The sequence below is a fragment of the Deltaproteobacteria bacterium genome, from assembly GCA_040223695.1.
Lineage (GTDB): Bacteria > Desulfobacterota_D > UBA1144 > Nemesobacterales > UBA2774 > JAVKFU01.
The window spans coordinates 115,343-173,013 of record JAVKFU010000020.1; the positions used below are offsets into that span (position 1 = coordinate 115,343).

The 57,671-nt window shown below is 45.8% G+C and carries 52 protein-coding genes and 1 pseudogene (2 of these 53 running past the window's edge); 27 read left to right on the top strand and 26 right to left on the bottom strand.

The features are described 5' to 3' along the window. A protein-coding gene (locus RIG61_13600; protein MEQ9620191.1) for an MFS transporter crosses the window boundary here: on the bottom strand, positions 1-968 show its 5' portion. Its footprint begins 553 nt before the window's first position; the window shows 968 of its 1,521 coding nt (coding positions 1-968); its start codon is at positions 966-968; its stop codon lies beyond the left edge, outside the window. Positions 969-1,081: 113 nt separating this feature from the next. Here RIG61_13600 and RIG61_13605 point away from each other — a divergent pair, with 113 nt between their 5' ends. After that, a complete protein-coding gene (locus tag RIG61_13605; GenBank protein MEQ9620192.1) occupies positions 1,082-1,882 on the top strand; it encodes a dienelactone hydrolase family protein in 801 nt (266 codons plus the stop codon). A gap of 73 nt (positions 1,883-1,955) precedes the next feature. Here the strand turns inward: RIG61_13605 and RIG61_13610 are convergent, their stop codons facing one another. The 13 genes from RIG61_13610 to RIG61_13670 all read right to left on the bottom strand — a co-directional run bounded on the left by RIG61_13610 (position 1,956) and on the right by RIG61_13670 (position 15,129). After that, a complete protein-coding gene (locus RIG61_13610) occupies positions 1,956-2,732 on the bottom strand; it encodes a methyltransferase domain-containing protein (protein ID MEQ9620193.1) in 777 nt (258 codons plus the stop codon). 107 nt (positions 2,733-2,839) lie between these two features. Further along, complete coding sequence (locus tag RIG61_13615) at positions 2,840-3,970, bottom strand: carbohydrate porin (GenBank protein ID MEQ9620194.1); 1,131 nt, start codon at positions 3,968-3,970, stop codon at positions 2,840-2,842. Between the two features lie 280 nt (positions 3,971-4,250). Continuing rightward, complete coding sequence (locus RIG61_13620; GenBank protein MEQ9620195.1) at positions 4,251-5,969, bottom strand: carboxylesterase/lipase family protein; 1,719 nt, start codon at positions 5,967-5,969, stop codon at positions 4,251-4,253. Positions 5,970-6,309: 340 nt separating this feature from the next. Then, positions 6,310-6,807: a zinc ribbon domain-containing protein gene (locus RIG61_13625; GenBank protein MEQ9620196.1), complete on the bottom strand. Its 498-nt coding sequence runs from the start codon at positions 6,805-6,807 to the stop codon at positions 6,310-6,312. Between the two features lie 85 nt (positions 6,808-6,892). Further along, positions 6,893-7,639, bottom strand: coding sequence for a flavodoxin family protein (locus tag RIG61_13630; GenBank protein ID MEQ9620197.1), 747 nt, complete (start codon positions 7,637-7,639; stop codon positions 6,893-6,895). Between the two features lie 136 nt (positions 7,640-7,775). Beyond that, entirely contained in the window at positions 7,776-8,795 is a 1,020-nt protein-coding gene (locus RIG61_13635; GenBank protein ID MEQ9620198.1) for a metal-dependent hydrolase, read from the bottom strand. Between the two features lie 36 nt (positions 8,796-8,831). Continuing rightward, positions 8,832-9,593 carry a glucose 1-dehydrogenase gene (locus tag RIG61_13640; GenBank protein ID MEQ9620199.1) on the bottom strand — a complete coding sequence of 254 codons (762 nt, stop codon included), beginning with the start codon at positions 9,591-9,593 and terminating at the stop codon, positions 8,832-8,834. 115 nt (positions 9,594-9,708) lie between these two features. After that, positions 9,709-11,154, bottom strand: coding sequence for a dihydrolipoyl dehydrogenase (locus tag RIG61_13645; protein MEQ9620200.1), 1,446 nt, complete (start codon positions 11,152-11,154; stop codon positions 9,709-9,711). A 61-nt stretch (positions 11,155-11,215) separates the two neighbouring features. Beyond that, positions 11,216-11,881 (bottom strand): glutathione S-transferase family protein, encoded by a 666-nt coding sequence (locus tag RIG61_13650; GenBank protein ID MEQ9620201.1) that lies wholly within the window; start codon positions 11,879-11,881, stop codon positions 11,216-11,218. A 76-nt stretch (positions 11,882-11,957) separates the two neighbouring features. Then, positions 11,958-12,590: an alpha/beta hydrolase gene (locus RIG61_13655; protein MEQ9620202.1), complete on the bottom strand. Its 633-nt coding sequence runs from the start codon at positions 12,588-12,590 to the stop codon at positions 11,958-11,960. Between the two features lie 5 nt (positions 12,591-12,595). Next, positions 12,596-13,531, bottom strand: a complete 936-nt coding sequence (locus RIG61_13660; protein ID MEQ9620203.1) for a ring-cleaving dioxygenase — start codon at positions 13,529-13,531, stop codon at positions 12,596-12,598. Positions 13,532-13,694: 163 nt separating this feature from the next. Next, complete coding sequence (locus RIG61_13665) at positions 13,695-14,642, bottom strand: DUF5996 family protein (GenBank protein ID MEQ9620204.1); 948 nt, start codon at positions 14,640-14,642, stop codon at positions 13,695-13,697. A 115-nt stretch (positions 14,643-14,757) separates the two neighbouring features. Further along, positions 14,758-15,129, bottom strand: a complete 372-nt coding sequence (locus tag RIG61_13670) for a nuclear transport factor 2 family protein (protein MEQ9620205.1) — start codon at positions 15,127-15,129, stop codon at positions 14,758-14,760. A gap of 100 nt (positions 15,130-15,229) precedes the next feature. Here RIG61_13670 and RIG61_13675 point away from each other — a divergent pair, with 100 nt between their 5' ends. Then, entirely contained in the window at positions 15,230-15,613 is a 384-nt protein-coding gene (locus RIG61_13675; GenBank protein MEQ9620206.1) for a helix-turn-helix domain-containing protein, read from the top strand. 22 nt (positions 15,614-15,635) lie between these two features. On the opposite strand, the gene RIG61_13680 is transcribed toward RIG61_13675, so the two are convergent. The 7 genes from RIG61_13680 to RIG61_13710 all read right to left on the bottom strand — a co-directional run bounded on the left by RIG61_13680 (position 15,636) and on the right by RIG61_13710 (position 21,025). Next, complete coding sequence (locus RIG61_13680; GenBank protein MEQ9620207.1) at positions 15,636-16,277, bottom strand: DUF2461 domain-containing protein; 642 nt, start codon at positions 16,275-16,277, stop codon at positions 15,636-15,638. A 140-nt stretch (positions 16,278-16,417) separates the two neighbouring features. Beyond that, entirely contained in the window at positions 16,418-17,062 is a 645-nt protein-coding gene (locus RIG61_13685) for a glutathione S-transferase family protein (protein ID MEQ9620208.1), read from the bottom strand. 88 nt (positions 17,063-17,150) lie between these two features. Next, positions 17,151-17,750 (bottom strand): TetR/AcrR family transcriptional regulator, encoded by a 600-nt coding sequence (locus RIG61_13690; protein MEQ9620209.1) that lies wholly within the window; start codon positions 17,748-17,750, stop codon positions 17,151-17,153. Between the two features lie 54 nt (positions 17,751-17,804). Continuing rightward, positions 17,805-18,392 (bottom strand): hypothetical protein, encoded by a 588-nt coding sequence (locus RIG61_13695; protein MEQ9620210.1) that lies wholly within the window; start codon positions 18,390-18,392, stop codon positions 17,805-17,807. A 25-nt stretch (positions 18,393-18,417) separates the two neighbouring features. Then, complete coding sequence (thpR, locus tag RIG61_13700; protein ID MEQ9620211.1) at positions 18,418-18,960, bottom strand: RNA 2',3'-cyclic phosphodiesterase; 543 nt, start codon at positions 18,958-18,960, stop codon at positions 18,418-18,420. A 77-nt stretch (positions 18,961-19,037) separates the two neighbouring features. Further along, positions 19,038-20,297 (bottom strand): hypothetical protein, encoded by a 1,260-nt coding sequence (locus RIG61_13705; protein MEQ9620212.1) that lies wholly within the window; start codon positions 20,295-20,297, stop codon positions 19,038-19,040. 128 nt (positions 20,298-20,425) lie between these two features. Further along, complete coding sequence (locus tag RIG61_13710) at positions 20,426-21,025, bottom strand: HNH endonuclease (GenBank protein ID MEQ9620213.1); 600 nt, start codon at positions 21,023-21,025, stop codon at positions 20,426-20,428. A 150-nt stretch (positions 21,026-21,175) separates the two neighbouring features. Between RIG61_13710 and RIG61_13715 the strand changes: the two genes are divergently transcribed. The 3 genes from RIG61_13715 (at position 21,176) to lnt (ending at position 23,767) form a co-directional block, all read left to right on the top strand. After that, on the top strand, positions 21,176-21,328 hold the full coding sequence (locus RIG61_13715) for a hypothetical protein (GenBank protein ID MEQ9620214.1): 153 nt from the start codon (positions 21,176-21,178) through the stop codon (positions 21,326-21,328). Continuing rightward, positions 21,329-22,132, top strand: a complete 804-nt coding sequence (gene lgt, locus RIG61_13720; GenBank protein ID MEQ9620215.1) for a prolipoprotein diacylglyceryl transferase — start codon at positions 21,329-21,331, stop codon at positions 22,130-22,132. A gap of 72 nt (positions 22,133-22,204) precedes the next feature. Next, positions 22,205-23,767 (top strand): apolipoprotein N-acyltransferase, encoded by a 1,563-nt coding sequence (lnt, locus tag RIG61_13725; protein MEQ9620216.1) that lies wholly within the window; start codon positions 22,205-22,207, stop codon positions 23,765-23,767. Here lnt and hisC read toward each other — a convergent pair. Continuing rightward, on the bottom strand, positions 23,744-24,865 hold the full coding sequence (hisC, locus tag RIG61_13730; GenBank protein ID MEQ9620217.1) for a histidinol-phosphate transaminase: 1,122 nt from the start codon (positions 24,863-24,865) through the stop codon (positions 23,744-23,746). The two genes, lnt and hisC, sit on opposite strands and share 24 nt — an antisense overlap. A 47-nt stretch (positions 24,866-24,912) precedes the next feature. After that, a complete protein-coding gene (gene hisD, locus RIG61_13735) occupies positions 24,913-26,205 on the bottom strand; it encodes a histidinol dehydrogenase (GenBank protein MEQ9620218.1) in 1,293 nt (430 codons plus the stop codon). A 202-nt stretch (positions 26,206-26,407) separates the two neighbouring features. Here hisD and RIG61_13740 point away from each other — a divergent pair, with 202 nt between their 5' ends. The 7 genes from RIG61_13740 (at position 26,408) to RIG61_13770 (ending at position 35,533) form a co-directional block, all read left to right on the top strand. Next, positions 26,408-26,863, top strand: a complete 456-nt coding sequence (locus RIG61_13740; GenBank protein MEQ9620219.1) for an SRPBCC family protein — start codon at positions 26,408-26,410, stop codon at positions 26,861-26,863. Between the two features lie 89 nt (positions 26,864-26,952). Then, positions 26,953-28,239 (top strand): DUF2384 domain-containing protein, encoded by a 1,287-nt coding sequence (locus RIG61_13745; GenBank protein MEQ9620220.1) that lies wholly within the window; start codon positions 26,953-26,955, stop codon positions 28,237-28,239. Positions 28,240-28,535: 296 nt separating this feature from the next. Further along, positions 28,536-29,294, top strand: a complete 759-nt coding sequence (locus tag RIG61_13750; GenBank protein ID MEQ9620221.1) for a hypothetical protein — start codon at positions 28,536-28,538, stop codon at positions 29,292-29,294. Positions 29,295-29,401: 107 nt separating this feature from the next. Continuing rightward, positions 29,402-30,394: an SLBB domain-containing protein gene (locus RIG61_13755; GenBank protein ID MEQ9620222.1), complete on the top strand. Its 993-nt coding sequence runs from the start codon at positions 29,402-29,404 to the stop codon at positions 30,392-30,394. 29 nt (positions 30,395-30,423) lie between these two features. Continuing rightward, positions 30,424-32,787, top strand: a complete 2,364-nt coding sequence (locus RIG61_13760; GenBank protein ID MEQ9620223.1) for a polysaccharide biosynthesis tyrosine autokinase — start codon at positions 30,424-30,426, stop codon at positions 32,785-32,787. 105 nt (positions 32,788-32,892) lie between these two features. Continuing rightward, complete coding sequence (locus tag RIG61_13765) at positions 32,893-34,119, top strand: tetratricopeptide repeat protein (protein MEQ9620224.1); 1,227 nt, start codon at positions 32,893-32,895, stop codon at positions 34,117-34,119. Positions 34,120-34,405: 286 nt separating this feature from the next. Beyond that, positions 34,406-35,533, top strand: coding sequence for an O-antigen ligase family protein (locus RIG61_13770; protein MEQ9620225.1), 1,128 nt, complete (start codon positions 34,406-34,408; stop codon positions 35,531-35,533). Positions 35,534-35,575: 42 nt separating this feature from the next. On the opposite strand, the gene RIG61_13775 is transcribed toward RIG61_13770, so the two are convergent. Continuing rightward, entirely contained in the window at positions 35,576-36,637 is a 1,062-nt protein-coding gene (locus RIG61_13775) for a sugar transferase (GenBank protein MEQ9620226.1), read from the bottom strand. A gap of 448 nt (positions 36,638-37,085) precedes the next feature. Between RIG61_13775 and RIG61_13780 the strand changes: the two are divergent. Further along, positions 37,086-37,206, top strand: a pseudogene (locus RIG61_13780) (IS3 family transposase). A 91-nt stretch (positions 37,207-37,297) separates the two neighbouring features. Here RIG61_13780 and RIG61_13785 read toward each other — a convergent pair. Continuing rightward, positions 37,298-38,383 (bottom strand): HAMP domain-containing sensor histidine kinase, encoded by a 1,086-nt coding sequence (locus tag RIG61_13785; protein ID MEQ9620227.1) that lies wholly within the window; start codon positions 38,381-38,383, stop codon positions 37,298-37,300. A gap of 8 nt (positions 38,384-38,391) precedes the next feature. Next, positions 38,392-39,531, bottom strand: coding sequence for an FIST N-terminal domain-containing protein (locus RIG61_13790; protein MEQ9620228.1), 1,140 nt, complete (start codon positions 39,529-39,531; stop codon positions 38,392-38,394). An 829-nt stretch (positions 39,532-40,360) separates the two neighbouring features. Between RIG61_13790 and RIG61_13795 the strand changes: the two genes are divergently transcribed. The 14 genes from RIG61_13795 to asnB all read left to right on the top strand — a co-directional run. Next, positions 40,361-41,137, top strand: a complete 777-nt coding sequence (locus tag RIG61_13795; protein ID MEQ9620229.1) for an ABC transporter permease — start codon at positions 40,361-40,363, stop codon at positions 41,135-41,137. A 2-nt stretch (positions 41,138-41,139) separates the two neighbouring features. After that, on the top strand, positions 41,140-42,414 hold the full coding sequence (locus tag RIG61_13800; protein ID MEQ9620230.1) for a polysaccharide ABC transporter ATP-binding protein: 1,275 nt from the start codon (positions 41,140-41,142) through the stop codon (positions 42,412-42,414). A 61-nt stretch (positions 42,415-42,475) separates the two neighbouring features. Next, positions 42,476-44,146 (top strand): glycosyltransferase, encoded by a 1,671-nt coding sequence (locus RIG61_13805; GenBank protein ID MEQ9620231.1) that lies wholly within the window; start codon positions 42,476-42,478, stop codon positions 44,144-44,146. A 51-nt stretch (positions 44,147-44,197) separates the two neighbouring features. After that, positions 44,198-44,965 (top strand): polysaccharide deacetylase family protein, encoded by a 768-nt coding sequence (locus RIG61_13810; protein ID MEQ9620232.1) that lies wholly within the window; start codon positions 44,198-44,200, stop codon positions 44,963-44,965. Positions 44,966-44,977: 12 nt separating this feature from the next. Continuing rightward, complete coding sequence (locus tag RIG61_13815; GenBank protein ID MEQ9620233.1) at positions 44,978-45,985, top strand: glycosyltransferase; 1,008 nt, start codon at positions 44,978-44,980, stop codon at positions 45,983-45,985. 4 nt (positions 45,986-45,989) lie between these two features. Beyond that, the gene (locus RIG61_13820; GenBank protein MEQ9620234.1) at positions 45,990-47,108 is read left to right on the top strand and encodes a glycosyltransferase; all 1,119 of its coding nucleotides are present in this window, start codon (positions 45,990-45,992) and stop codon (positions 47,106-47,108) included. Next, entirely contained in the window at positions 47,074-48,756 is a 1,683-nt protein-coding gene (locus RIG61_13825; GenBank protein ID MEQ9620235.1) for an aminoglycoside phosphotransferase family protein, read from the top strand. The genes RIG61_13820 and RIG61_13825 overlap by 35 nt, the downstream gene beginning before the upstream one ends. A gap of 24 nt (positions 48,757-48,780) precedes the next feature. Further along, positions 48,781-50,010: a glycosyltransferase gene (locus RIG61_13830; GenBank protein MEQ9620236.1), complete on the top strand. Its 1,230-nt coding sequence runs from the start codon at positions 48,781-48,783 to the stop codon at positions 50,008-50,010. Positions 50,011-50,050: 40 nt separating this feature from the next. Further along, positions 50,051-50,980, top strand: coding sequence for a glycosyltransferase (locus tag RIG61_13835; protein MEQ9620237.1), 930 nt, complete (start codon positions 50,051-50,053; stop codon positions 50,978-50,980). Between the two features lie 48 nt (positions 50,981-51,028). Beyond that, the gene (locus RIG61_13840) at positions 51,029-52,453 is read left to right on the top strand and encodes an O-antigen ligase family protein (protein MEQ9620238.1); all 1,425 of its coding nucleotides are present in this window, start codon (positions 51,029-51,031) and stop codon (positions 52,451-52,453) included. Positions 52,454-52,504: 51 nt separating this feature from the next. Then, positions 52,505-53,758: a glycosyltransferase family 4 protein gene (locus RIG61_13845; GenBank protein MEQ9620239.1), complete on the top strand. Its 1,254-nt coding sequence runs from the start codon at positions 52,505-52,507 to the stop codon at positions 53,756-53,758. Positions 53,759-53,788: 30 nt separating this feature from the next. Further along, positions 53,789-54,910 (top strand): glycosyltransferase family 4 protein, encoded by a 1,122-nt coding sequence (locus RIG61_13850; GenBank protein MEQ9620240.1) that lies wholly within the window; start codon positions 53,789-53,791, stop codon positions 54,908-54,910. 5 nt (positions 54,911-54,915) lie between these two features. Continuing rightward, positions 54,916-55,884: a D-glucuronyl C5-epimerase family protein gene (locus tag RIG61_13855; GenBank protein MEQ9620241.1), complete on the top strand. Its 969-nt coding sequence runs from the start codon at positions 54,916-54,918 to the stop codon at positions 55,882-55,884. A 25-nt stretch (positions 55,885-55,909) separates the two neighbouring features. Then, a protein-coding gene (gene asnB, locus RIG61_13860; GenBank protein MEQ9620242.1) for an asparagine synthase (glutamine-hydrolyzing) crosses the window boundary here: on the top strand, positions 55,910-57,671 show its 5' portion. Its footprint extends 176 nt past the window's final position; only the first 1,762 of its 1,938 coding nucleotides appear in the window; it begins with the start codon at positions 55,910-55,912; the stop codon falls past the right edge of the window.

Below are 57,671 nucleotides of genomic sequence, written 5' to 3' on the forward strand. Positions count from 1 at the left end.
ATCAAATTATAAATCTTCCCGGAGATAGGGGCTACTATCGCGAACATAAATAACATTGGAACCAGTGAGGCCCCGGCGCGAAGGGGAGAGTAGTTAAGAAATTTCTCAAAATATTGCGGCATATAGAGAAGCATCGCAAAAAATGCCGGGATTAAAGTGAACATTATTGTCGCTGTTAGCATAAAGGGAATATTGGACATAACGTCAGGGGGTATAAGCCCGTCTTCGGTTTTTCTTTCAATCCGGACAAACAAAAACATAACTACAGCGAATATAAGAATAAGCGAAATCGTTCTGTAAGAACCCCACCCCCAGGATGTCGACTGATTTAAAGCGTACATTAATGAAACCAGCGAAACTGTAATCGTTGTTATACCGAGGTAATCAACATATTTTTTGCCGCCCTCGACAGGCTGCTTGTCAACTTCCAGGTAGGTAAGAATACCGGCTATGACAGATAACGGAACGTTTACGAAAAGTACCCAGCGCCAGGATGCGAATTCGGTCAAAAAACCCCCGATCAAAGGTCCTGCCGCATTTCCCACGCCTGCGGCTCCGAGTATGAGCCCGACTGCAAAGCCCTTTTGTGCATCCGAAACGGAGGAATATATGATTCCTAGGACCGACGGCCATAGTAAAGCGGCTCCGAATCCCTGCACGACTCTGGAGCCTATTAAAACACCTGCGCTTTGAGATAATGCTCCGGTCAGTGAAGCCAGAGCGAAGATAATCAAGCCGATAAAAAATATTTTTCTGCGTCCGAAAGTATCCGCGAGTCTGCCGCACGTAACCATCAGCACGCCGAAAGAAAGGGCGTAGCCGTTCACTACCCACTGGATTGTACCGACTGTCGTCCTGAAATCCTTTTCAACGGCGGGCAGCGCGACATTTATCGCGGCTATATCTACCGCTATTACTCCCACCCCGATGCCCATTGCAATAAATGTGAGTATTTGTTTCCGTGTCATATGATGGTCAATCCTCTTTCGAAATCATATTATTACTCAATTTTCAGTTGACATCGAATATTTTATCATTTAATTATGGTAGATTGACAATACCACACAGGGAGGAGATTTGTATGAAAGTACTCAGCATTGTATTCATTTTGATATTCTCATTTTTCACCGTGGCATCCCAGGCCAAAATCGTGGGCGAAGAGGTTCAGTATAAAGCCGACGACGCCACTTTCAACGGCTATATGGCCTACGACGACAGCATCGAAGGCAAAAGGCCGGGCATTCTAGTAGTTCATGAATGGTGGGGTCACAACGATTACGCCAGAAAAAGGGCGGATATGCTGGCCGGATTGGGTTATACCGCGCTCGCGGTAGATATGTACGGTGACGGCGAGACGGCCGACCATCCCGAAAAAGCGGGAGAGCTTTCGGGAAAGGTTATGTCCAATCTCGACGATGCAAAGAAACGGTTTCAGGCGGCTTTAACATTATTGAAGGAACAGAAGACGGTTGATCCCGAGCACATCGCAGCCATAGGTTATTGTTTCGGGGGCGCGGTCGTCCTGAATATGGCTTTAAGGGGAGTCGACCTTGACGGTGTCGCGAGCTTTCACGGTATTCTTCCGACAAGCGCCCCGGAGAACGCCCAGGTTAAAGCCGATATAATAGTATTTCACGGCGGCGACGATCCGTTCGTACCCCAGGATCAGCTGGACGCCTTCAAAAAGGTAATGGAGGACACTAACGCAAGCTACGATTTGGTGATATATCCCGGAGTAAAACACAGCTTCACCAACCCGTCAGCCGATGAAAAGGGGAAGAAGTTTGATCTCCCTCTAGAATACAACGAGCAGGCCGACAAGGATTCGTGGGAAAAATTCCAGGCTTTCCTGAAAAAGATATTCCAGCCTGAAAACGACTGACAGCTAAACAGTGAGAATTATGGGAGGGGGGTTAAACTCCTTCCTCCCATGCTCCAATGTAAATTCAAATAATCTATTTCTCAGGCTTCCGCCCGGACGTAACTATAAAGGATATATTCATAGACCAGAAGCTGGGATCCTGAAGCAGCGCCAAGACATCATCCATAAGATTCTGTGTGACATAGTCTGTATCCACCAAATCAGCTCCCACTTCTTCTATAAACAGCTTGTAATATTCAGCCCCATCCGAGCCTCCGTTAAACAAAAGAGTCTCACCGTGAGACTTAATATCCTCGATGCCGAGTTCCTGAAGCCTGGGCGCAACCTTTCTTCCTATATAATAATCCACGCCCTTTTCAGCCGCCCATGATGTAATCCCCTCCCAGAAATCCCGCCATGTAGCGTTTTCGGCACACCCGGCAGGGTGAAAATCCGGTTCTTCGAGCACTATATAGCCTCCGGTCTTAACGGCTCCGGCCAATTTCCCGATAACGTCAAACCGGGAGGGAAGATGATGAAGTATCGCCCTTGCGAAGACAAGATCATAAGAGGATGTCTCTATTGCCTCGGATACTATATCAAGTTTCCTGACCTCAAGGTTGGGCAGGTTGAGGCGCTCAAGGAAGTTCGTATCCATATCGGCTGAAACGACGCGTCCGCCGGGGCCGACTTTAGACGCGAGCCAGTATGAGACGCTCCCGTTCCCTGCGCCGACCTCAAGGCAGCTCCACCCCCTTCTGACCCCCGTCTGCTCAATTCGAAAGCATGTATTCGGATCGAGCAATCGAGACATAAGCGTAAGCCTTCTGTCCTCCTGCGGAATTGAATGCGGAAGAATATAAGACGGCATGCAGTTTACCTCCTGTAATTGTTATCGGATAGCCGGGCTGTCCGTTGATCTTAAACAATATAAATCATAACCTCCAGAACCTTGGTGCCTTATAACACAGGCCGAACCTACAAATCGACCGACAGCATCACCCCAACTACGAGTGCGTTCGGAATACTGCCGCTCCCTCCGGGGTGAACAATATATTGAACGTCCGGCTGTATATCGAGCCAGCGGGAAATCTGAAATATATACGTCCCCTCAAGCGCTATCTCGAAGTCCTTTCCTTCGAGATCATTGCTCACCGCCCCGTAAGCCATCCCGAAAGCGGCATTGTCCTCGTCCCTCCCCGGAAAAAGTCCTTCATATACAAAACCCCACGAAAGAAAAAACGGGATTGTATTAATCTCTTCCTCCGGTGCTAGCGTTACGGTAGCCCAGGCGGTAAAACCCTCGCTTTCAGTCTCGGGTTCCCTGTAGAGCATCTGATCAATGACGACGTAAAACCCATAGTTGCCCCTGCGGCTTTTCTCCGTGTTTGCGAGTTCTTCGAACTTTCCCGTATCATAATAAGCGCCGAGCTTATATCCTCCCCGCAAGCCGCCCGAACCCTCTTCGGAATTAGGCATATAACCCGCCTCGGCAATCAGAATAACACCGTTCCGAAAAGAGAAATCCAGTCCGTGGGTGCTGTCGCGTCCCACGCGGGGATTTGAGTTATAAGCGCCGGAGGCGAGGTAAAAATCATCGGCGGGCTTTATTTTCATACGCGACCCCCAGCTTGCTTCAGGATTGGCGAAATACGCGGGGACGTTAATGTCTATTCCTACCGGATGCATATTGAAGGCATCGCTCACGTAATTACCGAATACCTCCGCGGTACTGAAATAATCGGCTACCCCCAAGCGGCCGGCAGCTACTGTAACCCTTTTATCCCAAAATTTCGTTTCAAGGAAAAGCTGGTAAAGCCGCACCGACCTGCCGCTAAAAATATTAGACACCGGGAAGAAGTTCCCGATATCCTCCTCACTCAGGCTCCCGCCCGAAGCCCATGAGCCAGACACCATAAACCTCGTCCCCCCGACATCCAGCAATCTTTCAAGATCTAAATCAAGATACAGGTTAAGGAGCCCGGCGTACTTTACCCCCTTTTTTTCTCCGCCTGTTGGGTTTCCAAGAACAGTTGTATCGTATGTAGCAGTGGGCCTGACTCCCCATTCAATCAGCCTGTCCCTGAATCCTCCCCAGCTGCCAGTCATATATTCGCGAGAAGTAAAACTCTTATAAAATGAATCGGGGTCGCCGCTTTCTACGGTCTCTTCCGCTGCGTATGGAGCATAAGTCCCAGTGAATAAATATAATATCAGGATGTAAATAATAAATTTCTTTATCATAACGTAAGTTTGATTTTATGTATCTCGAAACTTAAATAAGCAGGTTCACAAATTCTACTGCTTCGTATGGATAGCCGCAAATAAAATATAAAAATGAAATACGGATTATATATTGCTCAATAAATACCGGCAGGCCGATGAGGGATCAGAATAAACCCCAGAAAGAACCTGTGAGGTCGTAGCCGATCTTGTCCCAGAACTCGCAGTCCGCATTCTTCTCATCATCGGCTTTAATTTGGGCTACAGGTGTCACGAAAACAAGCTTCATGGAGCCCGGCATGTAAGGCGGCCACTCGCTGCCCGACCGATCGGGGCGGAGATACTTTGCAAAATCTGTCCAGTAACCGACCATGAGATTGGAAAGGAGTTTTTCCTGCGGGGTAAAGCTATCCCCCCTTTCAGCAGCCGTGTGAAAAACATAGGGAAGCTCGTCACTGTGGCACACCGCATCTTTACAAGCCGGAACGGACGGCCAGAAATTAAAAGAGGAAACGTGGTCGAATAGATAGTACCAGGCACGTGAAGAGCCATCTGATGCTGCGTAATGGTTCGGGCAGGTAAACAGGTATTCGGTAATTATTTTTGAAATAATCTCCGCGTTTCGATCCTTGTTCGGCGGGTAGTTCTCATATATTTTTTCCCGGATTTCATTGTCGCGGAAGATAAAATCTATTGCAAGCCGGTACTCGAAGTCGGATATCTCCCCGACTTGAAGGGTGGATTTCGTCTTCTCGACAAAGAGCAGACCCTCATTCCGGTTTGTCCCTACAATAATGGGCTTGTCCGTTGCGCCCTCTGTCAGCATTTCAAGCGGCTGGCCCTTTAAAAAATCCCTGTCTATGACCGGAGACCAGGCGAGAAGATCGCGCAAGCCGTTAAAAACCGAGGGCCATATCAGGTTTCTCTGCTGCTGCGCATACAGTACCACGGCGGGAAGCTTTCCCCTCATACACTCTATATCGTCCTTCGGACACCCCAGGTTGTGAGCAAATCTTTTAGTAATCGATTCCGCGTTTTTGAGCGATTTATAAGGCACGCCGTAAGGATTGCTCCCCATTATGGCGGCCCTGAATAACTTACTCGTTTCAGGCCTGACCAGATGTATTCCTATGCTCATCGCGCCCGCGCTCTCGCCGTAAACCGTAATTTTTTCAGGGTCCCCGCCAAAAGCTTCAATATTCTCGCGCACCCATTTGAGGGCAAGAATCTGATCCTGCAGACCGAAGTTGCCGTTTATTTTCTCCCCCGTTCTTTTATCCTCGACCCCGGCTAAAAAACCGAGCGCCCCCAAACGGTAATTCATACTAACGACCACTACATCCCCATACGCCGCTGTGTATGCGCCGTCGTACGTCGGATCGCAGTTGGAACCGAACACGAAAGCGCCGCCGTATATAAAAACCATTACCGCCCTAGGGGTATCCGCACCGTTTAACGGGGTCCAGACGTTTAGACTGAGACAGTCCTCGCTCTGCGGATAATCCAGGTCCGCATTCTGCGGGCATGAAGGTCCGAGCCGTGTCGCTCTCAGTACTCCGCTCCATCCCGCTTTGGGCACGGGCGCCCGCCAGCGGTTCCCTCCTCCGGTGGACTCGGCGTAGGGAATTCCCAGATAAGCGGCCGCCCCTTTGCCTCCGGAAGCGCCTATTTGATTTCCGCAGAGTAAACCCTGCCCGACTTTAACAGAGGAAGTGGTGCACTCTGGTTTCTCAAATACAGATATATCTTCGTATATGTCAGGGAACCTTATTTCTTCCGAATACTCTCCGGGGGTTAAATTCAGTCTCTGCTGCCCGCATCCGACGAACGTGGGGAGCAGTAATATGAATATCGGCGCGAAAAGCCTGCTGTAGGAAAAAGTCATTTTACGAATCCTGAGTCAGCACTGAATAGAAGACAAACAGCGGATTCAAATATACTGGATATTAATTAAAAAATATCCCCTGACGAATAATGAAGATTATAGCCTATTTTGTCCTCGAAAGAGCAATGCGCCCAGGTTTTTAAATAGGGACACGTTTCTTCCCCGCGACCTTTCCGTCTTGAAATACTGTTTCCGAATCCGGTGAAGCATACGCATATTGAACCCGGAACACTCTCGGAATAGACAGGATTAAAGCAGGTTTGGATATACGGGTAATCCGCTTAATTACTATATGTAATTATGTAAGCTCTTTGCCCGTATGAATTTTGTACACCGAAAATCATAGCTCATAGAGGGTCTCGTCAATTTCGGGTTTTGCATCGGCTTTCTTGCCGCGCTTCTTCTTTTTGGAATCGAATTTGAACGACTCGTCGTCCAGCAAATCGCCCATCTCCCTTTCTATCTCCTCCGGGTCATCGCCTTTTTCAAGCCGCGCTATGGCCTCTTCCATGCCCTCCCCCATGGAAATACCGGCCGCGTCTGTGAGCTTCCTCATCAAATCCGCGGCCTGCCGGGGGTCGTCCTCATCTATTCCCCGGGATTCTTTCTCCAGCAATTCAACCGCGCGCTCAAGCTTGGTCTCGTCTATATCGGGCATATCCGCTCCGGGACCGGAATCTTCGCCCTTGCTCCGAACTGTGGCGAATGAGGAAAAAACCCTTTCGAGCTTTGCCCTCCTGCATTTGGGGCATTTCGGAACAGTCGTGGTGTCTATTGTGCGCGAGAAGAATTTATATATCGTATTACATTTTTTGCAGAAGAACTCATAAATCGGCATATACGCTTTCCGTGTGTATTAATTATACACAGTAGAAATATACCTTTTCCATAAGCTCCGTAAGCTGATTCAGCAGTCCGGCAAATCATCTGTGCTCCGGGTTCTCATAATCGAACCTGCATCCCGCATCCCACTCCGAGCGCTGGTTCCCGTGAGCGGGTATTCCGCCCGCGTCCTTAATCATTCTCGCCAGGTGGAGCAGGTTCCACGTCATGAAAGTAGTATTGCGGTTGGTAAAATCATTCTCCGGCCCCCCGGAGCCCGGATCGAGGTACGAAGGCCCCGGACCGGCCTCGCCAATCCATCCGGCGTCCGCCTGGGGAGGAATAACGTATCCCAAATGCTGAAGCGAATATAAAATATTCATCGAGCAGTGCTTCGCCCCGTCCTCGTTCCCGGTGATAAGACATCCCCCCACCTTGCCGTAATAGGCATACTGACCCTCATCGTTCAGCTGGCTCGAATTCGCGTACAGCCTTTCAACAATTTTTGTGCACACCGAGGACTTTTCCCCAAGCCATATAGGAGAACCGATAACCAGAATCTCAGCGGCCTGGACCTTTTCATAAATCCCGGGCCAGTCGTCCTTATCCCAGCCGTGCTCCGTCATATCCCCGTATACCCCGTATGCGATGTCGTAATCCACCGGACGGAGCAGCTCAACCGAAACTCCGTTTTTTTCCATGATAGCTTTAGAGATAGTCATTAGTCCCTCGGTATGTGATAACCGGGGCGACTTTTTCAGTGTGCAGTTCAAAAACAGCGCTTTAAGGTCGGAAAAATCCCATTTGCTTTCTTCACACAACATCATCTGTATCTCATTCAATTCCATAACATATATCCTCCTTGAGTTTTAACCCGGCTAACAATATTAGAACGGACAGCCGAATAGTTGTTTATAATATTTTAAGACGTAATAGCGTGTAAAAAGATGCGCGGACGATTATCTATTCGGATAAATATGCGCTTTAATGCCGCTCATCCAGCTCCTCACCGCGCAGCATTTTAAGAAAGGCGCGCCAATTATCCCCCGTAACATTCCTGTCATAGTCCGACATGCTCACGTGCTGATCTTCCCTATCCATATTTATTTCAATCCCCCAGAGCGGCTTGACACTGTTAGGCAAGAGGGAGTACCTGAGATCTCCCAGTACGTTCGGATAATCGGGGTGTATGACCAAATAACCGTCGGAGAAATGTTGAAAACGGAGTATGTCTTTGTAAAGGACCGAATTTTTATCAATGTCATGAAAATTATTCGTGAGTTCAACCGCCTCAAGCGAGCCGCCTTCATAAATTCCGGGTCCTGACAACAGGCCGGCTCTGACGGCGTCCACATAATACTCCCCCTCACTTTCGTATATCGATCGCCAGAGTACGAGATTGCCTATCGAGGGATGCACGGTGATACGCTCAACCTCATGGCCTCTGCCGTCGGCAATCGTCCTCATAAAATCCTCCGCCCTTTCCCTCTGAAAAAGCCCGAAAAGAAGATAGAGAACGGCAAAGGCGAGTCCGGCCCGGGCGATATAACGCGAGTTTTTGAAAACAGCGATCACAACAAAGCAGGCCAGCATGAGCGTGAAGACGGGATCGATAATGGATATGACATTCCACCCTATTCTCCAATCCGAAAACGGCCACAGGAGCTGCGTGCCGTAATTGGTGCATGCGTCCAGAAGACCGGCGGTCGCGTATCCCAGGGTCGCGTAGAGATATACCTTCCCGAAACTCATGCGCTTTTTCATGAAGGGCCAGAGCAGCCCCGCCGCGACCAGACCGCCCACGGGAATAAATATCAGCGAATGGGTGAAGTGCCTGTGGTATTCGAGTACAAGAAGAGGGTCTTCCGAAGAACGGATAAGAACATCTATATCGGCAAGCACCCCGGACAGAAAACCGACAAGAGCCGCCAGCCGTATCTCCTTTTTGTTTGAAACGCTTTGAGGCAGGACCGCTCCCACCAGTCCCTGGCTTACAGGGTCCATATCATTCCTTTTCTATCCGTTGTGGAATCAATTTCGCTAAAGCGTCGTCCATCCCCCGTCAATCACAAGGTCGGAGCCAGTTACATACCTCGCTTCATCGCTTGCGAGATAGAGAACGGCGTGGCCGACCTCCACAGGCTCGGCGCGCCGCACGAGCGGAATCATATCCGCGGCTATCTTATCGAGCTGCTCATCCGCGTCGGGAGGATTTCCCATAAACTCGGGGTCCATTTTGGTTTTTATATAGCCGGGGCAGACGGAATTCACCCGGATATTGTCTTTGGCGTGGTCGAGCGCCATACTCCTGGTTATCTGTCTCACCGCTCCCTTGGACGCGTTATAGGCGACGCAGTTCTCCATTCCCACCATTCCGAGTACGGACGAGTTGTTTATTATCGAGCCGCCGCCGTGCTTGGCCATATAGGGAACCACGTATTTACTCACAAGGAAAACACCCTTTACGTTTATATTTATCGTCCTGTCCCACACATCCGCCGTAGTCGTAACCACCGTGCCTCCCTCGAGTATTCCGGCGTTGTTGAACAGTATATCGATCCTGCCGAACTGTCCGTAAAAATCATCGACCGCACTTTTAACATCCTCTTCGACCGAGACGTCGCCTTCGAGTGCTACAATCTCTCCCGGCCCTTCAGCCGCCGAGACCACCTCATCCAGCTTCGATTTCGTCCGCCCCATTATGCCCACTCTGGCGCCCTCTTCACAAAATAGTAGCGCCGTCGCCCGCCCTATGCCCTCCCCTCCTCCGGTTATGAACGCGGTTTTTCCTTCCAGTCTCATATCAGTTGATCCTCCCGTCTTTTCAAGTAGTTATTGGAAATTCTACTTAGATTGGGAATCCGAAACAAATGAGTCGCTTATCAAAGGAGAAATTAAGCGGCTGTACTTACAAGCCTTAAATCCCCGGCCCGCATTCTATGCTGTCCTGGGAAAGGCCGGGACCCATGTTTAGCTTTTCATTCGCGTCTCTCAAAGCGGTTCTGACTCCCTCTTCTATAACGGGGTGGTAAAAAGGCATATCGAGCATATCGCATATTGTCATCTTATTCTCGAGCGACCACGCGAGCAAATGCCCTATGTGCTCGGCCCTCGGACCGAACATCTCGGCTCCCAGGAATAATCCGCTCCCGTATTCAGCGTATATATGGAGCAAACCCCTGTTTTTAAGCATCACCCTGCTCCGGCCCTGATTCTCGAAAGAGACCTTACCCGTAACGAAGCAAAGATTTTCCCTTTCCTTGAGCTCATTATAACCCTGTCCCGTGATAGCTATCTGGGGCTCCGTGAAAACAATCGTAAGCGGCGTCGTTCTCCGCCCCGCCCTTATATCGGGGAAGGCGGCCGCGTTCTCCCCCGCAATATGCCCCTCGTCCGAGGCTTCGTGAAGTAACGGCAGGTGGTTGTCCGCGTCCCCTGCGATGAAAACAGAGCTTTCTCCGCACTGAAGCGTAAAACGGTCGTAGAGCGGAACCCCTCTCCCGTCAAGCTCAAGACCGGTGTTTTCAAGCCCTAGATTCTTTACGTTAGGCACTCTGCCCGTGGCCGCAAGCAGGTAATCAAAACTTTCGGTACGATCCCCGCCTTCGAGGTCCCTGAACTTCACAGAAATTTTATTCCCATTCTTTTCGACGCTGTAAACCAGGGCGTCGGTATCGACATAAAATTCTTCGGCGAAGGTCTTCGCGGCGTATTTTTTTATCTCGGGATGATTTAGCGGCCCGACGAGTCCGTCTTTGCTCAGTATTATCGTCCGAACCCCCAGACGGTGGAGCGCCTGACCCAGTTCGAGACCTATTATTCCCGCGCCGAAGACGACCGCCGATTCGGGCAGATCGTTCCAGTAAAAAATATCGTCATTTACTATCAAACGGTCTCCCAGCCCCTGAAACATGGGCAGAACCGAGGGGCTTGACCCGGTCGCGATTACAATCGACTTTGCCTCGACGGTTGTATGGTCATCCACCTGAAGGGTGTTTCCGTCCAGAAACCGGGCACGACCCCTGATATTATATTCACCGGGGATCGACTCGACTTTATCCAGGACAAATCCGACGAAGCGGTCCCTCTCACTTCTGACCCGCTCCATAACCTTAACTCCGTCGATAGTTTTTCCCCCATTGGTGTAAATTCCGAATCCCGGCGCCTCTTCAATCGAGTGCGAGGCTTCGGCGGCGGCGATCAACAATTTACTCGGCATACACCCGATTCTCGCGCAGGTGGTCCCGTATTGTCCCCCCTCGATCAAAACCACTTTATCGGTATTTTTTTTGGCGCTGCTGTAAGCGACCATCCCGGCTGTCCCCGCGCCTATAACCGCTACATCCGCTTTTAAATTTTTCAAAATTGCTCCTCCCGGATTGTAAATTCAGGTATTTACAACAGACAGAGCTACGTGCGAAGAATTAGACGAGAAGTTTCGACCCCCTCTTCTCGGCTTCCGATATGTCCGTTTTTCTCGACTTCGGAACATCCATACCCTTTTTCACAGCCGGACGTCTCCTCACCGTTCTCATCCATCTCCTCAGGTTCGGAAGGTCGTCTATGTCCACGCCCGCCCAGTTATGTACGGCTATCCAGGGATAGGTCGCAATATCGGCAATGGAGAAAAAGTCGCCCGCCAGGAATTCATTACCCTCAAGCCGGGTATCAAGCACGGTATAGAGCCTCTTGGTCTCACGCTGGTAGCGACCTATGGCGTAATCGATTTTTTCTGGCGCGTACCTGTAAAAAACATGTGCCTGCCCCTGCATCGGGCCTATTGCGGACATTTGAAACATGAGCCATTGAATAACAGTCGAGCGTCCATTTATATCCTGAGGCAGGAGCTTTCCCGTTTTCTCGGCCAGGTATATCAGTATTGCGCCCGACTCGAAAAGTGTGAATCCGCCGTTATCGTGATCCACGATTGCGGGAATTCTCCCGTTGGGATTAATTTCAAGATACCACTCCTCCTTCTGCTCCAGTTTGCTCAGATGTACATGAATTAGCTTGTACGGAAGCTCTATCTCCTCAAGCATGACAGAGACTTTCCTTCCGTTCGGCGTTCCCGATGTGTAAAGATCGATCATAGATGCCCCCCTTGGGATTTACTCATTGCTGACCCAGTTTTAAATAAGCTTACTCAAAGAATTTAGTTGATAAAAACTATTTAAGGGATTCCTCAAGAAATGATTTTGCCGAGATTATTTCTTCATGGGTAAGGCTGTGACCTCTGTTGTGCCAGAATACTTCCACCCTGGCGCCTGAATCCGTAAAAAGCTTTGCCAGAGCCTCTGACTGCTCGGGCGCGACTATAGGGTCGTTTGTCCCGGCTGTAATGAAAATTTCCACGTGAGACAGATCAGGGAGACTTTCAGGGACGAAGGGAACCATCGGGTGAAATAAAACCGCTGCGTTGATTAAATCCGGGAACGATAACATTGCGCTTGAGGCTATGTTGGCGCCGTTTGAATATCCGGCTGCAACTAATTTCTTTTGATTTATACCGTATGCTTCGGTCGCGTTTTTGACAAATTCGGCCAGCTCGCGGGTCCTCAAACGGAGATCCTCCATATCGAAAACGCCTTCCGCAAGCCGCCTGAAAAATCTGGGCATCCCGTTTTCCAGAACTTTTCCGCGCGGGCTCAGCACCGCTGCTCCCGGCAGCATCATTTGCGCTACCGGAATCAGGCTTTCTTCGTCGCCGCCAGTCCCGTGGAGGAGCAAAATAGTTTTTTCATACGAGGGACCTGACGGCGGGATATATATATAATGAAAACCCAGGTCAGGATTATCCATGAGATTTAAGCAAGCGCTGGAAGAACGCCTTCAATCTCCTTTCTCTTGTCCTCAAGCCAGTCGGGAAGCATCAGATTTTCTCCCAGTTCGTTTATGTTCTCGTCCACTGTAAATCCCGGTAGGTCTGTCGCGATTTCAAACAGCACGCCCCCGGGCTCCCTGAAATACACGGATTTAAAATAATTTCTGTCCAGCTGCGGGGTAACGTTGAATCCGAGTTCTATAAGCCTTTCTCTCATTTCTAGCTGCTCGGCCTCATCCGCGACCCTGAACGCTATGTGATGTACGGAGCCCCCGGCCACACTGCCGCGCTGCCCTGAAGGGAGGCATACAAGGTCAATAATATTCGCGTGCTGAGAGTGCGGGTTCCGAAACCTGAAACGGTTCATATGCTCGTCCGTTTTCTTGTAGCCGAATACCTCGGTAAGCAAACTCGCAGTGCTCTCATAGCCTTCAAGCGTCAGTGTGGCGTTGTAAAAACCCCTGACGGCGTGCTCTTCAGTGACGCCGTCTATTACCCACGGACTCACGCCGTTATCTGTCGAATCGGCAGCAAGCTCGAGTTTAAGCCCGTCGGGATCGAGGAAAACGATAACTTCTTCTCCAAACCTCTGTGAAGGATTGTTATAGGTGACGTTGTGGCTGCGGAATCTTTCCAGCCAAAAATCAACAGAGTCCTGCGAAATGCTAAAGGAAGCGGACGTCACCTGTCCCGTCCCCGCCCTCCCCCTTCTGATACCCTCCCAGGGAAAGAAGGTGAGTATAGTCCCGGGCTCTCCGCCCGCATTGCCGAAATAGAAGTGATACGTACCGGGGTCGTCGAAATTTACCGTCTTTTTTACCAGCCGCAATCCGAGCACCTTCGTATAAAACTCGTGGTTCGTACCTGCGTTTCCCGCAATTGCCGTTATGTGATGAATTCCCTTTATCTTTCCACCCATATTCCACTCTTAAAAAATCAAAGTATTTAGTCGAATGTCGTTAATAAAGAGCTAAGCGGCTTTTGATTATACTCCCTTGCCTAGGTCCGGCATTCCGGTTACGTAATTTAGAACCGAGCATCGCCCCATGTAATCTCCTCTCCCCTATCTTCCCGGTGATTAACTATTTTACGCTCTTTAATTCAAAGTCCTCTATACTCCAATCGGCCAATCCGGCCCCGGCCAGATAAGCGCTTTCCAAAAATTCAAGCAGAGCGGATTCCGGATTTTCCGACTTCCTCATATCGTTATACATGTAAAGGGCCATGGAATTGCCGCCCCCGGTGTTCCAGAAAGCCTCTTTGGGGCTGAGCGCCTGGCCCGAGAGGTTCTCGGGCTCGGGATACGTATACGAATAGAACGCGGGCTCCCTTACGTTCTCATCTCCCGCCCAGAACCCGAAGCTGACTACCTCATGCGAATACGCTTCACGGTCCGCTACCGTTCCCCCGTCCATAGGGGGGGCAGGTCTTCCTGAAAATCTTGTAAGCGCGAGGTCGGCGTGATGCCAGAACAGATGAACGGGAGTGCTTTTGCCTATAAATCTCCCCCTAAATTCCTCAAATACGGAATTCACTTGAAACAGTGCTGTCCAGTAGCGATGGACGTATTCCCTGTTGTAAGATGAGTGCTCCCGATCAACTTCAAACGGCTTATCGCTGAATGGAACATCATAAGGCTCTCCTTTTATAGAAACGCTGACACCCAGTTCGGATAATGAAGAAAATAGTCTCTTGTAGAATTCAGAGACCGGCAAAGCATTCAATTCAAAAGACCTTGCCGATCCGGTACTCGTTCTTATGATTAATCTGTGGTCTATGAAATCGAATTCAATCTCGAATAATATATTTCCGTACGGAATCGGCCTCGTCGTAATACCCCGCGGGGATAGGTACAGGGTCACATGCCACCAGTGATTCATTTTGGGGAAGAGCGCGAGCCGTATCTTGCCCACGATCTGAAAGTATAAATGAAGCGTATTTTTCGTATCCTCCCATTCCTCAAGCGGGAGCGCAGGAAAGATTAAACCGGAATCGCTGTTTGTTAGTTCATCTTTATCCAATTTATCCATTTTGTTTCCTCCGGTGCTCGAAACGGACCCGATTCGTTTTTTTTATGTTAGCTGAAAACCGGGCAATAAGAAGTCCCGAGGCTTCAAAATTATAAGCCGCCCGCGCTTAAGGTGATCAGTACCTGGAATATTCCGGGTCAAGGTAAATGTACAGACGCTGAATCTTGCCGTCCCTGATTTCAAATACGTCGCACCATTTGCTGTCTGTCCAGGACTCGCCCGATTTTAGTTTTCCCTCGCTCGATCCCTCTGCCACAACCATATCGCCCTGTACGATCCAGTTGATATACCCGTGATGGTGCCTGAAATCCTCGACCATAGCTCCAAGGTCCGAAAAGAGCTTTTTATATTCTTCGCTGCCGCGGGCGATACCCCAATTGGGAAAAAACACCTCGGCATCTTCAGCGAACAGGTGGAAAAAATCCCTTCCGTAATCGAGGCTCTTCAGATACTCGGATGCAATCGATTTTCTTTCCTCGTCCGTCATTTTCAAGTTCTCCCTCTTTTTAGTTGATATATATTCTATTAATTTGGTATAATTTTTCAACTGCGTACATTTTTGTACTATAGTTACAATTTGTATACCAATGGCATCAAAATCATCTAAAGAAACGAAAGAAGCCTGCCCGGTAAGCACGGCTATAAACGCGTTCGGCGGAAAGTGGAAACCCGATATACTCTACTTCCTGAATCAGGCCCCGAGACGGTTTAACGAGTTGAGAAGATTAATCCCCAACGTAACCCAGCGTATGCTCACACAGCAGCTGAGAGAGCTCCAAAGGGACGGACTCGTGAACCGCAAACAATTTATGGAGATTCCCCCGAAAGTAGTTTACTCACTGACGGATTTGGGGCGCTCGCTGATGCCGATCTTCAACACGCTCGAGAACTGGGGAAAGAAAAACGCCGGCAAGGTCGAGAAGGCTAGAACCCGATACGATTCTGCTAGTAGACCCAAAGCCGTCAAGTAATGCATCGGTACTCGTATGACTATTATTCGCCATCTCTCAAATTAAGAAGCCAGAAATGTATCGGGGACATATCCCTGAATACGTCAAAGCAGTAATCGATGAAATCCGGTGAGTATATCTCCTCCGGAATGGGACTTTCGCGATAGGCGTAGAGTCCGTTATGACGCAGTAAATCAGCTCTCGGATGCCGGGTGTCGTAGCCTGCGGGCACTCTCTTGTAATGCCTGCCTCCGACTTTGTAAGAGTTGTTCCCTGTTATCGATGCTACGGCCCGGCTCAATTGCCCCCCTCTTTTATCGTTCGTAACCGAGTCCCTGTAGGACTTTATCATGTCCCTGGGGAAACAGTGCATACCCGCGCCCATAAAAATCGACGATTTATTAAGCTGAAGATAGTAACCCGAGTTTTCGAGCTTTTTTCTCCCGCCCTCCCAGAAAAGGATGCCTATGTGAGTCTTATAAGGGGTCTTGTCAGCGGCGAATCTCGTATCTCTGTAAATTCGGAATATCGATTTATCCGTCTTCGGTATGGCGACAATCCCGGGGGAAATGGCTCTAAGACGCTCTCCCATTTCCACTACAAACTCCTGAGCGGGTCCGATTACGTGCTCTTCAAAGACGTCCCGGTGCCCCTGAAACCAATCTTTTGTATTATTGCGCTCTATAGGTCACTTAGGAATTCAAATGTTTCCTTGGTAAATCCCCCGAATTTGCTTTCGTTCGTCATTCAGCGATCCTCTCTAAGCCGGAATCTTTAATGCGATAATTGAGTACTTTCGATACCCCCGCAGGTGTTTTATACGCGCTAATTACCGAGAGACTGAAGGGCTTCCTCGAAACTGCTATGGCATCTCGTGTAAAATTCTTCCTGCCGCAAACCTTCACGCCAGCGAGACAAATCGGGATAAGGAGACAAATCCACCTGAGCTGCCTCGGCCGGGTCAAGGGCAGCCAGGAGATTCAAATCAGCGAGCGTGAGACCTTCCCCCGCCAAAAATCTATTCTCCTTTAACTGATTATCCACTACCGGCAGGAAACGCTCGAGAAAAACGAGACCGTCACTGATCGATCTCTCGTCCACCTCGACATTTACAAAAGGAGCCAGGACACGGTTGAAAAATACACGTGTAAGGGCTGTAGCGACATGGAGAGAAGTAAAATCAATCCACTTGTCTATATTCGCCCTTAACCGCAGGTCCTGCGGGTATAGAGAAGAACGGTTTTTTTCCGAAAGATATTTCGATATAGCATTGCTTTCAAAAAGCGTAAATCCCCCGTCGTCAATTACCGGGACCTTTCCCACGGGATTAAGCTTTAAAAACCGCTCCGTCATGTGCTCCCCTTCTGCCAGATTAACCATGATGAATTCATAATCGAGGCCGAGCTTGTTTGCCGCGAACCTGACCTTATTCGTAGGAACCGATACGACACTCCCGTAGATTTTAAGCATTACCGCAGCCTCCTTTAAAACAGCATTGTACCACGCAGTACAAAACTAATTGTACTAATCAGTACATGTAAGTCAAGGCTCCAAAAAATTATTCGGAATATGATTTCAGGTATTGTACTGCGTGGGCGACGGCATTCTCAGCCGCGTTTGAATCCCGGTTAACCTTGGCGAGCAATAAAGCGCCCTGTACTGTCGCTATGCAGAAATCCGCCATGGACTCCGGGTCGGATGTTTTTTTAATCTCCCCCTCCGCTTTCATGTTCTCGAAGAACAAAGCGATCTTATCCCTCATGTAATCAAAGACCAGCTTTACGTCGCGGCGTATATCCTCATTATCGGAGGCAAGCTCGTTTCCGATCGACCCTATCGGACAGGACCTCCGGCAGTCGAACACCCTGATTCCGTCTATGTGATCGTAAAAGAACCTCTCAAGGTCATTCCAGCTCTCTATATTCACATTCACAGGCGCTCTGCCGCTTTGAATAATTTCAAGATAGAAACGAAGGACCTCGTGAACAATATCCTCTTTGCTCCCGAAGTAATGATAGAACTGGCTCTTGCCGGTACCGGAGGCCTCCAGAATCTGATCTATGCTTGTAGCGCGGACGCCGTTACTGTGAAACAGCTCTCTTGCGGCTTCAACTATCCGCGCCCGGGTCCTGCCGCCCCTTTCCGATAAAACATTCATAATAATATTGTACTAATCGGTTCAATCTTATCAAATAAACGGTTATACGATTTTTCAGATGGTTCTTTGATCCCGTCCCCTGATTCTATATAGCCTGATGAAGACCACTATATGTGTAAAGATGATTATCGGCACCAGAAAAGTCGGCAGTAGACTCAGTGGAAGCTTCACTAACCTACTCATTGACACAGGATCGGATATCGCAAGGGTGGCAGCGGTGGAAATGACATATAAAATATCTATGAACCCTATCAAATTCCAAAGAAAATAAACCCCGCTTCCTGCCCCGCCCTTTGGCGGAATAAACAGAACGACTATCAGAGCCAGAGCGGCGACAATGATGTCACCCCATCCTCCGGGTACGGCGAAATTATACGGCAGCTTGCCCTCGGAGTAAAGTATAAGAAAGTAAATCCCTATAAAACGTGTAACGTGGATCAAAACCAGGACTCTTACGTCAACCGTCAGACACCAGGACTTGAAGCCAGGGGACAATAAGAAGAGCAGAAATAAAATGACAACCAGGCCGAAAAGAATAATCTGCGGGGCGGGGGGCACTAATGAGGCAGTAAAGCCCAGAGCCCCTGCTATGAATGAGATCAAGAACCAGACAGCACTAAGAGAGACCACTTTATATGTCATATTTCTCTACAGTCAAAAAGTGAAATTATGAATTTTTATTCCCCAGATTGAATAAACTGAGCGGTGTATAAACAGACCCCTCTTTTCCTAGCTCACTCTTCATAACCCCTATTTTATCAATTTCAAAGGAAGTTCTCTCTGGCATCGCGAGGGGATTTTTCAACTTTAACCTGCTCTTAATCCTCCCGACTGTTACATGGGGGGTAAATTTGCGGCGCTCACTTACGAAACCGAGAGAGCCAAGCTCCCGCTCTATCTTTTCGTGAAACGCCTCAAGCTCCCGGTTTTCGGATAAACCGACATACAAAATACGGGGATTTCGAAGGTTGGGGAAGCCGCCGAGCGTTGTTACATTCGTTTCGAACGGAGAGAAAGCGGGAAGAAGTTTATCTATCGCCGCAGTTACCAGGCCTGTCTGTAACTCGTCCACATCACCCAGAAATTTGAGTGTCACGTGGAGCTTTTCGCGTCTCTCCCACTTGACCCCTTCGCACGCGGGTTTTAGAGCCCCTAAATATTCGTTTATGAGTTCTTTAATTTCTTCAGGCAGTAAGGCTGCAACGAACACCCTCAATGTATCGCACCGTCAGTATTGCTTCGGAATAAGCTTTTTTTCAGAATTGGAGAATCATCCGCTGTGTGCTGCTACTTACACCATGTGGGAAAGGATTTACCTCCCCCCTGGCTGAGTCGTCTCTGATTCTCCCCGTTCAGGTACATAATGTAGATATCCTTGGCCGCGCTTCTCGTGGAGCTGAACGCAATATAATGACCGTCGGGTGACCAGGACGGGTTCTCGTTTCTACCCGCGGCGGTGAGCCTTTTCTCTTCGGACCCGTCGGGACTTACAGTGAATATGTTGGCCCCTCCCCCGTCGAGCTTCACGAACGCTATCTTGTTAACCTGAGGACTCGGGGACCACGAAGGGTCGGTGCTGTATCCTCCGGAGCTGATCTTCCTCACGCCGCCGCCGCTTGAGCTCATCACGTATATTGCCGGGGAGCCGCCTCTGTCCGACACGAAGGCTATTCTGCCTCCGTCGGGCGACCACGTCGGCGAGACATCTATGGAATTGCTCCTCGTCAGGTTAACTGCCCCCTGGCCGTTTGAGCCCGACACGTATATATCGCCGTTCGCGCTGAAGGCGAGCTGTTTTCCGCTCGGAGACCACTCGGCGCTCTGCTCGAGCTTGAACGCACGGGTCAGCCTGCGTTCCGATACGCTGGGACTGAGACTGATAAGGTATAAATCCTGATCCCACACCTTGTCGGAGTTAAACACGATCTCGTTTCCGTTAGGAGAGCAATGGGGAGACATAATCAGGGAGCCGTGTTTCGTCAGCTGCTTTATATTAAATCCGTCATAATCCATTATGAACAGATTCCTGTTTCTGGAGCCTCCGGATACGAAAGCCAGCCGCGACGTGAAGAACCCATCGTTCCCCGTTATCTGTTTCATCACCAGGTCGGCGAATCTGTGGGCCGCCTCTCTGATCTTTCCCGGTGTAGCCTCGTACGATCTCCCCAGGATAGGCCTCTCTTCTCTCACGTTATAGAGCTGGACGGCGAATTTTATCTTTCCCCCGCTTGACTGATACTGCCCCGCAACGAGGTAGTCCGCGCCCGCGTCGAAAAACGTCTGGAAGCTTATATTGTTTATATCCCCGATCACCTCTCCGCCTGCGCTTACCTCAAAAAGCGCGGCGTTCTCAAGGTCATTTCTCAATACGTCCGCGAATTCCTGCCCCTTGGGATCGCCGGGTCCCACGCTTGTGAGATTCGGGACGAAAATGGGGATCTGCTGAATTATCGGGCCTGTGACGTCTGGGAGCTGGATTTGAGAGTAAGCCGCCGCCGTGATCGTAAAAAAAGCGGAAATCATGAAGATTAGTATTCTGGAAACCATATTAGCCCTCCGCAGCAGTCTGCATAAAGTAATTTGTTAACATAACAGCTATCGAGAATAAATTTAGCCTATGAGCAAACGAAAAGCCACCAAAAAACATTTTTATACGAGAAACAGGCGGTAACCGCTTATTGTTCCAGTTCCACGTTCCAGTAAGAGATATCCACGTAATTCAGGAACGGCTCCCACTCCTTGTACCGTACAGCCTTGATGTATATATTCGAAAACGGGTCCCACAGGGGTTTCTTGGGCTTTCTTCTGAGCTTCATTCTCGCCTGTAAAGGCGTGCGGCCGCCTTTCCTCCGGTTACAGTCGACACAGCAGCATACGACATTATCCCATATGCTTTTTCCGCCCTGCGAGCGGGGCACGACGTGGTCTATTGTAAGCTCCGAGCGGGAGAACTTTTTAAGGCAGTACTGGCACATTCCGCCGTCTCTTCTGAATATGTTGATTCGGTTAAATTTCGCCTCTTTTCTTATAAAACCCTCGTACCTGACCAGCAGTATCACGCGAGGGGTTTTAATTACGGCGCTTACGGTCCTGACTACATCCTCTTCAGCCCTCATTTCGGAGATATCGGCCCAGGATTCGAAATCGAATGTCTCGTAATCGCTGCCTACAGCTTTTGCCACCCCGCTGTACATCATCACAAACGCCCTTTTCACGCTTGTGATGGTGACCGGGACAAAATATCGATTAAGGACCAATACAGGTGAAGTCAGCATTTAGTATAGTGAATCTACCTATTTTTAGTGATTATTTCAAGAAAATAAGCGTTAAGACTGCGTTAAGAAAAACCTTGAATGCACTCACGGGGGGAAACAAATTACTTGACTTATATCAACTTCCGTTCAAATTATTAGTTGTCAAATAAAATGAATACACTCTTCACAGCCCTTATAATACAGATTGCGCTTTGCGCCCTGTTGTTCGTTTTTATCCTGTACCTGGTTACGAGAACCCAAAAGCTAAGGAAAGACATCAAAACAAGAGTAGAAAATCTCAGGACCGACTCAAAAGACACATAAATGTATCCGGAAATAATAAAAATCGGCAATTTCACTATCTCTTCATTCGGACTGATGATAGCGCTCTGCTTTCTGGTCGGGTACTGGATAGTCTCCGTCGAGGGGAAAAGAAAAGGCCTTCAAGACAAGCTCGTAAGCAATATGTTCCTGGCCGCAATGATAGGCGGCATAGTAGGAGCCAAGCTTCTTTATTTATTCGAAAATGTCCCTGTCTCCGAGCTCCTGAGGCACCCCTTGGAAAATCTGCTTTCCAGAGGGGGTCTCACCTATTACGGAGGCTTTTTCGGCGCGATACTTCTCGTCTGGATAATAGCTTACAGAGGGAAACTCAGCATGTGGGTGGTGGGAGACCTGGCCGCGCCCGCCCTGGCGATTGCCTACGCCATCGGCAGGGTCGGATGCTTACTCGTCGGTGACGACTACGGAGTTCCTTCAAATCTCCCCTGGGCAATGTCTTTTCCCGAAGGGCTGCCCCCGACAACCGATACCGTACACCCGACTCAGCTGTACGAAATCATAATAATGTCGATCGTATTCGTGTATATATGGAAAATACGCAAGAAAGTAAAACCCGCCGGATGGCTTTTTTCCATATATCTTATCCTTGCGGGACTTGAGAGGTTTTTCATAGAGTTTATAAGGAATACAACACCGAGCCCTATCCCCGGGCTTTCCGTTGCTCAGGTTATGGCCCTTGTGATCATATTGATTGGAGCGTTCAAACTGTATTCCTTACATTCCACGGCGGAGAAAGTGCCTGAACCAGAGCGTCCGAAAAAATTCGGCAAGAAGAAAAAGGCGTAACTCGTAAGGCCCTTAATTATCAGCAAATAAATTCCTTTCCATACAAAACCGCTTGGGTATCTTTTATGCACCATGAATAAAATCGACAGGAACGACCTGATTCTCTCCGCGCTCACAGGTGTTTTATACCCTCTGACGTTCATGGTCCCGTATTCTGGAATACTCTCGTGGGTGCTGCTCATCCCCCTTTTCCTTGCAATCGAGAAAAAGGGCGCGTTCGACGCCTTCAAGCTCGGCCTGATCGCAGGAACAGTCTCGAATTTCATCGGGACCTACTGGCTTATCGGCACTCTAGCCAGGTTCGGGGGATTTCCCATTCCCGTAAGCGTAGTATTCATAATTATATTGAGCGCCTATTCGGGTCTGGCGTACGCGATATTCTCCTACATAGTAACGAGGCTCGGGTTCCTAAAAAGCCCGGGGGTTCTTTCCGTCCTGCTCGTAGCGGCGGTATGGACATCTATCGAATACGTATTCCCGTTTCTCTTCCCTTACGGGATTGCCAATTCCCAGGCGGACTACATACACCTTATTCAGATTTTCGACCTGCAGGGCGTCTACACCCTGAGCTTCATAATAGTTGTCGTGAATGTGACAATCATGAGAGTCTTTAAGAGGTATTATGAAAAAACCCCTCTACCCGTAAGAGAGATAGCGTTATCCCTTGTTCTCATCGCATCTACGCTCTTTTACGGTATCTACAAAATAGACAAGGTCGAAGCGGAAATGGCCCGGGCGCCCAAGCTCAAAATAGGCATGGTGCAGGCAAACTTCGATTTTCTGGCCAAGACGGAGAGCCAGGAGGAGATTGTCACACAAAGGCACAAGGAGATGTCACGGGAGCTTCAATCGAGCGACCTCATCATTTGGCCCGAGACCGCTATTCAGGCCTGGTTCTCAAACGGCTCCGACCTGCTTATCGTAAGGGACGAGATGGGAGTGCCCGACATTGAAGGCAAATACTTCATTGTAGGGGGCATGTCCTTTGAACCCAAAGACCCTGAAGCGGAGATAATAACAGACGAGAACCTAACAAAGTACAACACCGCCTTCCTGACCGACTCAAAGGGTTTGATACTGGGAAGATACCATAAAATGGAGCTCCTCCTTTTCGGCGAATACCTGCCGTTTACAAAGTACGTCCCGGCGCTCAAGAATATAAGCCCGGCCTCGGGGGATTTCACGCCGGGGGACGAATTCAACCTCTTTGAAATAGAAGAAAAGAACGCGAGGATCGCGCCCATAATCTGCTACGAGGACATAATCCCTTCTTTCAGCAGGAAATTCGTGGCCAAGGGCGCCAACCTTATAATAAATATCACGAACGACGCCTGGTTCGGCAAAACGATAGCTCCCTACCAGCACCTGTTAGTGTCTATACCCAGGTCTGTCGAAACCAGAAGGTATCTGCTCAGATCCACGAATACCGGCATAAGCGCCATTATAGACCCCGTAGGCAGGGTAGTCGAAAAAACCGACATATTCGTCCGGACGAACCTTGAAGGAGAAGTCGGCCTTATGGACGGAGAGACCACACTTTATACAAAAGCAGGGGATATTTTCCCCGTAGCGTGCCTCGTGTTCTGGATAGGATTTGCCGTAATCGGAAAATTAAGAGGAAAGAATCTCTCTTAACGCGTCGAGGAACCTGTCGTTTTCCTCGGGTGTTCCTATAGTGACTCGCAAACAGTTCTCAAGCCTTCCGGGTTTATTGAAGTTTCTTATCAGAATATCCCTTTCGATCAATCCCTCGAATACAGAGTCGGCTGTTGCGGCCTTAAAAAGAATAAAATTGGCGTCGCTCCTGTACGGCTCAATCCCCTGCATATCCGCCAAGGTACGGAATACCCTCTGCCTCTCCCTTATTATGAGCTGAATGTTCTCCGATACGAATTCGTGGTTACCGAGTACGACTTCGGCTACCCCCTGGCTCAGGGAATTTATGTTGTACGGATACCTGACTTTATTAATTTCATGGACGAGACCATCCCTCCCGTAGAGGATGCCGAGCCTCAGGCCAGCAAACCCCACCTTGGACAGTGTCCTCAGTATCACGAGATTCTCATGCTCTTCTATCATCGGTAAAAACGTGTACCCGCTGAAATCTGAGTAAGCCTCGTCCACAACCACTATACCGCGTGACACGCGGATTATTTCCTTTATCCTGTCCGCTGAAAACACGTTGCCCGTCGGGTTATTCGGAGAGGCGAGGAATATCAGGTCGGGGTCCTGTTGCTCAATCAGTTCCGTCGTTCTCTCGATGTCGATATCGAAGCCGCCGTCAAGATCGACTTCGAGCGGCTCAGCGCCTAGAGCAAGACCGCTTATACCGTACATCGAGAATGTCGGGACCGGATAAAGCACTCTTCCCGTGCCGCCCGAAAAGGTAGTTATGAGCATCCCTATAAGCTCGTCCGAGCCGTTACCTAAAAGTATGCCCTCTTGGGGGAAATTGCTTACCTCCGAGATCTTCTCCCTCAACACATTCGCTTCGGGATCGGGATATCTGTTCACGTCAATGTTTTTTACAGCCGCCGTGACTTTTTCACTGACTTCGGGCGGGAGAGAAAAAGGACTCTCGTTTCCGTCGAGCCTCACGCTCGCCGCGACAGACGGCACGGAGTAGGCGGACAGACTCCTTATCCCGGGCTTTACTCTCGATTCCACGAGATTTTTCTCTTTATTTTGGGATTTTCGCTCGGTTTCGGGCTTCATTTTATTAGATTGGTTCATCATGAATCTCAAAAAAAAGAATGCGCCGTATTCGGACTAAGGAGGAGTTACCCGCTCTTTACCCTTACACCGACCGATAGAGCGTGAGCCTCCAGTTCCTCGCTGTAAGCCAGGTTCATGACCGAGCCTGACAGTTCTTTAAAACCCTTTTTCGAGATCGAAATAACGCTGGGCATCCTGAGAAAATCATAAACGCTCAGAGGGGACGAGAACCTGGCCGCTCCCCCTGTAGGCAGAACATGGCTCGGCCCGGCAATGTAGTCTCCGAACGCTTCGGTTGACATGGAGCCCAGAAAAATTGCCCCCGCGTGCCTGATACTCTTAAGGAGCTTTTTCGGACTCCTTACACATAACTCCAGGTGCTCTGGCGCCACGGCATTAGCGACATCCACAGCATTATCAAGTGTGCTTACGACGAAAATCCTCCCCCGGCTCCTTACGGATTCTCCGGCAATATCCTTCCTTTTTAGATTTCTCAGCTGTTTTGCCACCTCTTTTTCCACTTCACGGGCGTGTTTTTTTGAAACGGTCACAAGGATCGGCACCGCCATCTCATCATGCTCCGCCTGGGCCAGAAGGTCGGCCGCAACCCAGCTTGCGGGCGCGCTCCCGTCTGAAACAATAAGCACCTCGCTCGGCCCCGCAATCATATCTATGTCCACCTCGCCGAATACGAGCTTCTTGGCAATCGTAACGTATATATTCCCCGGACCCACTATCTTATCCACTTTAGGCACGGACTCGGTTCCGTATGCGAGGGCCGAGATCGCCTGCGCCCCGCCTATCTTGTAGATCGTATCCACGCCGGCTATCTCCGCGGCAACGAGGACGGCCGGATTGATTTCACCCCCCGGACAAGGAGTCACCAGAACAAGCTCCCTCACACCCGCGACCCTGGCGGGGATCGCCGTCATAAGCACCGTTGACGGATAAGCCGCCTTTCCTCCGGGCACATAGAGACCGGCCCGGTCGATGGGGCGTATGACCCATCCGAGCTCATTGCCCAGATCGTCCTTAAAGGTGCCGCCCTCCGGAAGCTTCTTCTTGTGGAACTCCCTTACCCTCTTTGCGGCTCTCAGCAGGTCTCTTCTCAACTTCCCCGGTACCAGTGACCCGGCTTTTTCCATTTCCTTCGCGGAAACTATAACCGTTTTCTTAGTGAGCTTTACCCTGTCGAATTTCCTCGAGTATCTGAATAGAGCCTCGTCCCCGTTTTTCCTTACATCCTCTACAATATCTCTGGCGGATGATTCGAGGCCGGGGTCGCTTAATGAAGAACCCCTCCTCAGATCCCTGATTTGCCTTTCGAGATTCCCTTTTTTTATTTCGACAATCTTCATAATGAAAGAGGATTATACATAGGAAAGATGACAATCTAAAGTAAAGTGCTCCCCGGCGGAACAGCGACTGTTGAAGCTCTGCCGTCCTCAGTGTTTTCTCACCATTTTTCGCCGTATCCGGTACACTAAGCTGACCCGAACGGGAAAAAGAGTTAAAAATATTACTACTATACGCCCTCTATACGCCCCCGGGCTAGGAATAATGAAGATATACAAACTGAAGAGAGAACAGGTAATTCCCATCACTATTAACGAGGCATGGGATTTTTTTTCGAATCCGGGGAACCTTCGGCTTATTACGCCCCCCTGGCTCGGCTTCGCCATAAAATCCGAGCTACCGGAGAAGATATATCCGGGGATGATCGTGACGTATACGGTTACCCCGTTTATGAATATACCGGTCAATTGGGTAACCGAGATAACTCATATGGAGAGACCAAATCTGTTCGTGGACGAGCAGCGTTTCGGTCCCTACAGGATGTGGCATCACGAGCATTTGTTCCGCGAGACTTCAGGCGGCGTGGAAGTTAGGGACCTTATACACTACGCCCTCCCCCTGGGTTCCCTGGGCAGGATAGCGCATGAGCTCTTTATTAAACGGCAGTTAAACGAGATATTTGAATTCAGGAAACAGTACCTGAAAAAGAAATTCTGCTAATCCGAAAAACTGTTTCCAGATCGCTTCCAAAACTAAACCGGCAAGTATCGGAATTGACACGGGAAGCCGGGAAAATATAATTTTCTATTATGAACGATTCGGTTGTGGACATAAATCAATATAAATACGAGCAGGCCGAAAGGGATATCAGGACCAAGCTTGTCGAATATTCCGAGCGGCCTGAAATACAGTCACAATTAGGGGAAGCCTTTTATATATGGAGGGATGACCCGGATTTTCTTCCCGAGGAAGTGACGGAAGATCAGGTTGACGATCTCACATTCGAAAAATTTTTCGACTGGTTCCTGTATGATTTCAAGCTTCTCGACACGCAGGAGAGAGTAATAGAAAGATACTACAAAAAGGAGCGGGAAAGCCTTTCGGAAACCGAAGAATCCATAGTCAGGGACTGGCTCCAAAATTTGTACAGCTTCTTCGAAATCGAAGAAGTCGTAGAGGGCGAAAGCTGCAAGATAAGAGACTTGTTTACGAAAGAGGTCTTTACAGTCATGGATTCCGCGTCCTCTACAAAGGTAAAACGCTCGGACATTATAGGAGCAAGGCCACTGAGCACGCGAAATCGCTTCTATTTTTCAGCGGTGATTTCCGTGTACCCGTCCACGTTTAAAAACATAATAATTGATTTCTTCAACAATGAGTTCAAGGAGTACAGAAAATCATTCGGCAACGCCAGAACAAAAGAGCAATATATAAAGGACTGGGGATTTCAGATAGGCCATTACCTCGAGGATTTGGTAAACCGTCCCCAATTCGTTACGCCCGAAGGGGACGAATTCGTACTTGCTTCGGGATTATACGCCGTCAAAGACAATCAGGAGGTCTTGAGAAGATTAGGGAAAATCAAGTCTCTGCATGAGATAATCGGGAAGGAAGAAGACATCAAGCTATTTAGCTGGGAAAAGAAAGGGCGGAACGACATATCGGCAACTCTGGAGATTGAGAATGACAGATTGCGAATCGAGTGCTATTCAACAAGCATGCTCGAGAAAGCCAAAAACAAAATCGAGAAGGAACTAAAGGGACTGGTTCGGCATTTGAACGACACAAAAAAAGAATCCGAGGCATTTATCAGTAAGAACAAGGATAAAAAGGACCGCCTGAGTAAAATGCCCCCCGGAGCCAGGAATAAAAAAGAAGTGGATGAAACCCTTGACGACTACTACACAAGATGGATTGATCAGCCCAACCCTGCGCTTAAAGGAAAGACGCCGAGAGAAGCCGCTAAATCGACCGAGGGGAGAAAGAATCTCATAAATGTGCTGAGCGAGCTCGAAGCAATATACGACAGTGCGAAAAAACGCGGTGAACCCTACTATAACCTCGACAAGATAAGGAAGAATTTGAATTTAAAGTAAAAACCCGACTCGACTCCGGCCTTCCGTGAAAAGTTTTCGATAAGCATGCGAACGGGTATTTAAGACGCATTATGGATTTCCTTTATGGCGTTCAAAAAAATCTAACTATCTGTAATTAAGAAGAGCAAATCATATGGACTAGACAAAATACCGTAACAGTGTTCATACTAAAGTATTAGCTTCCATGCATTTTTACATACTATAGTGATATAAAAAGACCTACTTAAGTCCGCTTGACTGTATATTTACCCATCCCTATAATATTAAATACAATCAATAAGAAGGGAGAACTTGTAATGAATAAAATAGTGAATATAACGATTGTATTTATTTTAGCGATTTCAATTAGTTATCAGCCAATAGTTACAGCTCATGCGCAAACTTCGCTTGACGCACAGGTCTCGCTTGGGGACATGAAAATTTCAGACGAGGTAAAAATAACGCTGGTTGACGGAAGCGAACTGACGCTGAAAGACGAAAGTTATCCCATTTACCCCGACATGATCATAAATACGCTGGACAACGGTCGGGCAACATTAATAGTCAAGGGCGGGAAATATGTCATAGAACCCGAATCAGTATTCAAGGTTCAATCAATCGGAGAAGGCTTTACGGGGCTATTACTTACCCAGGGGGACGAGGGTGAGGTTTGTTACTGTTTCAACCCGCAAGGCGGTTATCTGGTCGATACGCCTGATGCTGATACAATACCCGCAAACGCGAGCGCGGTTCCGGCCGGCATGCCAGAATTTGTGGATGGAAGAACTAACGTTACCGATAGCATAACTTACGCACTCCAGCTGGACGGTTACTCTGACTTCAAAACGGCGGCAACGAGTCAAACACTGGAGCCGGGAGACGCGGCATCCAATCCCCAGCAGCAAAACCCTTATGAGGCTTTCGAAAATAAATCCGGATGCTGTACTCCTGCCGCGGCGCCTCTTCTAATACCTGCTGCTGTCGGTGCAGCGGCTGTTACCGGCGCTATAATAGGAGCCACTACGGGTAACGATAACGACGGAACTGCGAGTGAAGTTATAAGGTCTGCCGAATAATTACTGCAAATCCGCGATAAAATCGCTATACCGGACTATAAAAGTTATACAACTTGCATATATAGGCTGTATAATTATAGGATAGTGAAGAAGGGGTCTGTAATTTTATGATCAATCCCAGGTTTATTATATTTGCTTTATTGGCGAGCTTTTTCCTGTACGTTTCATGCGGGGGCGGGTCTAAGTCCAGCGGTACCTATACCTTACCGCAAGCCCAGAGGACAGTAAACAAGGAAAATGAAGAGCTAAACAGGAAGCTGATTGAAGAGACGTTCAGCACGAATGTTTCGGATGATTATCTGATCGGCCCGGGGGACCTTTTGGATATTCAGGTGCTCGAAGCCCCGGATCTCGCCACCCAGGCCAGGGTGAGCAGTCGTAATAATATATCCTTCCCCCTTCTTGGAAAAGTGGAAATAGGCGGTCTTACCTCACAGGAGGCGGAGGAAAGAATCCAAGAGGAATTAACGCAAAAGTATATGCACGATCCCCACGTCACAGTTTCAGTTAAGGAATATAGAAGCCAGAGAGTTGCGGTAATAGGCAGCGTAAAGAATCCGGGCACTTACGAGCTTCTGGGAAAGGGGAATATTCTCGATGCCCTTGCTCTGGCGGGGGGGTTGAGCCCTGAGGCAAGCGAGATCGCTTACGTCACCCGAAAGAACAGTGGCGGAGAAGAGAAATCAGTACAAATAGATCTGGACGAGCTCCTTGATGAAGGAAATACAAGCTTAAATGTGCCCATCCATATGGGTGACGTTGTTTATGTTCCCGAGGCGGGCGTTATATACGTTGACGGAGCTGTTAAGGAACCCGGAACGTTCCCTCTGGCAGAAGACATGACGATAAGCCAGGCTATCACTGCGGCCGGCGGTCTCGATAATACGGCCGAAGCCTCGGACGTAAGATTAATAAGGAATGAGGACGGCCAGGTAATTGTGACCCCTGTAGATGTAAAACAGATAAAAGAAGGTGCGGCAGCAGATATAATATTAGAAGATCAGGATGTCGTCGTTGTCGGAAAAAATACGATAAAGAGCTTCTTTGATGCTATAAAACTGGGGTTATTCTTCCCGCCGTTCAGCGTAGGGGTACAGTAAATACAGGACACGTAAAAGAAATTATAAACATGGAAAATAACGGCAAAGATAATATCAATGGAGAGAATAATGGAAGGGATCTGGTTCCGGAAAACGAGAAGAGATCCTTAAAGGGCTATTATCCGCAGGCGCCCGAAATATTAAACGCGTACCCCATAGATGACGAATCAAGTATCCGCAGATACCTCGATGTAGTCTTAAGACGCAAAAAAATAATAATTACTTTTTTCGTCATAGTTTTATTTACAACCCTGATAGGAACACTCTTATCCGAGCCCGTCTATAAAGCGACGGCAAAATTAGAAATATCTCTCGAAAACCCCAAAGTTGTGAATTTCGATCAGGTTGTCGAGCTCGAGACCGAATCAGCAGAATTCTATGAAACACAATATCTGCTTCTCAAGAGTAACTCCCTTGCAAAAAAGGTAGTAGAAAAGCTCAATCTGCAGGAGCATCCTGAATTTAACTCGGAAAAAAAGAATCCGAGCATATTGTCGCGCATCACATCGGGATTCACGAATCTAATCGGCAATTCCATAAGCGGTGTAAAGAACCTGATAGTCAGGCCTTCTGATACCGACGATACTGAATTTGACGAAGAATTCCAGAGAAAGAACAAGGAGAACAATCTTGCCAGGGCGTTCGTAGGGGGTCTTGAAATATCCCCCGTAGGCAATTCGCGCCTGGTGGATGTAAGTTATGAATCTCATGACCGAAGGCTCGCGGCGGACGCAGTAAACACGTTGGCGGACTCGTTTATCGAGTGGCTTCTCAACAGGAAACTGGATGCAACCAAAAAGGGCAGGGATTTTTTAAGGAAGCAGATCGAACAAGCCCAGATCAATCTTGAGACATCCGAAGAAAAACTCAATGAATTCGCTAAAAGCAATGACATAGTTTCACTCGATGAAAAAATGAATATTACGTATCATACATTCTCCGAGCTCAACGACGCGCTGGCGAAGTCGGAAACGCAAAGATTGGAAAAAGAATCCCTCTACAAGCATGTACTGAACGGCAATATTGAATCACTTCCTATGGTTTTGAACGATTCCTATATCCAGGACCTTAAATCCGAACACGCCAGGGCTAAATCCGAATACAGTCAGTTAAGCGCTACTTTCAAAGCGGGATATCCGAAAGTAAAGGAAATGGGGGCCAGGGTCGGGGAGCTGCAAAAAAAGATAGACGAGGCGGAAAATAGCATCGCCGCTTCAATAAAATCCGACTATGAAGCCGCCATGAAAAAAGAGGAAACACTCAGGGAAAGCTACGAAAAGCAAAAGACGCTCGCTTCGGCGCTTAATGATAAATCAATTCAGTACAACATCCTCCAGCGTGAGGTGGATTCAAACGAAACCATATACAACACACTGCTGCAGAGACTAAAGGAAACAGAAGTTTCATCGGCAATTAAAGCGAGCAATATTCAGATTGTGGACTATGCGGCGGTACCCCTCTTCCCATACAAGCCGAACGTAACGCTGAACTTGCTGTTTGCCTGCATAATAGGCCTGGGCGGAGGCGTATTCCTGGCATTCTTTATGGAATACTTTGATAATACGATAAAAACAGCCGAAGATGTGCGTGACAAGTTAAAATACCCCGTTCTGGGGGGCGTCTTTGAATCCAAAGAGGCGGATAGTCTCGCCTCGCCTGTCGAGAAATCGTTCCTGCTCGACCCCAGATCTCACATTGCCGAGGCATTCAGGACAATAAGGACTTCTCTTCTGCTCTCGGTTCCCGGAAAGCCCCCACGTACTATTCTGATTACCAGCTGCTTCCCGGCAGAGGGAAAAACCACCGTGTCGATAAATCTCGCTTCTTCTTTCGCTCAGGCCGGAAGCAAGGTTCTGCTGCTCGAAGCCGACCTGCGTCGTCCGAGGATCGGAACCGTGCTCGGAAACAACGGTAACGGATTAAGCAGTTATTTAACCGGCAATGCGAATCTGGCGGATGTTATTTCCCACGGCGAGACAGCCAATCTATTCGTGTTACCCGTGGGGCCCGTGCCTATTAACCCCGCAGAGCTTCTGGGTTCGGATATTATGAGAAATCTGATGGATGAATTAAAAGAAGAATACGACTATATAATAGTTGACGGTCCCCCTGCTCTCGGGTTTGTCGATGCTCATATAATTTCAAATATCGTGGACGGCGTGGCTGTGGTTGTAAGGGCCGGGAAGACACCCCGAAATTCGATTAGAGAGCTTATAGACAGGTTGTGGAACCTTAAGGCCAATTTCCTCGGAGTAATAGTGAACGGAATCGAGTTGAATCAAAAAAGCTATTATTATCAATCCTACAACTATTATTACGGGGACGGCGAGGAGCAGAAAAAACTTACTACAGCAAAATCCGATGAGGACAACCATCCTGGCACATCCGGATAATCCTCGTAAAATTTTAATGTGAAGCCCCGCTTTCAGGGAATTCATTATTTTCAGTCAACTTTTTGTGTATTATATAACATTCGATTTTGTTATACCATTTGCTAAATGATACTCAATTTAGATTCCAGGCTGTCCCGCTATACGGCACTCCTCCTGACAATAGCAATCACCTTTGTATTGGTATGGAACTCGGCAAAAAGCTGGATCTCATACGAATATGCGAGCGACCCCCCTCCCGGGGGCCTGAAAAAAGCCATCTCCATCGAGGAGGAAAATGCGGATCTCTATTTCCTCCTCGGTCAGTATTACGATATATATGATTTTACAGCGCCGCGTGAGAAGGCCTACTCGCTATACAAGAAAGCTCTCAGGCTTAACCCGTTTAATTATAATTACTGGTTCTTCCTAGCGCGATTCCTCGGAAAGGAAGGCAGGAGGGATGAGGCGGTCTTCGCTCTTGAGCAGGCAACCCGGCTCTCTCCGGGAGTTGTATCGCTCAGGTGGGGTGCCGGTATGCTGGCCTCGGAGCTCGGGGGGAAAGAACTCCTCCTCGACAACCTGCGGCCGGTCATCGCAAATGACCCGCAAAGGCGGACAAAGGCTTTTACCGTCCTCTGGCAGACTCTGAGAAACGGCGAAGAGATACTGAATATAATTCCCGACAAAGTTCTTCCCCAGTATGTGCATTTCCTAATTGGCACGAAAAGGGTAAGTGAGGCCGCTGAGGCTTGGGGAAAACTATCGAGCACAGGGGGGGAGATACCCGAAAGCTTATTTCTCCGATATGTCGGTTTTTTAATTTCCGAAAACGAGTTACCGGCTGCAAAAGAGGCATGGACCGGCAGGTTGGGGAACTGGAGCGGAATCTGGAACGGGGACTTCGAAAATAAAATTCTGGACGGTGGCTTTGACTGGAGAATAAGGAGTGTGGACGGGTCGAAGATAACACAGGGTACTAAAAACGCAAAAGATAATCTGATTAAAATAGAGTTCGACGGTGAGCACAATGTCGATTTCAGGCATTTAAGCCAGGTCGTACCCGTAGAAGAGAATAGTAAATATAAACTGAGCTCGTTAATGAAAACCGAGTATATATCGACAGGCAACGGGCTTTTCTGGCAGGTCTATTGTCTAAACGGCAAGGACTTATCCTCGGAGTCGGAACATCTCAGGGGTACTTCCGATTTCAGATGGGTGAACCTGTCATTTGAAACCCCTCGAGGCTGTAGTTCGGTCGTAGTGCGGCTTAGGCGGGAAAAAAGCAATAAAATTGATAATAAAATTTCAGGAACCGTGTGGATCGACAAGGTAGTATTGGAAAAAGAGCTATAGCTGGCTCCAAACATTTTAGCAGATGCCTTTGATTAGAGAAAAACTGATACCATTAGTCATAAGCCTGGGAATAGGACTAATTTTAATTTCTCCGTTACCGTACGGCAATGTTGAAATATGGTCCGTGTCCTTTTTTGAAATAGTATCGTTTATGACATTCGGCGCGTGGCTAACAGGCAAAATATTAAACCGCCGAATAAGGTTGGTGCAATCTCCAATATACATTCCAATGGGGATTTTTTTTCTATTAATAATATTTCAAACCGTACCACTGCCGAACTTTATATTGAACATAATCTCACCCCACACATCAGTGCTTTGGCAGACAAAAGTCGAAGCCTTAAAACATATATACGGAAGCGACACCAATCTCTCCAATACAATAAGTCTCTATCCATTCGTAACACGAGAGAAGCTTCTTTTATACCTGTCGTATGCAGCCTTTTTCGTTGTAGTTGCGGACTACATACGCTCCACGGATCAAATTAAAAGATTCTTTTGGATTATTTTCACAGTCGCGATTACGGAGTCCGTCATAGGGCTTCTCCAATATATCGCAAGCGGCACAGAGGTGCCGGCGTCAGGAACCTATATAAACCCCAATCATTTCGCTTCACTTCTTATTGTTATTATTCCATTGTTTTTAGGATACATTCTTAATCTCGGCGCTAAACAGGGGAATCCCCGGAGCCGTTGGGAAAAGAAATTTAAAATTCACATTTCTTCTCAGCCAACTCTTCTTTTTGCAACTTCTCTAATGGCTCTAAGCCTGATACTTTCTCAATCCCGAGGAGCAATTCTCTCCCTTGTCGCCTCTATACTTTTCTTCTACGTAGTTATTAACCGGAATAAAAAAACCGTGTCTGTAAAATGGCTGCTGGGACTCTTCTTCCTAGTAATTGTAGTGTATTCTCTATGGATCGGGCTGGATCCCGTAATTGAAAAATTTTCAGCCTCCGAGAAAGATTTACCAAAACGTACGTATATCTGGAAAGACAGCGTCAATCTTATAAAAGACTTTCCGGTCTTCGGTACCGGCCTGGGAAATTTCAGTTTAGCTTATACGATGTACAAAAATGAGGCTTATTGGCCGCGCGTTTATGAGCACGCCCACAATGACTATATTGAATTTGCCGTCGAAACAGGCTTTATCGGTCTTATACTCATATTTTGGGCGATTATAGCATTTTATAAAGTCGCAATTAGCAGCCTGACAGAATTATCTCCTAACAGGGATCCGCTTAGGTTTTATCTATTTTTGGGATGTATAAGCGGGATGTTCGGATTGCTGATTCACTCTATAACGGAATTTAATTTCCAGATTCCGTCGAATACTTACTACTTTATTTTTCTCCTGGGGCTATCAAGCAGCTTACTAATCCGGCTTAAGAAAGGGAAGACCCACTCCGCCTAAGTCAGACCGCAACACTCTATGGATGCACGGTGAAGTTATAACTCAAGCTCTAACGAATTTCTTATCGTCAGCTCTTGTTCTCGCCTCCGCCTGTCTGTAGAGACAATCTCTCAAACCCGATTCTGAAATGTAACCCATATTGATCAAAATCTTCCCGATTTTGCCGCCTTTCCCCTTTTGGTACTCTAAAGCTTTTTCCAGCTGTTCATTAGTAATCACATTTGCGGCCAGCATTATCTCACCAATAAAATTGGATTTTTGATAGTTATTGCTAAACCAGTTAGCGCTTGAATTCACTGTAACCTGCATGTTCAGGAAATCCTTCAGCTTTTCTTTCGTGATATAACCCTTTTCAATCAATATCTCCCCGATTTTGCCGCCCCATTTTTCCTGATACAGAAGTGCTTCCCTAAGCTGTTCTTCGCTTATTACTCCCGCTTCCAAAATCACCTGTCCTATTAGTTTATCTATCCTCTTTTCCTCGCCTTCCCAACTAAATGTGAAAGTGAACCAGAATGAAGCAATTATGAGTTTCAGATCCAGCAAAAAACTTTGATTGCAAATATAGAGTATGTCGTAGCGAAGCTTATTTTTCGGATGTGTATTGTAGTGTCCGTAGACCTGAGCTATACCGGTCAATCCGGGTTTAACTCGCAGCCTGTTCTCAAATCCCGGTATTACTTTACTTATTTCATCGAAAAGCTCGGGCCTTTCTGCGCGCGGACCGACAAAACTCATTTGACCGGCTAAAATATTGAATAGCTGGGGTAACTCATCCAGCTTTGTTTTTCTTAGAAAGCTCCCTACCCTGGTTATTCTGTAGTCTTTTTTGTAGGCCCATACAGGACCCGTGTTTACTTCCGCGTCCTTTATCATGGATCGGAACTTATAGATTTTGAATTTTTTACTGCCCTCGCCTAATCTCGTCTGTGCGAAAATAATCGGCCTTCCGTCTTCAAGGTAAATTGCGATTGCAACCGCAACCCATATCGGCAAAGAAATAATCAAACCCAGTAAAGACAGCAAGAAGTCAAAAGGTCTTTTTAAAAAAGGGCCTTTTACAGGGTTTAAATCAACTTCTGCCTGACTATAGTTATCATCCATTGTTTATTTCACGCAACTCGGTTTATTTTACTCTACCGGCCTTCCTACACTCAACATCAACTCTGTAAACTCCGGAAAACCTTCCCTGCGCCTCGTTCCCGAAATATCTTACCAATAAAACGGTTAGAAGCCCCGTCATTAATACATACGTTTACAGAGGAAGTCCGGATTAATGAACCTCATGTCAATTATAATGCAATAATTATGCCAATAAGGTATATCACCCTAACCCACTTATTTTATAACATATTATACTATACAACCAAAATTCGTATACAAGATTTGTACTTGCGGAGAAGAATTATCGACACTTTTTGTTAGAATACTAACAATAAAAAAGCCCGATGCGGTCCTCTCCCCGAAAAATTGATCCGAATTAAACAGCGAAGCGAGTTCTATATTAGCAAACCACGTTCATTTTTCGACATGCCGAGTAAGATATACCGAAATTGTGGAGCAGAGCTATTACCGGTGGATGAAAAAATATGCAGGTATCATGTCCTCTGAGACAAACGGTCTCAAACAGCTTGAAGGAGCTTGTGGCTGATCTGTCTTTGAATAAGGAGATATGTTGCCTGAAGTGCTCGGTCATACCTGAGCACCCGAAAAAACCGGATTTTCTCACTCTATTTGATACTAAGTTTGAGATGAAGCTTACTTTTAGAAGTTATGGCTTAAGGAGCTATGGCTGGCGTTGTTTATTTGTAGTGATTTATCCTGGTCCGCGGGCAGTGTGATTATAAACTTCGTTCCTACTCCTACTTCACTCTCACAAATAATCTCACCATTATGCTCGTTTATTATATGCTTTGAGATTGATAGTCCGAGGCCCGTTCCCTTACCCACAGGTTTAGTAGTGAAAAATGGGTCAAATATTTTATCTATTTTTTCTTTCGGTATACCGTCACCGTTATCCTCAAACGTGATTTCGATGTTGTCACCCTTGTGCTTTATATAAATTTTGACGTCTTTTCCATCGCTCCTCTCCAGCGCGTCTATCGCATTTGACAGCAGGTTTGAAAATACTTGCATGATATGTGTGGGCTTAATCCAGATTTCCAATTTGTCATCATCTATTTGCTCTATAATGTTTATGTTGTGTTTCACAATACGAAAGTTAATTAACTCCAGAACCTTGTCCAGAATCTCGGAGCAACATACTCTTCGAAGCTCATTAGTTTGATTCCCGTTATAGGAAAAAATCAGAAGATTTTCTATTATACTGATGCAACGACTTGTTGCTTCTTCAGCAATTTGAAGATATTTATGTCTTTTGTCATCTTCAGAAGTTACTTTAAGACTCATTTCTATAAAGTTAATAATTGCCGTTAGCGGATTGTTTAATTCATGAGCGACACCAGCAACCATAATTCCAATCGCGCTCATCTTCTCCGATTGAATCAGCATTTGGGTTGTTTGTTTTAAATGCTCTTTTTTCTCTTTTAATTCTCTGTTTTTATTAGAAAGTGATTTTTCCGTCCTGATTCGCTCTTGGATCTCTCTTTTCAGGGATTGATTAGCTCTCGTTAATTCGAGAGTTCGTTCTTTAACCAGATCTTCCAAATTTTCGTTAATCTCGATTAATTCCTTTGAGCTTAGCTCGAGTGAACGCTCCAGCATTTTACGGTCTTCATCAGCCTGGCGATAGGTTTCTCTAACCGTTTCAACAAATACTCTCAAATCCTCCGGAATTGAGGCCGAATCGCCGAAGTGTTTTTTTATCTGACGTTCAAACAGTTTAAGCATTTATTTTTTTATCTCTCCGATAGTGTAGTAATTGTCATGGTTTGATTATGTAACTCACACTTGCAGGAAGAATTAAGCGGCGATATTTCGCCGTAAGAATAAAATCCGGAGAGCACGGTGTTTTCTCCGAGTACGTTACGCACTCCCTCTACCTCTTCATCTATCCTTTGCTTAAGAACCATTTTCCTCCCGACGCAGCTTATCAAAAGAGCCAGGTCAGGCGTCACAGATCCTACTGACTCATAACTTGTCTGAGCCGCCGTGGACGCGCCGCCTATAAGCCTGTCGAAATTTGCCTTCATCAAACGCGCATACGTACCTTCAGGCACATCACCCGCAAACGTCATGCTATCGTCAGTTTCACTTATACCGAGTATTGTGCGAACAACCCCTATCTCACTATCCTTACTTCGCACTTCTAACGGAAAGAGTAATGCGCTCGACGGGAGACCTTCAGCGTGGTCTCCCAAATATCTTTTATAAAGCTCCAATGCCGATTTATTATCCACCTCATACAGGATGTTTCCGTTTGATTTCGTGATTAACCTCTCCGGGCCGAACGGATCCCAGCCGCCCAGAGAACCGAAACCTACTTTTAGACCGCTCCCGTATAGTCCCAGAACCGCAATCGTATTACTTTCAGCTTTACCGTCCCACACGACAACTGTCTCCTTAAAATTCAACCCGTCTCCCGACAGACCCCCCGTTATCGACACCCCCTCGGGTATGTGTTTCGAGATTCCCCTTACAAGTTCACTTCCGTTAACTTTTACGCCTTCGGATAATACGAGTACGTGAACCAGTCCTTCTTTTTTAAGAGACCTGCCTAAACATTCGCCCGCTTGAAAACTGTCCTTTGTTTTACTTAGCCTGATGCAGGTTCCGTCAAATGTCGAATCTTTAAAATTTAAAGCAGTCATCACAAGGGAATTGTCCGATACCTCTGTGCCGAAAATCTCTCCGGCTGTTGAACATCCGAAGATATGGGAATCGGGATAAGTCTCCCTCACAAGATCAACATTTTTTTTATCTTTAAGCAATGAAGTGCTTCCGAATAAAAGAACCAGTTGCGCGGAATGGCCTAACTCTCCGGGCGGTACCGGCTCCCATTTTTTTCCTTCAGTCCATCTGGCTTGTTCAACTCGCATTTTCTTGTCCCCATATTTGCATATTGCTCCTAAGCGTAGCTGAAAAAGAAATTATACAAAGCCCTTATAAAATAATTAAAAACCTGCACGCTTCAAAGTAATGCTATGTGTCCATAGTAATTGCAATTTTTATGCCATTCATCCAGTGAAACTAAGTATCTATCATTATTGTGATTTTAATATTTCAGATAATTACTGATGTTTAATTATGAATAGATAGTGACAATTTTTGTCGTTGGGACAGTTGTTTTACCCCGAAAGGCTATACGGACTCAAGTGGAACAGTACGCTTACTTACCGTTATATTGTTTTCTTTCCTAATCTCTCCAGTCGCTTCGTTTGAAGTACTGTCCCCATCTATCTCAAACAGGCTACTGGATAATCCGGGCAATTAACACTCTAACTGTATTTGCCTTACGTATTCGCCGCGCGAGTCTGATACGGTTCTGCCGAATACAGACCTTGATTTGGATGCGTCTATCTCGTTCAATACTCCCACTTCATTTAGTTTTTATATAAGATTTTAATATCTCATTCCTACCAGACCGTTAAAGGAGAGCGCTGTACGATCAGCCCCGCGCTCTCTCAATAAAGAAACTCAAAAGACTTTATATAACGGCATTTAGTATTATAATTATAAGAGAATAGTTGACTAATACCCTGTTAGCACTAAATTTTTGAACATGTCTTAATAGTTGTTAGGTAATACGCGGGAGATCCACGAATTAATAATTCAACTGACGCAGAGTCAATAGAAAATTCCGACAACAAATCAGATTCAGAACAGAGAAAGCCCTTTGCTGTAAGAGAGGCTCAAACCGGCATATCTTTGAGGCTGGGGGAGCTCTGGGAATACCATGAACTGATTTATTTTTTAGTATGGCGCGACCTCAAAGTGCGGTACAAACAAACTGCGCTTGGGGTAGCTTGGGCGATTCTCCAACCCTTTTTAACCATGGTGGTATTTACGATATTCTTCGGCAATCTCGCGAAGGTTCCCTCAGACGGAATACCCTACCCTATATTTTCGTTTGCCGGACTTTTGCCATGGCAGCTCTTTGCCAACGCTCTGACAAATTCAAGCAACAGTCTCGTAAACAACAGTAATCTGATAACAAAAGTCTACTTTCCGCGATTGATCATGCCTTTATCCTCGGTAGTCGGCGGACTGGTAGATTTCTTTTTAGCGTTTCTAGTGTTGATAGGAATGATGTTTTACTATGGGATAACACCCACGTACGGAGTATTGATGCTGCCTCTCTTCATATTACTGGCGATTGCGACGTCTTTTGCGGTGAGCCTCTGGCTGTCCGCCCTGAATGTGCAATACAGGGATGTACGGTACACAATTCCTTTCCTGACGCAATTCTGGCTCTTCATCACGCCCATCGCGTACCCGAGCAGCCTGGTTCCCGAAAAATGGCATTTTATCTACGGACTCAATCCGATGGCGGGAGTGGTTGAGGGTTTCCGCTGGGCACTGCTGGGAAAATCAAGCGAAACAGGCCCCTTGTTAATAATATCGGTAATTATCGTTATATTGCTGCTCGTTGGCGGTCTGATCTATTTCAGACACATGGAAAAAACGTTTGCGGATGTGGTTTAAAAATGAATAACACGGCAATCAGAATTAACGGCATAGGCAAAGAGTACAAGATAGGGAAAAAGCAAGAATACAGGACTATCCGCGATACCATATCGGACATTTTTATGAGAAACCTGAACAGGCTGCCTTTTTATTCAAACAAAGAAACAGACGACGCGCCCGGCGGTTCCTCCAAATCTTTCTGGTCACTCAGAAATATCTCTTTTAATGTCGGGGACGGAGAGATTATCGGAATTATCGGGCGCAACGGAGCAGGAAAAAGCACGCTTCTTAAAATAATTTCCGGCATAACCGATCCGTCCGAAGGCAGAATCGAGATTTTCGGCCGTATCGGTTCCCTTTTAGAAGTCGGCACCGGCTTCCATCAGGAGTTGACGGGCAGGGAAAATATATATCTAAACGGCGCAATACTCGGCATGAAAAGACTTGAAATAGACCGTAAGTTCGATGAAATTGTAGCTTTTTCGGATATAGAGGAATTTATAGATACCCCTGTTAAACGCTACTCGAGCGGTATGCGGGTCCGTTTGGGCTTCTCAGTCGCGGCTCATCTGGAGCCCGAAATCCTTCTCATAGACGAAGTGCTTGCGGTAGGTGACGCCGCCTTTCAGAAAAAATGCCTGGGCAAGCTGGACAACGTAGCAACCTCAGAGGGCAGGACCGTCCTGTTCGTAAGCCACGACATGACCGCTATTCTCTCTCTGTGCCATAAAGCCGTATTACTGGAAAACGGGCAATTGAGCTTTGAAGGCTCGACTGACAAGGTGGTGCAGCAGTATCTGCAAAACATGAGTTCCACTTACGAGACCCCCCTTGACCAAAGGGAAGACCGCGGCGGGAATCAGAGTATAATCGTAACTTCGCTTAAGATCGAGAACGCCGAGGCCGGAAAACCTATTCGACCCGGCTCTAAATTGGCAATAGAGATCGGATACCGGAGCAGGGACAAAATACTTTATCCGCATTTTTTGGTAAAAATAAGAGACTTCAGGACACGCGCGACTATACTACGGCTCGATAGCGATATGACGAATGGACTGCCCGAGGTACTTCAGCCCGAGGGTGTTGTTAAATGTTTAACCGACGAAATATATATGACACCCGGGCGGTGCACCGTGGATATTGAAATAAAGAAAGGGATGGTAACAGCTGACAGAATCGAATATGCGGGATATTTCGACATCGAAACCGAAGACCTGTTCGGGTCCGGCAAAATTCCGTCACGTAATCAGGCCATGTATCTGGCGAAATATAAATGGTCGATAGAAAACGATTAGCCAGACAAGGGGAACGTATAATACAGCAACAAATAAATTCATGCGTTCTACTAACAAATAGATGAATGACAAACCGCTCGTATCAATCACTATCCCCTTTTTGAATGCCGAGAAATTCATAGAAGGAGCCATACAAAGTATCTTCGCTCAGACATACGAAAACTGGGAGCTCTTGCTTGTTGATGACGGATCAACGGATCATAGCACCCAAATTGCTCTTGATTACGCTGAGAAATATCCAGGAAAAGTTTTCTATTTTGAGCACGATCAACATAAAAACCGGGGACTTAGTGCAACGCGAAATCTTGGGATACAACACGCTAAAGGGAAATATATAGCACTTCTTGATTCTGATGATGTGTGGCTTCCCTTTAAGCTTGAAGAGCAGGTAGAGATACTGGAATTAATTCCGGAAGCAGCGATGGTCTATGGAGCATCCGAATACTGGTATAGCTGGACAAACAGGCCCGAAGATATTGATCGCGACTATATAGAAGAATCGGGAATAGATGCTCCCGGACTCATCCAGCCCCCTAAATTATTGACCCTGGCTCTAGAATCAAAGGCCCCCACTCCATGCCCCTCTGATATATTGCTGCGCAAAGAGATTCTAGAACACGTGGGCGGCTTTGAAGAGAGCTTCGACAGCTTCCGCGCAATGTTTGAAGACCAGGCCTTTCTCGCAAAAATATATCTTAGCGCCCCGGTATACGTGTCCAATCAATGCTGGGACCGTTACCGCCAGCATAGAGGATCAATTGTTCACAAGGTCAATAAAGCAGGCAAAAATCACAAAGCCGGATTATTTTACCTTACATGGCTTGAAGAATATTTTCTGAGGCAAGGAATTAAAGACGATGAACTGTGGAAGGCTCTACGGATTAAACAAGAATCCTATAAGAATAAAAAATTGAGATACAGTAACCCCAATTTATCTCGAATAATCACGTTCACGCAGACTGTTCAAAGCACTGCAAAAAGAATATTGAAAAGGTCCTCACATTACCTGCTACCCAATAAAATGTTTTATTTCTTACTCTCAAAATGGAAAGGATACCGCTACCTCCCGCCCACAGATGGCGTTCGTTTCGGAGACCTGAGAAGACTAAAGCCAATAAGTGAACACTGGGGGAGCGACAGGGGGTTACCTATAGACCGTTATTATATCGAAAGCTTTTTAGCTTCACACTCGGAATATATGAAGGGGCGGGTACTCGAATTCGGGGACGACCGTTACACACGCAAATTCGGAACTGAGAATATAATACAAAGCGACATTATCAATTTACTAAAAGAAAGTAATCCTGACACTACAATCGTAGCGGATATAACATCCGCCCCCCATATCCCGTCAGACAGCTTCGATTGTATTATTTTTACGCAGACCCTCCAGCTAATCTATGATTTTCGAGCGGCCATACAAACGCTTTACCGCATCCTCAAGCCGGGAGGCATTTTACTCGCGACTTTCCCCGGAATCAGTCAAAGCAGCGGCACCACATGGGACAGATACTGGTGCTGGAACTTCACGTATTTATCCGCAGAGAGGTTATTTAAAGAATTTTTCCCCGATAACAATGTAGAAGTCAAAGCTCACGGCAACCTGCTTACAGCGATCAGCTTTTTGCAGGGATTGGCGAGAGAAGAACTCAGCATTGATGAGCTTGAGTACCATGACCCCAGATACGAAATGGTTATCACGGTTAAAGCAGTCAAGCCGGAACAAGTTTAATACAATTCAATGGATCAAGACAGGCATAATATAACTCGAATACCGATCCTGATGTACCACAGGGTTACACCCGAGCCCCATCCCGCTTTTTTAAAATACTGCGTTACCCCGAAAGCATTCGCGAATCAGATGAGATTCCTGTCTGCAGCAAAATATACCCCTATCGACTTCAACGATTTTTTGAGTCTTAGAGACGGCCGTGGAAAGCTGCCCGAGAAACCCATTGTAATTACATTCGACGATGGATTTCAGGATATTGCAGACAACGCAGTTCCAATCCTCAGCGAAAGAGGATTTAAGGCCGCCATTTATTTCGTGACCGCACTTGCAGGAAAACAAAGCAGCTGGATACTGCCTTCAAGAGGGGTGGAGTTTCCTCTTATGGATTGGGGCACTATTAAAGACCTGGAGAAACATGGTATTCAGTGCGGCGCGCACAGCTCTACCCATCCGAAACTCACAGAAATTTCCTTATCCGATTGCCGGAGCGAGCTGCTGAACTCTCGCCTTGAGCTCGAGAATCGGCTGGGACGCGAGATAAGACACCTGGCCTACCCGTTTGGTTTATTTAATCGGGACGTACGAGATATAGCCGAGGATACAGGATATTACACCGCATGCTCGACACAAATAGGTATTTCCTCATTCAAGGAAGACTTGCTCTCTTTGCGCCGTGTTCCGATTAACGGCCAAGATTCATTATTCGATTTTATATTCAAGCTAAAAACAGCTCATACGATCGGTGAGTATGGCAGAAGTAAAGCCCGCGGGGCAAAACGATTATTAAAAAGAATAATAGGCACATCCAAAGCTACATGAAGAGAAAGCTACATGAAGAGCTTATACAAAATTAGCGTTATAATACCCACATATAATCGCCGTAACTCGGTGAAAAGAATACTTAAGGCGCTTGCCGAGCAGACCTTCTCTCCCCGGGATTACGAGGTTATAGTCTCGATCGACGGCTCGGAGGACGGAACCGGGGAGATAATAGAAGAATTCAAACCCGATTATAGCCTGCGCTCAATCTGGAGCCCGAATTCGGGAAGGGCAGCGGCATGTAACAGGGGAATCCGTGAAGCGTCAGGGGATGTAATAATTTTGCTAGACGACGATATGGAACCTTCCCGCGAATTTATAAACGCGCACTATGCCGCACACATAGGTGAGGAGCGCTTGGGGGTTATGGGAGCGGCTCCCGTTCCAATTAAGGACACATCACAGCCCATAGTTAAATACATAGGGACAAAATTCAACAACCATCTGAAAAAGATATCTGCGCCCGGTTATAACTTCCAGATAAGAGACTTTTATAGCGGGAACTTTTCAATTCGGCGGGAATTGCTTTTAGAAATCGGCGTTTTCAATGAAGCTTTCAGGATTTATGGCAATGAAGACGTTGAGCTGGCCTGGCGAATGCTGGGGGCAGGCGTGAAGCTGTCATACAATTCCGATGCACTGGCTACACAGCATTCCGAGAAAGATTTTCGTGGTATAGCCGGAGATAATATAGCCAAGGGAAAGACGGCCGTTCTACTGGCGAGCCTGTACCCCGATTCAATTAACCACCTTAAGCTTAGCGAATACCGCCATCCGTCCTGGAAGTGGGGTACGCTACGAAGGGCTTTGGTATCAGTCAGCATGATCTTTTCTAAAACTCCCGAGCTGATAATTTTATTCACCAGACTAATGGAGAAATTACACCCTGCTTATTTGGAAACCTGCTATTTTTTATCGCTTGATTACTTCTTCTGGTACGGTGTAGAGATTACTTTAAACGATAGCAATATCGATAACCGGGAAAAACTGATGCACAATATAAAGTATTCCAAAAGCTGAAATCATGAAACACAGAGTAGTGCATTACATAGATAGCCAAGGTTTTGGGGGAGCCGAACTCATACTGTTCAACCTTCTTTGCGGACTAGACCCAAAAAGATGGGAGTCCGTATTAGTCTATCATTCCCACCCGGGTATTGCCCCGTTTATCGAAAAAGTGAACGAATTGGATATAGAGATAATTTCGCTCCCTCCTATAAAAAGATGGACCAATATATCCCGGATGCTCGAACTCATAAGAAAGCTAAGAGTACTTAATGCAACCGTCTTTCATGCACAGATGCCCTGGTATCTTTCGTGTTCATTCGGAGTACTTTGTGCGTTCCTGGCACGTGTCCCTGCAATCGTTGCTACCCAGCACCTATACATAGAAATCAGCCCGAACCGCCTGTATATTCTCCAGAAACTGGTTTCCATGATAGTCGATCGCTATATTGCGGTCTCCGACGGAGTAGCCGGGAAATTAAGCAGACTGATTTTCTCACCTAATAAAATACGAGTGGTAAAAAACGGCATTAGTGTCGAGGATTTCCACTCTACTAGAAGCAATACTCTTCGTGATTTACTGAAAAAGAACAAACATATGCCAATTGTTTTAACCGTTGCCCGCCTTGACAAACAAAAGGGACACGAATATTTATTAGAAGCCGCGTCTATGGTCCCCGACGCAGTTTTTGTTCTGGTCGGAGACGGCCCCGAAAGGGAAAGACTGGAAACATATGTCAACGAGACGAGCCTTGATGACCGGGTGGTGTTCCTAGGACACAGACAAGATATTCGGGAGATTCTTTCCGGTTGTGACTTGTTCGTTCTTCCCTCTCTATACGAAGGACTCCCCCTTTCAATTCTTGAGGCCATGGCCGCCGGGAGGCCTGTTATCGCATCAGATATTAACGGAACCGATGAAATAATTATCGACGGCAAAACCGGCATCCTGGTTCCTCCGGCTGATCCACGCGCAATAGCAGAGGCAATACGCAGAATATTATCCGACCCGTCTCTCGCACGGAATCTTGCTGATTCCGGCAAAAAAAGAGCTCATAGCGAGTTCTCATCAAAAAAAATGGTAGAGGGCGTTACCAGAGTATATGACGACATCATCAGAGAAAAAAAGGCAAAATAAACGGTTAGAGGCCGATAGCCGCCCCGCTGAGAAATATGGCCATCTTGTTCTCTTAAGGGCCGATTGGCGCTTCTTGCTTCCTAACCCGAATCCCGATAAGAGCATATGTTTTGCCGATGGAATGCTCGCCAAGGCAGTAGAAACCATAAGTAATTCAACTCTGCAATCAGATTTGCAGCCTCCCTCTGACGAACATGATTTGGCAGTTGCCACCGACCCTGACGAAAAACTTCTCAATGTCGTCTTCTCGGCTCTAAAACCCGGAGGTTCATGCTATATAGAGTGGGACGTACATACATTCTTCAAACCTGAAGCCATAGGCGTAAAATTGGAAAAGGCCGGTTTCGAAATGATAAATTTCTATGTGCCGAAACCGGACCCGGCCAAAGCTCCATCTGTAATCTGGATTCCTCTCGAATCTTACGGAGCTGTAAGTTTCTTGCTTAAGAGAGCTTATCATGACAAGACTTACTCAGCTATCAAGAAAATAGGCAATGCATTACGCTATTTTCTCTGGTTACTGAGTCCCCGGCTGTTCATAAATTATCCTTGGCTTCTTAGCTCCGGGCAAACGAGGTTTAAGGTTTGCTCGCTTGCTCGCAAACCGGGTAATCAAAGCGGAAAAGAAGCCCCCTTTTCCGTGGAAGAAAGGCTCGGCAATATAATACGAGGCTACCTGAATAGCAATGGAGACAGCGAACATGGCAAAATAACGGAAATCCTAATGCTTACCGCGGGTTCACATAGATTCAATAAGGTCGTACTAGCCGTATTCGAAGAAAAAGCTTATATACCTACAATAATCGTAAAAATACCCAGAATAGACAGGTCCGCTCACACGCTCGCAAATGAGGTAAAAACCCTGCGTACGGTTCATGATGAATTTAAACTCACTACTGGTGTTCCACAGGTAGTATTCGCCAACCATGACCTGGGGTATTACGCCGTCGGGGAGACCTTTATTGAGGGGGTGCCTCTTGCCAAAATCCTTAAAAGGAATAACTGCCGCGAGCTGGCTCTTAAAGCAACCTCCTGGCTATTAGAACTCGCAAAAAAATCCGAGATAAAACTCCACAACGATTGGCGAAATACTTTAATTAAACCGCTTATTCAGGAATTCACCGCCCGCTTTGGCCATTCGATTGATTCCGGACTCATAGAGCAGACCAATGACGTTGTTTCTAATTTTGAGATACCGTGTCTTATATGTGAACACAGGGATTTTTCGCCCTGGAATATTCATGTTGACTCAAAGGGAAGACTCGGAGTACTTGACTGGGAGTCCTCCAGACTAAGCGGATTACCGGCATTGGATCTTATATATTTCATAACTTACCTATGTTTTTACGTCGAAGACGCCTGGAGGTTAAGTAATTTTAAAGAATGTTACAAAACAATGTTAAACAGCGACACATTTACGGGAAGCATATTCAAAGAGTGTCTCAACCGTTACGCAACTACGCTGGGCATACCAATCAAATCACTATATCCTCTTCGTATAGTAGCCTGGTTAACCCATATGGTTTCCGAATTCGAACATTCCGCTCCTGACGATCGACAAACTGGGCAATTCGAGACAGCAAGAAAGAGTTTATTCCTGGAACTCTGGGAAGAAGACATACTGTTATCCGGGGAAATAGAGCCTTAATAATCATTAGAATAGAAAATTAATATGCGTTTCTTATTCATATCGAGACATTTCCCCTCTGACCTGCGAACGAGCGTTCACGGGGTATATAAACGTATGGGGATGTTTATAGAAGCAATCAAAGACTTCGCAGGGCTTGACATGCTGTTTTACGTTCCTGAAGATCAAAGCTATTCACAATCCCAAATCTCTGATTTGGAAGAATCCTTCTCCAAGCATTGGGAGGCGGATATCAAGCTCTTTCTATGCTCCGTGTCGGAATTCAATGACAAAACCGAGTTAAGCAAATGGTTATCCTTCGGGGCAGGCATAATTAATTTCCACAGACAAAAAGGCTATTTCGAGTTAAGCGGGCAAAAACAGGTTCAGGCCTTGGAGGAGTGCTTGGAAAGAAAACCCGATGCTATTTTCGCACACAGACTTTCCTCAATGTGCCCGCTTCTATTGACAAAAAAAATCCTTCCGCCAATTTTTTTTGACCTTGATGACATTGAGCATATAGTGCTCGAACGATATATAGGACAGCAAAAAAAACTGCATAGCAAACTCCTGTATTTGCTTTTGCCGGAATTGCGTTCGGGAGAATCGAATGCGGTTAACCTGGCAGATGAAACATATGTCTGCTCCGAGAAGGATCGCTCATACCTGATGAGGAAATTTCGCAATAGTAAAATTGTTACAGTTCCCAATGCCGTAAAAGCACCCGGATTACAGGATGCCAGACCCGGGCAGACACTACTCTTTATCGGTTCGGATTATAAGCCTAATATAGAAGCCGCCAACTTCCTCGTAGAAAGTATCTGGCCGCATGTTCATCGGGAAATTCCGGACGCTAAATTAATTATCGCCGGCATAGCAAGGGACAAGCTCAATCGGGATATTGCCGAGGCGGAAGGTCTCGAAATAACGGGTTTCGTAGATGATCTCGACAATGTATATAGAAGATCCCGCATAGTGACCATCCCGATACTTGTTGGAGGAGGCACGCGTTATAAAATAATTGAAGCGGCGTCTTACGGAAAACCCATTGTCTCTACCGCTACCGGCGCGGAAGGGATTGAGTTGTCTCATGAGACCGAAATAATTATCAGGGACAGTCCGGAAGAATTTGCCGAGGCCTGCATTCAGCTGTTAAAAGATTCCACTCTCTGCGAGAAAATAGGAATTAAGGCGAGAGAAAAAGCTATCAGGTATTATGACCGCAATAATGTAATACGATTAATCAGGCAACATATATTGGACTGCCTGAAATAAATACGTTATAAATTCTCAATCCGCTCTATAATATAATATAATGCCAAAGGTAAGCGTAATTATTCCGACCTATAACCGTGCAGAATATCTCAAACAGGCAATTGCGAGCGCTCTGGGCCAGACATTTGAGGATTTCGAACTATTGATAGTAGATGACTGCTCCTCTGATAACACATCCCGCATAATAGAAAATTGTACCGATACAAGAATCAGATATATAAGGAACAATGAGAATAAAGGAATCTCAGCCGTAAGGAATATAGGGATTAACAATTCAAGGGGGGAATATATTGCTTTTCTGGATGATGATGATGAATGGTTCTCAGACAAACTGGAGAAGCAGGTGAGCATGTTAGAACCTAGTTCCCCAAAACTTGGAGCAATTTATACGGGGGTCGTTTCGGTTAATATGGCAAACAATAAAGTAGTTAAACTTAGGATTCCTCAGTATAGAGGTAATATATTAAAGAAGATGCTGCTACAAAATTTTATTCCCACACCCTCTATCGTCTTGAAAAAAGCATGTTTTGAAAAAGTCGGCCTCTTCGATGAGAGAGTGCCATATGGTGAAGATCACGATATGTGGATACGCGTTGCAGAAAAGTTTGAATTTGACTATGTCGAAGATCTGCTAGTGAAGCATCGAGTTCACGAGAATTCTATCAGTTCCAACATTAGTGCTGTAATAATGGGATTGGAGAGATTAATAGCGAAACACCAAAGGCTTTTCGTCAATTATAAAAGAGCCTACAGCAATAATCAATTCAAGCTCGGAGCTGCATATTGTTATGATGGTAATATTAAACTGGGGAGGGGAGCGTTCATAAAAGCAATCAAGCTCAATCCCTTAGACCTGAGATTATATTACAACCTGGCTATATCCATGCTGGGAGCCGAAGGGTACAAAAAATTAAAGGAGACAAAGAAAAACTATTTCACCATAGAGTCTCAAAATCAATACAACAATTAATATCAAAATAATACAAGGAACATGGTTCACTGCCACAGCAGAGAGAAAATGCTCAGAGAAAATTCTTCCATATCAAGTATTCAAAATATCCTGATTTTCTCAATATTAGTTCTAGGCAGCATAGTGGGTATTTACCTGGGCTTTAAGGGGTCCTACTCCTTAATCATTGGAGCTATTTTAGGTTTAATTTTTCTTTTCTTGACAATTACAAAGCCCTGGATCGCAATAGCGGCATTTTTCATATTAATTCCACTTGAAAATTTATACGTCCTTGAAGGTGGCTTCACATCCACTCTCACAAAGCTGATGGGAGCCTACCTGATTTTTATAGTTATAATCAGCGGTTCGCTGAAATATCTTCACGAAGTCTTTAAAAATAAAAAAGTGCTGTGGATTTTGCTTTTCGGTGCGGTAGGATTGATCTCGGTACTAGTTTCCAAGAACACCGCCCAGAGTTTTAAGTTCGTGGTCACATTATGGCTGTCTATAGTTTTATACGTGGTATTTATTATGATGATCAGAAACACAAAAACTTTAAATATGGCAACACTCGCAATATTGACCGGGGCAGTACTATCAGTTCTCAGTCCGCTCGTTTTGGGATTCGGCAGGGTATCAGGATACTTATGGCAGCGCTACGGGGGTTTGTGGGGCGATCAAAACGAATTTGCAGCAATCTTATTGGTGCTGATACCTATTTCTCTAACTCTTTTTTACATCTCTAAAAACAGAGTTCTCAAGATCATTCTGGCCTTTTATTCCGTAGTTTTACTTATAGGATTTGTGCTTACTTATTCCCGAGGTGGATTTACGGCTTTCGGAGTTATGATTATTTTGGGTTTGTTCAAGTTAGTAAAAGGGCAAAACAGAACAAAAATTCTCGCCATAGCCATACCCTGTCTCATTGTCGCTTTTATCGCATTCTATTACACCTTTGCAGATGAATTTATAACTAGAATGGAAACACTGAGAGTTCTGGAAAGCCCGGAATCGGTACGTGCGGAAAGTTCGCTTGCAAGAAGATACTACTATTACTTCGAACTATCTCCGAAACTATTCATCGAGCATCCTATTCTGGGCGTCGGTTATAGAGGCTTCCAGTTTCATAATATCTATAACCAAATTACCCATAACACATTTCTGGAGGTACTTACCGGAACAGGTCTTCTAGGTTTTATACCTTTTATAATGATTTTATTCCTCACATGGAAGGAACTGAGAAGGGTGGAGTTTATTGCCCAAAACAATGAAAACCAGATATATTTAACATCATACGCGAATGCATTGGAATTAGGATTCTTGTCCTACCTTGTTGCGGGACTTTTCATATCTTTGGATATAGACAAAATGATGTGGTTATCCATAACTCTCTCCGCAGTCTTAATGAATATTACAAGAATCCAACTTCTAACTTTGAACCGAAAGCCCCATGAGCAAATGGGTTCTCCATACCAAGGGTATGTGAAATTTTGATCCTACCATAAATCAGATAGAGGCATACGCTCAAAAGCGCTCACAATTAATATGAAAATTCTTTACATCTCTCACTACTTTTATCCGGAAATGGGGGCGGCATCCGCAAGAGCATTCGAACTCTCCAAATACTGGGTAGAATATGGCCACGAAGTTACCGTCCTCACCTGCTTCCCAAATTATCCCGATGGTGTTATACATAATGAATACAAAAGAAAGTTTAAAAAGCTATTTATGCGCGAACAAATATGCGGCGTTAATATAATCAGGGCGGCGACCTACCCCACCCATTTGAGAAGTTCGTCCAGAAGAGGTCTTAACTATTTGTCGTTCTTCATATCTTCAGCTATAATTACACCCTTTTTAAAAAATTTTGACGTTATTATTGCAACATCACCCCCTCTATTTCCTGGCTTGACGGGACTAATTGCTTCTAGGTTAAAAAATATACCTCTGGTTTTTGAAGTCAGAGACCTGTGGCCCGAAGTTATCACTGCAGTCGGGGCAGCCGGGAAGAATTCATTGTCATACAAAACATTTGATAAAATCGCCTCGATTCTTTACGAGAAAAGTAATCTGATAGTGGCTCTGACAGAATCATTCAAAGATGAAATCATTTCTCAAAGGGGAGTAAATCGTCAAAGAATAAAAGTAATAGAAAATGGTGTGGACATAAAGATTTTTAAACCTTTCCCGGCTGAACTAGATCTAATTGATAAGATTGGATTAAAAGATAGATTTATTATTTCATATATAGGAACAATCGGCTATACACACGGAGTAGAGGTAATAGTAAGAGCCGCGCATGAAGTCAAACGCAAGTTTCCCCAAATTGCCTTTTTACTGGTAGGAGATGGCTCAGACAAAACCAGATTGGAGAAACTGAAGAACGAAGAAGGACTTGATAACGTGGTTTTTGCGGGACAGCAGCCGAAACAAAAGATCCCGGTATATTTAAACGCTTCGAATATCTCCCTAGTTTTATCTAGTAAACAAAGACTGTTCCGTAAAACAATTTTTGCAAAGGTCTTTGAACCCATGGCCTGTGGAGTACCCGTTATAGTGGGGGCAGAAGGAGAAACCAGAAATATAGTTGTTAATAGGGCAAATGCAGGAATCGGTTTTGAACCTGAAAACGCCTGTGGGCTGACCGATTCAATAACAAAGCTATACAATAATCCTGAGCTAAGAAAAAAACTTGGAGAAAATGGGAGAGAATTTGTCAGACGCGAGTTCTCCCGTTCTGCAAAAGCAAAACAGTATTCCGATATACTCGAGGAGCTGGTGAGAAATAATAGACGGTAACAACACTTATTTATTCAAAAACACGGTAATATGAAAAAGAATGTAATGATCTTATTGGATATATTGCACTCGGAAGGAGCCGAAAATCTTGCAGTCAATATAGCTGTCAACTTGAATAAATCGACAGAATATTCGCCATTTGTCTGCGTAACGCGGGCAGGCGGCGTATTAGAAGATAAATTGAGAATTAACAACATAAAATATGTGATCCTAAATCGCAATCACCGTTATGAATTTTATAAATTCCTCCCCATGAAAAAAATTATTAGGGAAGAGAACATCAGGATTATCCATGCTCATAAATTAGGATCAAATTTTTGGGGCAGTCTTATAGGGGGCTTTCTCGGCATACCGGTCATTTCACACTTTCATACTTATCATATATCTCCAACAAGGTCAACCGATATAGTTGCGGCTAAGCTAATAGACAGGCTGTCCCGTAAAATAATAAGCATTTCTGATTACGTAAGGGACAGGCTTATAAGCGAGGAAGGAATCACACCTTCCAAAATTGTAACTATTCATAACGGAATAGATTACAGTAAATATAATACCGAACTGAGATTAGATTTGAAAAAGGAGTTAGATATAAACATCGAGTCTCCTGTCGTCGGCATTATCGCAGCTTTCAGACCTGAGAAGTATCACGAACTCTTTCTGCTGGCAGCACGTGAGATAATAAAAAAACATCCGCATGTAATTTTTCTGTTAGTAGGCGATGGTATTACAAGGAAAAAAATCGAAGGCATAGCAGTAGAACTGGGTATAAAGGATAATTGCGTTTTTACAGGAATCAGACAGGATATACCTGATATCCTCTCAATAATTGACATAGGGGTTCTTTCCTCACATTGGGAGGGATTGCCCCTGGCCATTCTGGAATATATGGCATCATCGAAACCCGTCGTATCTACTAATGTAAGCGGTCTTGAGGAGGTAATCGTAAACGGAGAGAACGGCTTTTTAGTCCCGCCCGGTGACTTCCGCGAGTTAGCAGAGAAAATTAATATGCTTATCGAAAACGAGACTCTGGCGAGAGAAATGGGCAAAAAAGCATTCTCAACGGTAAAAGAAAAATTCTCCGAAGAAATTATGATGAATAAAATCGAACGACTGTACGATGAAATTTATCACACAATCACCAAGATATAATAATTATGAACACAGAAACCCGGAATATAATTCACACTTATATATCACTTTTACTGCGCTGGTTCAATATATTATTGGGACGGAGTTACTACCATGTTTCTCAGCCTATAGGGAGATTTATAAGCAAGGACGAGATAGCAGGGTATTATAATGATTTTACCAAAAAAGCTGACTGGAAGGGAATATCAGATAATGAGGGAATACCGCTTAATATACTAAGCAACGGCATCAAAGTATACTTTCCTATCACTATAGCACAGATGGCTCTCGGAAACTATGATTTATGGTTGGAAAGCAAAGAATCGGAAAATAAAAGAAAATTCCTAACTCTTGCAAACTGGCTTAAAGAAAATCAGGACAGCAAAGGCGGTTGGGAGAACCCGTGGGAATATCTCAGGCCATCTTCAATATCCAATTACTCTGCGATGGCTCAGGGAGAAGGAATATCGACGTTGGTAAGGGCATATGCATTGACAAAAGATATATCATTTCTGAATCAAGCTGAAAAGGCATACAATCTGATGATGGCTCCCATCGAGAAAGGAGGGTGTACATTTTTTATCGATGAAGATATCTATCTCGAAGAATACCCTGAGATCCCCAGAAGCACAGTACTAAACGGATGGATATACGCCTTGTTCGGGGTTTATGACTTCAAAATAGCCAGCAAAGACAGAGACGTCAAAAGCGTATATGAGAAAAGCCTAGAGACAGTAGAAAAAAGCCTGAAGTTTTTTGATTCCGGTTATTGGACATATTATGACCTTCAAAACAATCTAGCGTCTCATTATTACCATGCAGTCCATATTTCCTTGTTAGATGCTTTATATATTCTTTCTGATACAAAAACCTTTGATCATTTTTCAAATAAATGGAAAAATTACGAAAGGAATTTTTTCAACAAAAGCAAGGCACTCACCGCAAAAGCTTTACAGAGACTGAAAAACCCGATGAACATAACTATAACTAAATGAAATAGATTAAATAGGGTTTAATAACATGTGTGGAATTGTAGGAATCTGGAGTCCGAATAATAAAATTAACAGGGAAGTCTTAATCTCTATGACTAATACATTGTCACACCGAGGCCCAGACGATTCTGGTATATATATCGATGAAGAATATTCTCTGGGCCTGGGCCATAGGAGACTCTCTGTACTTGATCAGTCACCACTAGGGCACCAACCCATGGCTAATGATAACGAATCGATATGGGTCACTTATAACGGAGAAATTTTCAACTTTAAAGATATCAGAAAAGAACTTATACAAAAAGGTTACAAGTTCAAAAGCAACACCGATACCGAGGTAATAGTCAAATCCTTTGAGGAATGGGGAATAGAATGCGTCAATAAATTCATTGGCATGTTTGCAATCGGAATATGGGATAGTAGAGTGAAGAAACTTTACTTAATAAGAGACAGAGCCGGAGTAAAACCTCTGTACTACTACTTTAAAGACGGCTTGCTCTTATTCGGCTCAGAACTGAAAGCTTTAATGAAATATCCAAAATTTAACAAAGATATAGATTTAAACGCACTTCCGCTCTATCTAAAATATGGATATGTACCAGCGCCTTTCACAATATTTAAAGATACCTATAAACTAAAACCCGGACACTACCTATGTTTTAAAGAGAACAATCCGGAGCAAATTAAATATTGGGATATAGTTGACTCTTACCTTAAAGGGCCATTGAAAAAATCAGAAGACGAAATAGAGGAAGAACTCGAGGATTTACTCATAGATTCCTTTAGATATAGTCTGGTTTCCGACGTTCCTGTCGGTATATTTCTTAGCGGAGGTATAGATTCTACCACACTTACGGCATTTCTTAGCAAAAATGTAGATAATCAGTTAAAAACATTCTCTATAGGGTTCCATGAAAATAGCTACAACGAAGCTGAATGGGCGAAGAAAATAGCAAATTACTTGGGAACTGATCATACCGAGTATTACCTATCGGCAAAAGAAGCATTTGAAATTGTCGGAAAACTGCCAGAAATCTATGATGAACCATTCGCCGATAATTCGGGAATTCCAACATATTTACTTTCAAATCTAACAAGAAATAATGTTAAAGTAGCACTATCTGCCGATGGCGGTGACGAGCTTTTTTGTGGCTACACGCGATATATAAATTTAAACAAGCTCAACTCTTTGATCTGTAGATTGCCTGAATTTGTAACAAGCTCTCTTATTAAAGGATTTGATCTTATAAATCCAGCCGTAATTGAAAATCTATATAGAAATTTCAAGTTTGCTCTTCCCGATATCGCAAATTCAAGAGACAAATACGATAAAGCAAGGCACGTATTGAGGGAAATCAAAAATGGTGAACTTGCGGATATGTACAAGACAGCAGTAAGCATCTGGATGTCTCAGGATTTAATGGAGGTTATGAGACATAAGGGCAGTGTTGACGGTTGTACATATTTCGATAAAACATTCCACGAGCTAGAGAGCAGAAATCTGTTAGAAAAAATGAGGGCTACGGATTTCAAGACTTACCTGACGGACGATATTCTTACCAAAGTGGATAGAGCCACTATGAGTGTAGGCCTCGAAGGCAGGGTCCCTTTTTTAGACCACAGACTTGTCGAATATAGTGCAAGAATTCCTGTAAGTTTGTTGTATAAAAATAATCAGAGCAAGTATGTTCTGAGAAAACTACTTTACAAACATGTCCCACCTAAGTTTCTGGAACGTCCAAAGCAAGGATTTAGCATTCCTTTACACAATTGGTTAAAAAAAGACATGT

Bases quoted from the DNA above. Each gene is read 5' to 3' on its own strand.
- RIG61_13605 (MEQ9620192.1), top strand. From the start codon at position 1,082: ATGAAAGTACTCAGCATTGTATTCATTTTGATATTCTCATTTTTCACC.
- RIG61_13610 (MEQ9620193.1), bottom strand. From the start codon at position 2,732: ATGCCGTCTTATATTCTTCCGCATTCAATTCCGCAGGAGGACAGAAGG.
- RIG61_13615 (MEQ9620194.1), bottom strand. From the start codon at position 3,970: ATGACTGGCAGCTGGGGAGGATTCAGGGACAGGCTGATTGAATGGGGA.
- RIG61_13620 (MEQ9620195.1), bottom strand. From the start codon at position 5,969: ATGACTTTTTCCTACAGCAGGCTTTTCGCGCCGATATTCATATTACTG.
- RIG61_13625 (MEQ9620196.1), bottom strand. From the start codon at position 6,807: ATGCCGATTTATGAGTTCTTCTGCAAAAAATGTAATACGATATATAAA.
- RIG61_13630 (MEQ9620197.1), bottom strand. From the start codon at position 7,639: ATGGAATTGAATGAGATACAGATGATGTTGTGTGAAGAAAGCAAATGG.
- RIG61_13635 (MEQ9620198.1), bottom strand. From the start codon at position 8,795: ATGGACCCTGTAAGCCAGGGACTGGTGGGAGCGGTCCTGCCTCAAAGC.
- RIG61_13640 (MEQ9620199.1), bottom strand. From the start codon at position 9,593: ATGAGACTGGAAGGAAAAACCGCGTTCATAACCGGAGGAGGGGAGGGC.
- RIG61_13650 (MEQ9620201.1), bottom strand. From the start codon at position 11,881: ATGATCGATCTTTACACATCGGGAACGCCGAACGGAAGGAAAGTCTCT.
- RIG61_13655 (MEQ9620202.1), bottom strand. From the start codon at position 12,590: ATGGATAATCCTGACCTGGGTTTTCATTATATATATATCCCGCCGTCA.
- RIG61_13660 (MEQ9620203.1), bottom strand. From the start codon at position 13,531: ATGGGTGGAAAGATAAAGGGAATTCATCACATAACGGCAATTGCGGGA.
- RIG61_13665 (MEQ9620204.1), bottom strand. From the start codon at position 14,642: ATGGATAAATTGGATAAAGATGAACTAACAAACAGCGATTCCGGTTTA.
- RIG61_13670 (MEQ9620205.1), bottom strand. From the start codon at position 15,129: ATGACGGACGAGGAAAGAAAATCGATTGCATCCGAGTATCTGAAGAGC.
- RIG61_13675 (MEQ9620206.1), top strand. From the start codon at position 15,230: ATGGCATCAAAATCATCTAAAGAAACGAAAGAAGCCTGCCCGGTAAGC.
- RIG61_13685 (MEQ9620208.1), bottom strand. From the start codon at position 17,062: ATGCTTAAAATCTACGGGAGTGTCGTATCGGTTCCTACGAATAAGGTC.
- RIG61_13690 (MEQ9620209.1), bottom strand. From the start codon at position 17,750: ATGAATGTTTTATCGGAAAGGGGCGGCAGGACCCGGGCGCGGATAGTT.
- RIG61_13695 (MEQ9620210.1), bottom strand. From the start codon at position 18,392: ATGACATATAAAGTGGTCTCTCTTAGTGCTGTCTGGTTCTTGATCTCA.
- RIG61_13705 (MEQ9620212.1), bottom strand. From the start codon at position 20,297: ATGGTTTCCAGAATACTAATCTTCATGATTTCCGCTTTTTTTACGATC.
- RIG61_13710 (MEQ9620213.1), bottom strand. From the start codon at position 21,025: ATGCTGACTTCACCTGTATTGGTCCTTAATCGATATTTTGTCCCGGTC.
- RIG61_13715 (MEQ9620214.1), top strand. From the start codon at position 21,176: ATGAATACACTCTTCACAGCCCTTATAATACAGATTGCGCTTTGCGCC.
- lgt (MEQ9620215.1), top strand. From the start codon at position 21,329: ATGTATCCGGAAATAATAAAAATCGGCAATTTCACTATCTCTTCATTC.
- lnt (MEQ9620216.1), top strand. From the start codon at position 22,205: ATGAATAAAATCGACAGGAACGACCTGATTCTCTCCGCGCTCACAGGT.
- hisC (MEQ9620217.1), bottom strand. From the start codon at position 24,865: ATGAACCAATCTAATAAAATGAAGCCCGAAACCGAGCGAAAATCCCAA.
- hisD (MEQ9620218.1), bottom strand. From the start codon at position 26,205: ATGAAGATTGTCGAAATAAAAAAAGGGAATCTCGAAAGGCAAATCAGG.
- RIG61_13740 (MEQ9620219.1), top strand. From the start codon at position 26,408: ATGAAGATATACAAACTGAAGAGAGAACAGGTAATTCCCATCACTATT.
- RIG61_13745 (MEQ9620220.1), top strand. From the start codon at position 26,953: ATGAACGATTCGGTTGTGGACATAAATCAATATAAATACGAGCAGGCC.
- RIG61_13750 (MEQ9620221.1), top strand. From the start codon at position 28,536: ATGAATAAAATAGTGAATATAACGATTGTATTTATTTTAGCGATTTCA.
- RIG61_13755 (MEQ9620222.1), top strand. From the start codon at position 29,402: ATGATCAATCCCAGGTTTATTATATTTGCTTTATTGGCGAGCTTTTTC.
- RIG61_13760 (MEQ9620223.1), top strand. From the start codon at position 30,424: ATGGAAAATAACGGCAAAGATAATATCAATGGAGAGAATAATGGAAGG.
- RIG61_13765 (MEQ9620224.1), top strand. From the start codon at position 32,893: ATGATACTCAATTTAGATTCCAGGCTGTCCCGCTATACGGCACTCCTC.
- RIG61_13775 (MEQ9620226.1), bottom strand. From the start codon at position 36,637: ATGGATGATAACTATAGTCAGGCAGAAGTTGATTTAAACCCTGTAAAA.
- RIG61_13785 (MEQ9620227.1), bottom strand. From the start codon at position 38,383: ATGCTTAAACTGTTTGAACGTCAGATAAAAAAACACTTCGGCGATTCG.
- RIG61_13790 (MEQ9620228.1), bottom strand. From the start codon at position 39,531: ATGCGAGTTGAACAAGCCAGATGGACTGAAGGAAAAAAATGGGAGCCG.
- RIG61_13800 (MEQ9620230.1), top strand. From the start codon at position 41,140: ATGAATAACACGGCAATCAGAATTAACGGCATAGGCAAAGAGTACAAG.
- RIG61_13805 (MEQ9620231.1), top strand. From the start codon at position 42,476: ATGAATGACAAACCGCTCGTATCAATCACTATCCCCTTTTTGAATGCC.
- RIG61_13810 (MEQ9620232.1), top strand. From the start codon at position 44,198: ATGTACCACAGGGTTACACCCGAGCCCCATCCCGCTTTTTTAAAATAC.
- RIG61_13815 (MEQ9620233.1), top strand. From the start codon at position 44,978: ATGAAGAGCTTATACAAAATTAGCGTTATAATACCCACATATAATCGC.
- RIG61_13820 (MEQ9620234.1), top strand. From the start codon at position 45,990: ATGAAACACAGAGTAGTGCATTACATAGATAGCCAAGGTTTTGGGGGA.
- RIG61_13825 (MEQ9620235.1), top strand. From the start codon at position 47,074: ATGACGACATCATCAGAGAAAAAAAGGCAAAATAAACGGTTAGAGGCC.
- RIG61_13830 (MEQ9620236.1), top strand. From the start codon at position 48,781: ATGCGTTTCTTATTCATATCGAGACATTTCCCCTCTGACCTGCGAACG.
- RIG61_13835 (MEQ9620237.1), top strand. From the start codon at position 50,051: ATGCCAAAGGTAAGCGTAATTATTCCGACCTATAACCGTGCAGAATAT.
- RIG61_13840 (MEQ9620238.1), top strand. From the start codon at position 51,029: ATGCTCAGAGAAAATTCTTCCATATCAAGTATTCAAAATATCCTGATT.
- RIG61_13845 (MEQ9620239.1), top strand. From the start codon at position 52,505: ATGAAAATTCTTTACATCTCTCACTACTTTTATCCGGAAATGGGGGCG.
- RIG61_13850 (MEQ9620240.1), top strand. From the start codon at position 53,789: ATGAAAAAGAATGTAATGATCTTATTGGATATATTGCACTCGGAAGGA.
- RIG61_13855 (MEQ9620241.1), top strand. From the start codon at position 54,916: ATGAACACAGAAACCCGGAATATAATTCACACTTATATATCACTTTTA.